At 74.6% G+C, this 56303-nt stretch carries 56 protein-coding genes (1 of these 56 cut by a window edge); 38 read left to right on the forward strand and 18 right to left on the reverse strand.

Annotation, left to right across the window (positions count from 1 at the left end; all coding sequences use genetic code 11):
• Position 1: 1 nt before the first annotated feature.
• From OCU29_RS16560 to OCU29_RS16580, 4 genes are all read left to right on the forward strand, one after another.
• Entirely contained in the window at positions 2 to 376 is a 375-nt protein-coding gene (locus OCU29_RS16560; RefSeq protein WP_261820780.1) for a hypothetical protein, read from the forward strand.
• Between the two features lie 191 nt (positions 377 to 567).
• Positions 568 to 2007 (forward strand): fatty acid desaturase, encoded by a 1440-nt coding sequence (locus tag OCU29_RS19865; protein WP_370463679.1) that lies wholly within the window; start codon positions 568 to 570, stop codon positions 2005 to 2007.
• Complete coding sequence (locus OCU29_RS16575) at positions 2007 to 2198, forward strand: ferredoxin (protein WP_179614891.1); 192 nt, start codon at positions 2007 to 2009, stop codon at positions 2196 to 2198. The genes OCU29_RS19865 and OCU29_RS16575 overlap by 1 nt, the downstream gene beginning before the upstream one ends.
• Before the next feature lie 83 nt (positions 2199 to 2281).
• Positions 2282 to 2857, forward strand: a complete 576-nt coding sequence (locus OCU29_RS16580) for a TetR/AcrR family transcriptional regulator (RefSeq protein WP_261820781.1) — start codon at positions 2282 to 2284, stop codon at positions 2855 to 2857.
• 81 nt (positions 2858 to 2938) lie between these two features.
• On the opposite strand, the gene OCU29_RS16585 is transcribed toward OCU29_RS16580, so the two are convergent.
• Complete coding sequence (locus OCU29_RS16585) at positions 2939 to 3829, reverse strand: GTP-binding protein LepA (RefSeq protein WP_261820782.1); 891 nt, start codon at positions 3827 to 3829, stop codon at positions 2939 to 2941.
• Positions 3830 to 3851: 22 nt separating this feature from the next.
• Between OCU29_RS16585 and OCU29_RS16590 the strand changes: the two genes are divergently transcribed.
• The 3 genes from OCU29_RS16590 to OCU29_RS16600 all read left to right on the forward strand — a co-directional run bounded on the left by OCU29_RS16590 (position 3852) and on the right by OCU29_RS16600 (position 7160).
• Positions 3852 to 5273, forward strand: coding sequence for an MFS transporter (locus OCU29_RS16590; protein ID WP_261820783.1), 1422 nt, complete (start codon positions 3852 to 3854; stop codon positions 5271 to 5273).
• Positions 5274 to 5292: 19 nt separating this feature from the next.
• Positions 5293 to 6606, forward strand: a complete 1314-nt coding sequence (locus tag OCU29_RS16595; protein ID WP_261820784.1) for a M15 family metallopeptidase — start codon at positions 5293 to 5295, stop codon at positions 6604 to 6606.
• A gap of 104 nt (positions 6607 to 6710) precedes the next feature.
• The gene (locus tag OCU29_RS16600; RefSeq protein ID WP_261820785.1) at positions 6711 to 7160 is read left to right on the forward strand and encodes a hypothetical protein; all 450 of its coding nucleotides are present in this window, start codon (positions 6711 to 6713) and stop codon (positions 7158 to 7160) included.
• Positions 7161 to 7175: 15 nt separating this feature from the next.
• On the opposite strand, the gene OCU29_RS16605 is transcribed toward OCU29_RS16600, so the two are convergent.
• On the reverse strand, positions 7176 to 7994 hold the full coding sequence (locus OCU29_RS16605) for an alpha/beta hydrolase (protein WP_261820786.1): 819 nt from the start codon (positions 7992 to 7994) through the stop codon (positions 7176 to 7178).
• An 80-nt stretch (positions 7995 to 8074) separates the two neighbouring features.
• Between OCU29_RS16605 and OCU29_RS16610 the strand changes: the two genes are divergently transcribed.
• Positions 8075 to 9049, forward strand: a complete 975-nt coding sequence (locus OCU29_RS16610; RefSeq protein WP_261820787.1) for an NADPH:quinone oxidoreductase family protein — start codon at positions 8075 to 8077, stop codon at positions 9047 to 9049.
• 48 nt (positions 9050 to 9097) lie between these two features.
• Here the strand turns inward: OCU29_RS16610 and OCU29_RS16615 are convergent, their stop codons facing one another.
• The gene (locus OCU29_RS16615; RefSeq protein ID WP_261820788.1) at positions 9098 to 9394 is read right to left on the reverse strand and encodes a putative quinol monooxygenase; all 297 of its coding nucleotides are present in this window, start codon (positions 9392 to 9394) and stop codon (positions 9098 to 9100) included.
• A gap of 61 nt (positions 9395 to 9455) precedes the next feature.
• On the opposite strand from OCU29_RS16615, the gene OCU29_RS16620 reads away from it, so the two are divergent.
• Both OCU29_RS16620 and OCU29_RS16625 read left to right on the forward strand, forming a co-directional pair.
• Positions 9456 to 9788 (forward strand): hypothetical protein, encoded by a 333-nt coding sequence (locus tag OCU29_RS16620; protein ID WP_179614897.1) that lies wholly within the window; start codon positions 9456 to 9458, stop codon positions 9786 to 9788.
• Between the two features lie 80 nt (positions 9789 to 9868).
• Positions 9869 to 11836, forward strand: coding sequence for a M13 family metallopeptidase (locus OCU29_RS16625; RefSeq protein WP_306799034.1), 1968 nt, complete (start codon positions 9869 to 9871; stop codon positions 11834 to 11836).
• A 24-nt stretch (positions 11837 to 11860) separates the two neighbouring features.
• Here OCU29_RS16625 and OCU29_RS16630 read toward each other — a convergent pair whose 3' ends face one another.
• Positions 11861 to 12301 (reverse strand): hypothetical protein, encoded by a 441-nt coding sequence (locus tag OCU29_RS16630; protein ID WP_261820789.1) that lies wholly within the window; start codon positions 12299 to 12301, stop codon positions 11861 to 11863.
• Positions 12302 to 12427: 126 nt separating this feature from the next.
• Between OCU29_RS16630 and OCU29_RS16635 the strand changes: the two genes are divergently transcribed.
• The gene (locus OCU29_RS16635; RefSeq protein ID WP_261820790.1) at positions 12428 to 14560 is read left to right on the forward strand and encodes a DEAD/DEAH box helicase; all 2133 of its coding nucleotides are present in this window, start codon (positions 12428 to 12430) and stop codon (positions 14558 to 14560) included.
• 90 nt (positions 14561 to 14650) lie between these two features.
• Complete coding sequence (locus tag OCU29_RS16640; protein ID WP_261820791.1) at positions 14651 to 15529, forward strand: LLM class flavin-dependent oxidoreductase; 879 nt, start codon at positions 14651 to 14653, stop codon at positions 15527 to 15529.
• A gap of 64 nt (positions 15530 to 15593) precedes the next feature.
• On the opposite strand, the gene OCU29_RS16645 is transcribed toward OCU29_RS16640, so the two are convergent.
• Entirely contained in the window at positions 15594 to 16094 is a 501-nt protein-coding gene (locus OCU29_RS16645) for an inorganic diphosphatase (protein ID WP_261820792.1), read from the reverse strand.
• Between the two features lie 124 nt (positions 16095 to 16218).
• On the opposite strand from OCU29_RS16645, the gene OCU29_RS16650 reads away from it, so the two are divergent.
• Positions 16219 to 17829 (forward strand): sulfatase, encoded by a 1611-nt coding sequence (locus tag OCU29_RS16650; RefSeq protein WP_261820793.1) that lies wholly within the window; start codon positions 16219 to 16221, stop codon positions 17827 to 17829.
• 3 nt (positions 17830 to 17832) lie between these two features.
• Here the strand turns inward: OCU29_RS16650 and OCU29_RS16655 are convergent, their stop codons facing one another.
• Positions 17833 to 18816 carry an AraC family transcriptional regulator gene (locus tag OCU29_RS16655; RefSeq protein WP_261820794.1) on the reverse strand — a complete coding sequence of 328 codons (984 nt, stop codon included), beginning with the start codon at positions 18814 to 18816 and terminating at the stop codon, positions 17833 to 17835.
• Positions 18817 to 18954: 138 nt separating this feature from the next.
• On the opposite strand from OCU29_RS16655, the gene OCU29_RS16660 reads away from it, so the two are divergent.
• The 5 genes from OCU29_RS16660 (at position 18955) to OCU29_RS16680 (ending at position 23462) form a co-directional block, all read left to right on the forward strand.
• Positions 18955 to 20307 (forward strand): NAD(P)/FAD-dependent oxidoreductase, encoded by a 1353-nt coding sequence (locus tag OCU29_RS16660; protein WP_261820795.1) that lies wholly within the window; start codon positions 18955 to 18957, stop codon positions 20305 to 20307.
• Positions 20304 to 21221, forward strand: coding sequence for a bile acid:sodium symporter family protein (locus OCU29_RS16665; protein ID WP_261820796.1), 918 nt, complete (start codon positions 20304 to 20306; stop codon positions 21219 to 21221). Before OCU29_RS16660 ends, OCU29_RS16665 begins: the two co-directional genes overlap by 4 nt.
• Positions 21218 to 22168, forward strand: coding sequence for an SDR family oxidoreductase (locus OCU29_RS16670; RefSeq protein ID WP_261820797.1), 951 nt, complete (start codon positions 21218 to 21220; stop codon positions 22166 to 22168). Before OCU29_RS16665 ends, OCU29_RS16670 begins: the two co-directional genes overlap by 4 nt.
• Positions 22169 to 22178: 10 nt before the next feature.
• A complete protein-coding gene (locus tag OCU29_RS16675) occupies positions 22179 to 22961 on the forward strand; it encodes an SDR family oxidoreductase (RefSeq protein WP_261820798.1) in 783 nt (260 codons plus the stop codon).
• A 174-nt stretch (positions 22962 to 23135) separates the two neighbouring features.
• Entirely contained in the window at positions 23136 to 23462 is a 327-nt protein-coding gene (locus OCU29_RS16680) for a hypothetical protein (RefSeq protein ID WP_261820799.1), read from the forward strand.
• Positions 23463 to 23652: 190 nt separating this feature from the next.
• Here OCU29_RS16680 and OCU29_RS16685 read toward each other — a convergent pair whose 3' ends face one another.
• Both OCU29_RS16685 and OCU29_RS16690 read right to left on the reverse strand, forming a co-directional pair.
• The gene (locus OCU29_RS16685) at positions 23653 to 25227 is read right to left on the reverse strand and encodes a DHA2 family efflux MFS transporter permease subunit (protein ID WP_261820800.1); all 1575 of its coding nucleotides are present in this window, start codon (positions 25225 to 25227) and stop codon (positions 23653 to 23655) included.
• Positions 25228 to 25309: 82 nt separating this feature from the next.
• Entirely contained in the window at positions 25310 to 25798 is a 489-nt protein-coding gene (locus OCU29_RS16690; RefSeq protein WP_261820801.1) for a glutathione peroxidase, read from the reverse strand.
• Positions 25799 to 25869: 71 nt separating this feature from the next.
• Here OCU29_RS16690 and OCU29_RS16695 point away from each other — a divergent pair, with 71 nt between their 5' ends.
• The 4 genes from OCU29_RS16695 (at position 25870) to OCU29_RS16710 (ending at position 32055) form a co-directional block, all read left to right on the forward strand.
• Positions 25870 to 28674 (forward strand): DEAD/DEAH box helicase, encoded by a 2805-nt coding sequence (locus OCU29_RS16695; RefSeq protein WP_261820802.1) that lies wholly within the window; start codon positions 25870 to 25872, stop codon positions 28672 to 28674.
• A gap of 3 nt (positions 28675 to 28677) precedes the next feature.
• Positions 28678 to 29373, forward strand: coding sequence for an SWIM zinc finger family protein (locus tag OCU29_RS16700; protein ID WP_261820803.1), 696 nt, complete (start codon positions 28678 to 28680; stop codon positions 29371 to 29373).
• A gap of 110 nt (positions 29374 to 29483) precedes the next feature.
• Entirely contained in the window at positions 29484 to 30545 is a 1062-nt protein-coding gene (locus OCU29_RS16705; RefSeq protein ID WP_261820804.1) for a bifunctional 2-polyprenyl-6-hydroxyphenol methylase/3-demethylubiquinol 3-O-methyltransferase UbiG, read from the forward strand.
• Between the two features lie 37 nt (positions 30546 to 30582).
• Positions 30583 to 32055: a YdiU family protein gene (locus OCU29_RS16710; RefSeq protein ID WP_261820805.1), complete on the forward strand. Its 1473-nt coding sequence runs from the start codon at positions 30583 to 30585 to the stop codon at positions 32053 to 32055.
• On the opposite strand, the gene OCU29_RS16715 is transcribed toward OCU29_RS16710, so the two are convergent.
• Complete coding sequence (locus OCU29_RS16715) at positions 32031 to 32612, reverse strand: TetR/AcrR family transcriptional regulator (RefSeq protein WP_179614914.1); 582 nt, start codon at positions 32610 to 32612, stop codon at positions 32031 to 32033. The two genes, OCU29_RS16710 and OCU29_RS16715, sit on opposite strands and share 25 nt — an antisense overlap.
• Before the next feature lie 178 nt (positions 32613 to 32790).
• Between OCU29_RS16715 and OCU29_RS16720 the strand changes: the two genes are divergently transcribed.
• The 6 genes from OCU29_RS16720 to OCU29_RS16745 all read left to right on the forward strand — a co-directional run bounded on the left by OCU29_RS16720 (position 32791) and on the right by OCU29_RS16745 (position 40950).
• Positions 32791 to 34356, forward strand: coding sequence for a carboxyl transferase domain-containing protein (locus OCU29_RS16720; protein WP_261820806.1), 1566 nt, complete (start codon positions 32791 to 32793; stop codon positions 34354 to 34356).
• A gap of 91 nt (positions 34357 to 34447) precedes the next feature.
• A complete protein-coding gene (locus OCU29_RS16725) occupies positions 34448 to 36406 on the forward strand; it encodes a biotin carboxylase N-terminal domain-containing protein (protein WP_261820807.1) in 1959 nt (652 codons plus the stop codon).
• Positions 36403 to 37398, forward strand: a complete 996-nt coding sequence (locus OCU29_RS16730; RefSeq protein WP_261820808.1) for a hydroxymethylglutaryl-CoA lyase — start codon at positions 36403 to 36405, stop codon at positions 37396 to 37398. Before OCU29_RS16725 ends, OCU29_RS16730 begins: the two co-directional genes overlap by 4 nt.
• Positions 37395 to 38498, forward strand: coding sequence for a hypothetical protein (locus OCU29_RS16735; RefSeq protein ID WP_261820809.1), 1104 nt, complete (start codon positions 37395 to 37397; stop codon positions 38496 to 38498). The genes OCU29_RS16730 and OCU29_RS16735 overlap by 4 nt, the downstream gene beginning before the upstream one ends.
• Complete coding sequence (locus OCU29_RS16740; RefSeq protein WP_261820810.1) at positions 38495 to 39736, forward strand: hypothetical protein; 1242 nt, start codon at positions 38495 to 38497, stop codon at positions 39734 to 39736. The genes OCU29_RS16735 and OCU29_RS16740 overlap by 4 nt, the downstream gene beginning before the upstream one ends.
• A complete protein-coding gene (locus OCU29_RS16745; RefSeq protein ID WP_179614919.1) occupies positions 39733 to 40950 on the forward strand; it encodes a hypothetical protein in 1218 nt (405 codons plus the stop codon). The genes OCU29_RS16740 and OCU29_RS16745 overlap by 4 nt, the downstream gene beginning before the upstream one ends.
• Here OCU29_RS16745 and OCU29_RS16750 read toward each other — a convergent pair.
• Positions 40911 to 41603, reverse strand: a complete 693-nt coding sequence (locus OCU29_RS16750; protein ID WP_261820811.1) for an EcsC family protein — start codon at positions 41601 to 41603, stop codon at positions 40911 to 40913. The two genes, OCU29_RS16745 and OCU29_RS16750, sit on opposite strands and share 40 nt — an antisense overlap.
• A gap of 85 nt (positions 41604 to 41688) precedes the next feature.
• Here OCU29_RS16750 and aat point away from each other — a divergent pair, with 85 nt between their 5' ends.
• From aat to OCU29_RS16765, 3 genes are all read left to right on the forward strand, one after another.
• On the forward strand, positions 41689 to 42369 hold the full coding sequence (gene aat, locus OCU29_RS16755) for a leucyl/phenylalanyl-tRNA--protein transferase (protein ID WP_306799035.1): 681 nt from the start codon (positions 41689 to 41691) through the stop codon (positions 42367 to 42369).
• 34 nt (positions 42370 to 42403) lie between these two features.
• Positions 42404 to 42868 carry a hypothetical protein gene (locus OCU29_RS16760; RefSeq protein WP_261820812.1) on the forward strand — a complete coding sequence of 155 codons (465 nt, stop codon included), beginning with the start codon at positions 42404 to 42406 and terminating at the stop codon, positions 42866 to 42868.
• A gap of 190 nt (positions 42869 to 43058) precedes the next feature.
• A complete protein-coding gene (locus OCU29_RS16765; RefSeq protein ID WP_261820813.1) occupies positions 43059 to 43556 on the forward strand; it encodes a hypothetical protein in 498 nt (165 codons plus the stop codon).
• Positions 43557 to 43569: 13 nt separating this feature from the next.
• Here OCU29_RS16765 and OCU29_RS16770 read toward each other — a convergent pair whose 3' ends face one another.
• On the reverse strand, positions 43570 to 43905 hold the full coding sequence (locus tag OCU29_RS16770) for a rhodanese-like domain-containing protein (RefSeq protein WP_261820814.1): 336 nt from the start codon (positions 43903 to 43905) through the stop codon (positions 43570 to 43572).
• A 70-nt stretch (positions 43906 to 43975) separates the two neighbouring features.
• On the opposite strand from OCU29_RS16770, the gene chrA reads away from it, so the two are divergent.
• The 3 genes from chrA to OCU29_RS16785 are packed head-to-tail and all read left to right on the forward strand — an operon-like array spanning position 43976 to position 46448.
• On the forward strand, positions 43976 to 45334 hold the full coding sequence (gene chrA, locus OCU29_RS16775) for a chromate efflux transporter (protein WP_261820815.1): 1359 nt from the start codon (positions 43976 to 43978) through the stop codon (positions 45332 to 45334).
• A 32-nt stretch (positions 45335 to 45366) separates the two neighbouring features.
• Positions 45367 to 45774: a helix-turn-helix transcriptional regulator gene (locus tag OCU29_RS16780; RefSeq protein ID WP_261820816.1), complete on the forward strand. Its 408-nt coding sequence runs from the start codon at positions 45367 to 45369 to the stop codon at positions 45772 to 45774.
• Positions 45771 to 46448 (forward strand): cation diffusion facilitator family transporter, encoded by a 678-nt coding sequence (locus tag OCU29_RS16785; protein WP_261820817.1) that lies wholly within the window; start codon positions 45771 to 45773, stop codon positions 46446 to 46448. Before OCU29_RS16780 ends, OCU29_RS16785 begins: the two co-directional genes overlap by 4 nt.
• A 16-nt stretch (positions 46449 to 46464) precedes the next feature.
• Here the strand turns inward: OCU29_RS16785 and OCU29_RS16790 are convergent, their stop codons facing one another.
• On the reverse strand, positions 46465 to 47331 hold the full coding sequence (locus OCU29_RS16790; RefSeq protein ID WP_261820818.1) for an Fpg/Nei family DNA glycosylase: 867 nt from the start codon (positions 47329 to 47331) through the stop codon (positions 46465 to 46467).
• 139 nt (positions 47332 to 47470) lie between these two features.
• On the opposite strand from OCU29_RS16790, the gene OCU29_RS16795 reads away from it, so the two are divergent.
• The 4 genes from OCU29_RS16795 (at position 47471) to OCU29_RS16810 (ending at position 51024) form a co-directional block, all read left to right on the forward strand.
• Positions 47471 to 48676 (forward strand): ATP-binding protein, encoded by a 1206-nt coding sequence (locus OCU29_RS16795; RefSeq protein WP_179614927.1) that lies wholly within the window; start codon positions 47471 to 47473, stop codon positions 48674 to 48676.
• A 239-nt stretch (positions 48677 to 48915) separates the two neighbouring features.
• Positions 48916 to 49200, forward strand: coding sequence for a hypothetical protein (locus tag OCU29_RS16800; RefSeq protein ID WP_179614928.1), 285 nt, complete (start codon positions 48916 to 48918; stop codon positions 49198 to 49200).
• A gap of 40 nt (positions 49201 to 49240) precedes the next feature.
• Entirely contained in the window at positions 49241 to 50032 is a 792-nt protein-coding gene (locus OCU29_RS16805; RefSeq protein WP_261820819.1) for a glycerophosphodiester phosphodiesterase family protein, read from the forward strand.
• 29 nt (positions 50033 to 50061) lie between these two features.
• A complete protein-coding gene (locus OCU29_RS16810; protein WP_261820820.1) occupies positions 50062 to 51024 on the forward strand; it encodes an SEC-C domain-containing protein in 963 nt (320 codons plus the stop codon).
• A 16-nt stretch (positions 51025 to 51040) separates the two neighbouring features.
• On the opposite strand, the gene OCU29_RS16815 is transcribed toward OCU29_RS16810, so the two are convergent.
• The 6 genes from OCU29_RS16815 to larB form a co-directional block, all read right to left on the reverse strand.
• The gene (locus OCU29_RS16815; protein ID WP_179614931.1) at positions 51041 to 52081 is read right to left on the reverse strand and encodes an adenylate/guanylate cyclase domain-containing protein; all 1041 of its coding nucleotides are present in this window, start codon (positions 52079 to 52081) and stop codon (positions 51041 to 51043) included.
• Positions 52082 to 52097: 16 nt separating this feature from the next.
• On the reverse strand, positions 52098 to 52487 hold the full coding sequence (locus OCU29_RS16820; protein WP_179614932.1) for a Crp/Fnr family transcriptional regulator: 390 nt from the start codon (positions 52485 to 52487) through the stop codon (positions 52098 to 52100).
• Positions 52488 to 52697: 210 nt separating this feature from the next.
• Positions 52698 to 53957, reverse strand: a complete 1260-nt coding sequence (locus tag OCU29_RS16825; RefSeq protein ID WP_261820821.1) for an arginine deiminase — start codon at positions 53955 to 53957, stop codon at positions 52698 to 52700.
• A gap of 34 nt (positions 53958 to 53991) precedes the next feature.
• Positions 53992 to 54603: a TMEM165/GDT1 family protein gene (locus tag OCU29_RS16830; protein WP_261820822.1), complete on the reverse strand. Its 612-nt coding sequence runs from the start codon at positions 54601 to 54603 to the stop codon at positions 53992 to 53994.
• A 9-nt stretch (positions 54604 to 54612) separates the two neighbouring features.
• Positions 54613 to 55860, reverse strand: a complete 1248-nt coding sequence (larC, locus tag OCU29_RS16835; RefSeq protein WP_261820823.1) for a nickel pincer cofactor biosynthesis protein LarC — start codon at positions 55858 to 55860, stop codon at positions 54613 to 54615.
• Positions 55857 to 56303: the 3' portion of a nickel pincer cofactor biosynthesis protein LarB gene (gene larB / locus OCU29_RS16840; protein WP_261820824.1), read on the reverse strand. The gene runs 258 nt beyond the window's last position; the window shows 447 of its 705 coding nt (coding positions 259-705); the start codon falls outside the window, past its right edge — the gene reads right to left on this strand; the stop codon is at positions 55857 to 55859. The genes larC and larB overlap by 4 nt, the downstream gene beginning before the upstream one ends.

Here is a 56303-nt window from a genome sequence, read left to right on the forward strand (position 1 = left end):
CATGTCCTACGGAGTGCTGACCTCGAAGACCGGGCACCTGCTCGTCGAGACCACCACGGCCACCGGCCCCACGGCGTCCGACGCGGCGCTCGACCGGTTCCAGACCGTGTGGGGCTCGACCTGGGTCGCCGGGCGCCTCACCCTCACCACGCTGCACCTGACCTTCGTGCCCACCCGCGTAGCACGCGGCGCGGCGATGCTCACCCTCGACCTGCGCGAGGTCAGCGGGGTGGAGCTCGGCGGCGGCCGGGTCTCGCGCGCCGTGGGGGTGCGCACGGCGGGCCACGTCACGCGCCTGCGCTGCCACGGGGCCCCGGCCCTGGCCCAGCAGGTGGCCGACCTGGCGATGGCGGCCGGCGCCCGCCGGAGGCCGTGAGCGGCCGACCCGCCCGGAGACGTCGCAACTTTACAAGTCACTCCCTCTTGTCAATCTGCTTGACATTCCCTACGGTGATGTCAAGCAGATGTCGTGACCCCCGTCACCGCCAGGAGGCTCCCGTGGCCAGCAGCACCCCCTCGTCCGTCCCCCGACCCACCGCACCCGGCTCGTCGGGCAGCGGCTCGACCGTGCCCGAGGGGTCCACCGAGGCCTGGCGCGACCACAAGCGGTTCCTGTGGCTGATCGGCCTGGTGGTCCCCTCGCTGGCCTTCGTCGCCGGCGGCGGCTGGGCGCTGACCGGGTGGGGGGCGTTCTTCTGGATCGGCCCGATCATCGTGCTGGTGGTCGTGCCCGCCATCGACCTGGTCGCCGGCCTCGACCGGGCCAACCCGCCCGACGACGCGATCGAGGCGCTCGAGAACGACAAGTACTACCGCTGGATCACCTACGCCTTCCTGCCGATCCAGTACGCCGGCTTCGTCGGCGCGATGTACGTCATCGCCGAGGGGGCGCCGTTCGGGCTCGGTGAGCTGAGCACCGTCGACAAGATCGGGCTCGCGCTGTCGATCGGCGTGATCGGCGGGATCGGGATCAACACCGCCCACGAGCTGGGCCACAAGCGCGAGGCCAACGAGCGCTGGCTCTCGAAGATCGCGCTCGCCCAGAGCTTCTACGGCCACTTCTACATCGAGCACAACCGGGGCCACCACGTGCGCGTGGCCACCCCGGAGGACCCCGCCTCCAGCCGCTTCGGCGAGAGCTTCTACCGGTTCTGGCCGCGCACGGTGCTGGGCTCCCTGCGCAGCGCCTGGCACCTGGAGCGCAAGCGCTACGCCCGCAAGGACACCCACCCCTTCCACCTCGGCAACGACGTGCTCAACGCCTGGTTGATGTCGGCGCTGCTGTGGGGCGCGCTGGTCGTGTGGCTGGGCCCGGTCGTGGTCCCGTTCCTGGTGCTGCAGGCCGTCGTCGGCTTCTCGCTGCTCGAGGTCGTCAACTACATGGAGCACTACGGGATGCGCCGCCAGAAGGTCGGCGTCGGCACCCGCCAGCGCTACGAGCGCGTCGACCCCTCGCACTCGTGGAACTCCAACAACATCGCCACCAACGTGCTGCTCTACCACCTGCAGCGCCACAGCGACCACCACGCCAACCCCACGCGGCGCTACCAGACCCTGCGCGACTTCGAGGAGAGCCCCGTGCTGCCCACCGGGTACGCCGGCATGATCGTGCTGGCCCTGGTGCCGCCGCTGTGGCGCCGGGTGATGGACCCCCGCGTCCTCGCGCACTTCGACGGCGACCTGACCCGCGCCAACCTCGACCCCCGCAGGCGCGAGCGGATCCTGGCGCGCTACCCGGCTCCCGGCGCGGTGGCCGCGGCCGAGCGCGTGGCCGACCCCTCGGCCGCCGCCCCCGCCCCCGCCCCCGCGCCGGTCGTCGAGGAGGAGGTGCTGGCCGCCCGCTGCCCCGGCTGCGGGTACAGCTACGAGGTCGCGGTCGGCAACGAGCTCGAGGGCTTCGCCGCCGGCACCGCCTGGGCCGACATCCCCGACGACTGGTGCTGCCCCGACTGCGGGGTGCGCGAGAAGGTCGACTTCGTCGCCCTGAGCAACGCCGAGGCCCGCTGATGCGCATCGTGGTCGACCGGGACAGGTGCGAGGGCCTGGGCATGTGCGAGGCCATGGCCAGCGACGTCTTCGAGCTCGACGACGACGAGGTGATGCACGTGCTCGACGAGACCCCCGAGGAGTCGCAGCGCTCCCACGTGCACGCCGCCGTGCAGGCCTGCCCGGTGCTGGCGCTGAGCCTGCAGGGCTAGGACCCTCCGGCGCTCGGTCCCGGCCCGAGGCTGACGGCCCGGCGATGACGGCCGGTGCGCCCACGCTTCCTACACTCGGGGGCGTGAGCACCGCCGCCCTCCCCAGCATGCGCGACCGTGTCGTCGACGCCGCCGTCGTGCTGACCACCGAGGTGGGGTGGGCCAAGGTGACGATGGCGCGCCTGGCCGACGAGGTCGGCGTGTCGCGCCAGACCGTCTACAACGAGGTCGGCACCAAGGCCGGGCTCGCCGAGGCGATGATCCTGCGCGAGCTCGACCGCTTCCTGGCCGCGGTGACCGCCTCCTTCGACCAGCACCCCGACGACCTCGTCGAGGCGATCCGCGCCGCGGCCCGGGCCGTCCTGGAGGTGGCTCCCAGCAACCCCCTGCTGCACGCCGTCGTCTCGGCCACCCACGGCGCCGACACCGAGCTGCTGCCGCTGCTGACCACCCACGCGGGCTCGCTGCTCGCGGCGGCCCAGGACGTCATCGCCGCGCGCATCGCGCCGTACGACATCGACCTGGGCGCCGAGGAGCTCGACGCCGCCATCGACATGGTGGTGCGGATCGTGCTCAGCCACGTCATGCAGCCCTCCGGTCCCGCCGACCGCACCGCCGACCGGATCGCCTGGATCGCCGCCCGGGTGCTCGGCTCCTAGCGGGCCGGGCGCGGGAGTTTCATCGGGCACCCGACGAAGCTCCTGCCGGGACCATGAAGCTTCATGGTCCCGGCAACAGGTTCATCGGGCGCCCGATGAAACTCCCTCGGCACGGGCCCGCGACCGCTCGCGCGCCTCGCGGAAGGCGGCGGTGACGTACGCCGGCACCGGGAGGCCCTTGTCGCGGGCCCAGAGCAGCTCCATCTCGACGCGCGCGATCTGGGCGGTGAAGTCGGAGGAGTCGTCGATGCCGAGGGTGGCCATCAGGTCGCCGAAGTCGGCCAGCTGCTCGTCGTCGTTGGCGCCGACGGGGGAGAAGGAGAGCCGGCGCAGGTGGCGCACCAGCCACTTCTGCCAGGGCGCCAGCTCGGCCCACAGCCCGCGCGCGGAGAGCTGGTAGAAGGCGAAGTGCCCCGGCTCCTGGCGCTTGATCGGGGCGATGATGGTTTCGGCGACCGCCTGCTCGCGCATCTCCCGGACGCCGTCGTGGAGCAGGTTGTAGGCCAGCACCGCCGAGCGCTCGGTGGCCATGCCGGTGAGGTAGTAGAGCATCCGGGAGACGTCCTGGAAGGCCGACGCGTGCCCGAGCGCACCGAGCACCTTGAGCTTGGTGCCGATGGAGTCGAGGTCGGCGTCGGCGGGCTGGCGGCCCAGGCGCACCTGCAGCTCGTCGAGGATCCGCCCGTGCTGGATCTCCTGGGGCTGCCACACGTCGCGGTAGAAGTGCACGTCGACCTCGGGCGGGTCGGGCAGCATCGTCATCAGCTCGAGGACGTTGCGGTCGACCTCGAGCTCGACCCGGGCCATGTAGTCGAGCACGTGGCCGAAGCGGGCCTCGAAGCCGACCGGGTCGACGACGGTGAAGTCGACCGAGTCGAGGCTGATGGGCGGGTGCTCGGCGCCGAGCCGGTCGACGTGGTCGACCAGGCGCTGGTCGGCGGCGCTTCGGGCGGACGGGCGGGAGCGGGACACCCCTGGATCCTAGGGTGGGGCGGTGAGCACTCCCGCACCAGCGCCCGGCGCCGGCGGCGTCCGGGTCGGTACGGCGACCGGCCGCGCCGTGGTCGCGGCCGCGACCCTGGGCTCGGCGATGTCGCTCTTCGACGGCACCGTGGTCAACGTCGCCCTGCGCGTCATTGGCGACGACCTCGACGCCTCGATCGCCGACCTGCAGTGGATCACCAACGCCTACCTGCTGGCCCTGGCCTCGCTGATCCTGCTCGGCGGCTCGCTGGGCGACCGGCTCGGACGGCGCCGGGTCTTCGTCGTCGGCACCCTCGGCTTCGGCGTCGCCTCCGCCCTGTGCGGGCTGGCCCCGACCGCGGAGGTGCTGATCGCCGCCCGGGTGGTCCAGGGCGTGGCGGCCGCGCTGATGGTGCCGGGCAGCCTCGCGATGATCCAGGGCGCCTTCGACCCCGCCGACCGGGCCCGCGCGATCGGCACCTGGACCGGGCTGGGCGCGATCGCGGCGGCCGCCGGGCCGCTGGTCGGCGGGGTGCTGGTCGAGTACGCCGACTGGCGGCTGATCTTCTGGATCAACCTGCCGGTCGCGGCGCTGACGGTGTGGCTGGCGCGCGCGGTGCCGGAGACCCGCAACCCCGCGGCGGCCCGGCACCTCGACCTGCCGGGGGCGGTGCTGGCCACCGCCGCCCTGGGCGGGGTCACCTACGCGCTGGTGCAGTGGGGCGACCCGGCTGCGCTGCCGGCGCTGCTCGCCGGCCTGGTCGCGGGCGCGGCCTTCGTGGTGGTCGAGGCCCGGGTCGCCGAGCCGATGCTGGCGCTGGGCATCTTCGCCGACCGCACCTTCTCCGCGGCCAACACGGCGACCCTGCTGGTCTACGGCGCCCTGTCGGTGCTGCTGTTCATGCTGCCGCTGCAGCTGCAGGTCGTCGGGGGCCGCGGCCCCCTGCTCGCCGGGCTGGCCACGCTGCCGCTGCCGTTCGTGATGCTGCTGCTCGCCGGCCGGGGCGGAGCCCTCGGCGCGCGCACCGGCCCCCGCCTGCCGCTCACCCTGGGGCCGCTGGTGATGGCCGGCGGCGTGCTGCTGCTCCTGGGCGCCGGGCGGGCGACGTACGTCGTGGGGGTGCTGCCGGGCGTGGTGGTCTTCGCGCTGGGCCTGGCCCTGCTGGTGGCGACCCTGACCGCGACCGTGCTGGCCGCGGCGCCCGACGAGCACGCGGGCATCGCCAGCGGCGTCAACAACGCCGTGTCGCGGGCCGGGGGCCTGCTGGCGGTCGCAGCGGTGCCCGGGCTCGTGGGCCTGCGCGGGGACGCCTACGCCGACCCTGCGCTGCTGGACCCCGCGTGGACGCTGGTCGTGCTGGTCTGCGCCGGCCTCCTGCTGGTCGCGGCCGTGATCTCGTGGCTGGCGCTGCCACCCACCACCTACGCTGGTGACGGGGGCCGCGCGGGGTGAGCCCGGGGAGGAGCACGCCATGAGGCGAGCGCGGCAGCGGGTGACACGGCCGCCGCGGCGTGCGGCGCTGGGCGGGGCGCTCGTGGTGGTCCTGCTCGCGGCGGCCTGCGGCGGCACCAGCGGCGAGGAGGCTCCCACCGGGCCCGAGGCGACCGAGGTCGCCGACACCTCGACCGCCACCGACGGTGAGGACCGCGCGGCGTCCGGTGACCCCGGTGGCCCCAGTGACTCCGAGGACGGCGACGGCTCCAGCGACGGCGAGCAGCCCACGGTCGGGCTCGACCCGGCGTTCGCGGTCGACCCGCCGGGCCGGCTCAAGGACCTGCCCCGCACCGCCGACATCCTGGTGCAGACCCGGGCCGGCATCCCCGAGGAGACCCTGGCCGAGATCCGGGACCTCGAGGGCGTCCAGGACGTCGAGCAGTTCTCGATGCTCCAGGTCGGCATCGAGAACCGGGTGCTCAACCTGGCCGCCGTCGACCCGGCCTCGTTCCGCCGCTTCACCCCCGGCCAGGTCCCGCAGAGCCGCGAGGTCTGGGACCGCGTCGCCGGCGGTGAGCTGGCCATCGCCCCCGAGCTGCAGAAGAAGCTGCCGATCGACGAGCAGGGCTTCGTCGAGCTCGACCAGGGCAGCCCCCAGGTGCACCTCGGCGCGCTGGCGCCGCAGATCGAGAACGCCGTCGACGCCGTGGTCAACGTCAAGTGGGGCGAGGAGCTGGGCGCCGAGCCCGGCAACGCACTGCTGATCTCCACCGGCATCACCGCCCCCGACAAGGTGGTCAAGCCGCTGACGGCGCTGCTGCCCCGGCAGACCTCCGTGCAGCGCCTCGACTCGGTGGCCCGCTTCGGGCTCGACATCAACGCCAAGCAGACCGCCTTCGTGGTCGGCTCGGTCTCCGAGGCGGTCGGCGTCTTCAACTACACCGTGCTCGGCGGCGGCCGGATCGCGCCCGCGGAGTCGTGGGTGCGCACCCACATCACCACCGCCCAGGTCCCGATCCTCGGCTCGGTGACCTGCAACAAGGCGATCATCCCCCAGCTCACGGCCGCCCTGCGCGAGGTCGTCGAGACCGGGCTGGCCGACGAGATCAACCCCGGCGAGTACGCCGGCTGCTACTACCCGCGCTTCATCGCCGGCTCCACCACGCTGTCCAACCACTCCTTCGGCCTCGCCCTCGACCTCAACACCCCCGGCAACCAGCGCGGCACCGTGGGCGAGATGGACCGCACCGTGGTGGCCATCTTCAAGAAGTGGGGCTTCGGCTGGGGCGGCGACTGGCGCTACACCGACCCCATGCACTTCGAGGCCGTGCGCATCGTCGACGTGCGCTGAGGCCGGGCAAAACCTCCAGCGAACTCCGGCGGCGCCACCGGCCGCTCGTCCACCATGGGGGCGACTGGCCGGCCCCCGCCGGTCCCTGAAGGAGGAGTCCCCCCATGGCTGCATCTCGTCTCACCACCCCGCTCGCCGGCCTCGCGGTCGCCGCCCTGCTGGCCGTCGGCCCCGTCCCCGGCGCCCAGGCCGCGCCCCCCGCCGACGGCGACTGCGCCAAGCAGCAGACCCAGGTCGACCGCGCGGCTGCCAAGCTCGAGCGGCTGCAGGACGTCTTCACCCGGGCCAAGCGCGAGGTGCGCAAGACCAAGAAGGCCGCGGCCCAGGCGGAGACCGAGGAGGAGCAGGCCGAGGTCGAGGAGGACCTCGACGAGGCGAAGCAGGACCGCACCAAGGCCAAGAAGGCGAAGAAGGCGCAGGTCCAGCGCCTCGCCAAGGCCGAGCAGCGGCTGGCGAAGTGCCAGGGCGCCACCGAGCGGACCGAGCCGAGCGAGCCGACCGAGCCGACCGAGCCGACCGAGCCCACCGAGCCGACCGAGCCCACCGAGCCCTGAGCCGCAGCCGGGCGCTCAGCCGAGCGCCGCGGAGACCTCGGCCGCGACCCGTGCCATCGTGGTGCGGGCGCGGACCGGGTCCTCGGTGAGGAAGTAGTGGTCGACGCCCGGCGTGACGTCGTGCCACACCTCGACCCCTGCCTCGCGCAGCCGCGTCGCGTAGTCGTCGCCGTCGCGGCGCAGGGTGTCGCGCTCGGCGGTCAGCACCAGCGCCCGCGGCAGCCCTGCCAGCGAGGGCGCCAGCAGCGGCGAGGCGTGGGGGTGGGCGCGGGTCGCGGGGTCGGGGAAGTACGCCGCCCGCACCAGCGCGCGCAGCGACGGCGAGATCGCCCCCGCACCCCGGGGCAGCTCGCTGGCCAGGTCGAGGGCTGGCACCCCCAGCACCTGCAGCCGCGGTGTGAAGGAGTCCGCGTCCCGCGCCATCAGGCACACCGCCGCGGCCATCCCGCCGCCGGAGGAGAACCCGCCCACCGAGACCGGCGCCGTGCCGGCGGCCCAGGCCGCCACGTCGTGGGACTGCTCCTGCGCGCGCGGGAAGACGGCGTACGGCGCGGCGGTGAAGTCGACGTTGAGGACCCGCACCCGGGCGGTCGCCGCCAGGTAGCGGCACCACCAGTCGTCCATGAAGGGGTGCCGCATCAGCCACGCGCCGCCGTGCAGGTGCACGTGGGCGGGGGCGTCGTCGCGGCCGGCGAGCGCGGGTGGGGCGTACTCCCAGACCGGGACCGGGCCGTGGCGGGTCGCGACCCGGCGCCGGCGCGGACGGGGCAGGTCGGAGCCCGCGAAGCGCAGGTCCTCGCCGTAGCGGACGGTGAACCGGGCGGAGGCGTGCATCAGCATCGCCTGGAGACGTTGGGCGGGTCGCACAACGGACCTTCGGACCCGACGCCGTGTCGGATGGCTACGGTGGCGCCATGCGAGCAGTCCAGGTCATCGACACCACCGGTCCCGAGCACCTCCAGGTCAACGACGTCGCGGAGCCGAGCCCCGGCCCCGAAGACGTGCTGGTGGAGGTGCACGCCGTCGGCACCTCCTTCCCCGACCTGCTGCTCAGCCGCGGCGAGTACCAGCTGCGCCCCGAGCCGCCGTTCACCCTCGGCGTCGACTTCGCCGGCGTCGTGGTGCGCGGCCCCGAGGGGCGCGGCGACCTCGCGCCCGGCACCCGCGTCGCCGGGGTGGCGCCGTACGGCGGCGCCGCCGAGCTGGTCGCGAACCCGGCCGTCTCGACCTTCGCGCTGCCCGACTCGATGAGCCTCGAGGAGGGCGCGGCGCTGCCGATGAACTACCTCACCGCCCAGTTCGCGCTCGCCGAGCGCGGCGACCTGCGCGAGGGCGAGACCGTGCTGGTGCACGGCGCTGCCGGCGGGGTCGGCACCGCGACCATCCAGGTCGCCAAGGGGTACGGCGCCCGCACCATCGCGGTCTGCTCCACCGAGGCCAAGTGCCAGGTCGCGCGCGACGCCGGCGCCGACGAGGCCGTGCTGCTCGACGGGTTCAAGGACGCCGTCAAGGAGCTCACCGGCGGCGCCGGGGTCGACATCGTGATGGACGTCGTGGGCGGCGACGTCTTCACCGACTCGCTGCGCTCGCTGGCCCCGCAGGGCCGGCTGCTGGTCGTCGGCTTCGCCGCCGGCCAGGGCATCCCCGAGGTCAAGGTGAACCGGCTGCTGCTCAACAACATCGACGTGCGCGGCGTCGGCTGGGGCGCCTACGCCATGGTGCGCCCCGGCTTCATGGAGGCGCAGTGGGCCGAGCTGGTGCCGATGATGGAGGCCGGCACGATCCGCCCGCCCGTCGGGGCGACGTACGGCATCGAGGACTTCGGCCGGGCGCTGCTCGACCTCGACGAGCGCCGCACGCTCGGCAAGGGCGTCGTCCGGATCCGCTGAGGCCCGCCGACCCGGCCGGTTCGCACCGGCCGGGTCGCGGGCACCGGCTCAGCCCAGCGGGCGCAGCGGGTGGATCGCCACGTCGCCGGCGAGCGCGGGGCCGAGCACCTTGAAGACCTCGGCCATGTGCGGGGTCGCCATGTGGGCGTCCATGGCCTCCTTGCTGGCCCACTCCTCGACCATCACGAAGGTGCCGGGGGCGGCCCCGGACTCGAAGCAGTCGTAGGCCACGCAGCCCTCCTCCTGCTGGGTGGCGGCGACCAGGTCGCGCAGCCCGGCGCGCACCGCCTCGGCCTGCTCGGGATCGGTGGGGATGGTCGCGACGACGCGCAGGTTCTGGCTCATGCCGCGAACCTAGCGGGCGCCGGGTGCGCGGCGACAGGGGGTGACCGGGGATGATGGGGGCGTGGACGAGCCCCCGCTGGACCCCGAGGAGCGGCTGCGCCGCGCCGGCCACGTGATCCTCGACGGCGTGGTGGCCGCCGAGGCCGACCCCGACGTGCTGCCCGGCGCGCCCAACCCGGTCGAGCTGGCCTTCGGCCACCTGCTCGAGATCGGCGCGGTCGAGCTGAAGATGGACGAGGACAGCGAGGAGCTCGAGCTCGACATCTCCCCGCTGATGGGCGGGGTGATGCTGGTCGTGCGCCGCCTGGTGGCCGAGCTCGCCGCGCGCGACCACGTCGACCCCGAGAGCGTGGTGATGTCGGTGCGCGCCGCCATCGACCAGGCCGCCGGCTGATCCCGCCTGCTGCACCTCGCCTGTTCGCCCTGCGCGAAGCCACCCGTGGGGGCGGGGGAGCGGCGGCTAGGGTCGCGGACGTGAGCATCCTCGACGACGCCCGCCCGGGCATGGACCCTGACACCCGCCCCCAGGACGACCTCTTCGGCCACGTCAACGGGCGCTGGCTGGAGGAGACCGAGATCCCCTCCGACCGGTCGAGCTGGGGCCCCTTCGTGCAGCTGGCCGACGCCGCCGAGGCCCAGGTGCGCGACATCATCACCGACCTCGCCGCGCTGGCCACCGCGCCCGACCAGGAGGCGCCCGACGAGGACGCCCGCAAGATCGGCGACCTGTTCGCCTCCTTCATGGACACCGACGCGATCGCGGCCCGGGGCCTGGAGCCGGTGCGCCCGCTGCTCGACGCGGCGGCCGGCCTGCGCGACGTGCGCGACCTGGCGGCGTTCCTGGGCGAGTTCGAGCGGATCGGCGGCCACGGCCTCTTCGGCTCCTACGTCGACACCGACGACAAGCAGTCCGACCGCTACCTCTTCCACCTGGTGCAGGGCGGGCTCGGGCTGCCCGACGAGTCCTACTACCGCGACGACAAGCACGCCGAGACCCGCGAGAAGTACGTCGCCTACCTGACCCGCCTGCTCGGCCTGGCCGGGCACGCCGACCCCGAGGGCGCGGCCCGCACCATCCTGGCCATCGACACCCGGCTCGCGAAGGGCCACTGGGAGCGCGCGGCCACCCGCGACGTGCAGAAGACCTACAACCTGCGCACCCTCGCTGAGCTGCAGGAGCTGTGCCCGGGCTTCGACTTCGAGGTCTACACGACCAACCTCACCGCCTCGACCCGCACCGCCGCCGACGTGCTGGGCGAGGTCTGCGTGCGCCAGCCGTCCTACTTCGAGCACCTCTCGACGGTGCTGGAGGAGGTGCCGGTCGAGCAGTGGCGCGACTGGCTGACCAGCCGCGTCCTGCGCGCCACCGCGGCGTACCTGCCCGACGACTTCGTCGAGACCAACTTCGACTTCTACGGCCGCACCCTGTCCGGCACCCCCGAGCTGCGCGCGCGGTGGAAGCGCGGCGTCGCGCTCGTGGAGGGCGCGCTGGGCGAGGCGGTGGGCCGCGTCTACGTCGAGCGGCACTTCCCGCCGACCTCGAAGCAGATGATGGACGAGCTGGTCGCCAACCTGCTGGCCGCCTACCGGGTCTCCATCTCGCGCCTGGACTGGATGACCGAGGAGACCAAGGAGCGCGCCTACGAGAAGCTCGCGACCTTCCGGCCCAAGATCGGCTACCCCGAGAAGTTCCGCGACTACTCCGCGCTCGAGGTCAGCCAGGACGACCTGATGGGCAACGTCGCGGCGGCCTCGGCCTTCGAGACCGACCGCCAGGTCGCCAAGATCGGCTCGCCGGTCGACCGCGACGAGTGGTTCATGCTCCCGCAGACCGTCAACGCCTACTACAACCCCGGCACCAACGAGATCTGCTTCCCCGCCGGCATCCTGCAGGCGCCGTTCTTCAGCCCCGACGCCCACCCGGCCGAGAACTACGGCGGCATCGGCGCGGTCATCGGCCACGAGATCGGCCACGGCTTCGACGACCAGGGCGCGCAGTACGACGGCGAGGGCAACCTCAACGACTGGTGGACCGCCGACGACAAGGCCGCGTTCGAGGTGAAGTCCAAGGCGCTCATCGAGCAGTACGACGCCTTCGAGCCGCGTGCGCTGCCCGGCGAGTGCGTCAACGGGGCGCTGACCGTCGGCGAGAACATCGGCGACCTCGGCGGGCTGACCATCGCCCACGAGGCCTACCTGATCTCCACCGACGGGCAGGCCTCCGTCGAGGACCGGCGCACCCTGTTCACCAACTGGGCCTACGTGTGGCGCACCAAGCGCCGCAAGGAGCAGGAGGCGCAGTACCTCACCATCGACCCGCACTCCCCGCCGGAGTTCCGCGCCAACATCGTGCGCAACCTCGACGAGTTCCACGAGGTCTTCGAGACCCGCGAGGGCGACGGGCTGTGGCTCGACCCGTCCCTGCGGGTGCGCATCTGGTAGCAGCGCCGGGGCGCGGCCGGGACGTCATGCGGGCGGGACGTCCGTCCCTGCGGGGGGTATGACGTCCTGGCCGGCGCCGGCGCGCAGGCCCAGGCGGTGCGAGTCCTTGAGCAGGGCGAGCGTCACCAGCACCGGAGCCACGGCGCCGAGGCTCCAGGGCAGGTCGCTCGTCAGCAGCCCCGCCCCTGTGCACAGCACCCCGAGCACCGCGATGCCGCGCAGCGCCCAGGCGAGCTCCCGGGCGGTGCCCGGGCGGTCGCCGCGCCACAGCGGCACCAGGGCCAGGGTGCCCAGGGCCAGCGCCACCAGCCCCACGGCCAGCGGGACGAAGACCCCGAGCGCCTCGGCGGGCCGGTCGCGCGGGCCGAGGAGGAAGAAGCCCGCCAGGGCGAGCGAGGCGAGGGCGACGAGGATGCCGACCAGGCCGCCGCGTCGGACCTCGACGGGGGACATCGGTGACGGCACGGCGGCTCCTCCTGAGGGAACCGCCAGAGTAGCCAGCGCCCTCGGAGCGGGGGCGGGGTGTGGTGCTCTCCACAGGTCCGGGCCCGTCCGGGTCGCGACGTCGGTGGGCGCTGGTAGACAGGCACCATGACCTCAGCAGCCTCGGCCACCATCGACCGCACTGCTGCCCGCGAGGCCGCGGAGACCCACCTGCGCGCGCTCGTCGGGCGCGACGACGCGGTGCTGCGCGAGGACCAGTGGTCGGCGATCGAGGCGCTGGCCGTCGACCGGCGCCGGGCCCTCGTGGTCCAGCGCACCGGCTGGGGCAAGTCGGCGGTCTACTTCGTCGCGACCCTGCTGCTGCGCGAGCGCGGGGCGGGCCCCACGGTGATCGTGAGCCCCCTGCTGGCGCTGATGCGCAACCAGATCCAGGCCGCCGAGCGCGCCGGCATCCGGGCGGTGACCATCAACTCGACCAACATCGGCGACTGGGAGCCGATCAACGAGGCCATCCAGGCCGGCGAGGTCGACGTGCTGCTGGTCAGCCCCGAGCGGCTCAACAACCCCGGCTTCCGCGACGAGGTGCTGCCCCGGCTCGCGGCCACGTGCGGCCTGCTGGTGGTCGACGAGGCGCACTGCATCTCCGACTGGGGCCACGACTTCCGCCCCGACTACCGGCGCATCCGCACCCTGCTCGACGACCTCACCGAGGGCATCCCCGTGCTGGCCACGACCGCGACGGCCAACCAGCGCGTGACCGAGGACGTCCAGCAGCAGCTGGGCCACGACGTGCTGGTGCTGCGCGGCTCGTTGGACCGCGAGTCGCTGCGCCTGGGCGTGGTGCACCTCAAGACCGCCGACCAGCGGCTGGCGTGGCTAGCCGACCACCTGGCCGAGCAGCCCGGGTCGGGGATCGTCTACTGCCTCACCGTCGCCGCCACCCAGGAGGTCGCCGACTACCTGCGCAGCCGCGGCCACGAGGTGGCGGCGTACTCGGGCCAGACCGAGACCACCGAGCGGCAGGCGCTCGAGGGCGACCTCGCCGCCGGCCGGGTCAAGGCGCTGGTCGCGACCTCCGCCCTCGGGATGGGCTTCGACGCCAGCCTCGGCTTCGTGGTCAACCTGGGCGCGCCCAGCTCGCCGGTGGCCTACTACCAGCAGGTCGGTCGTGCGGGCCGCGGCCTCGACGCGCGCAGCGAGTCCGCGACGGTGGTGCTGCTGCCGGCCGTCGAGGACCGCGACATCTGGGCCTACTTCGCCTCCCTGGCCTTCCCGCGCGAGGAGCAGGTGCGCGAGACGCTCGCGGTGCTGGCCGAGGAGGGGCGGCCGGTGAGCACCGCCGCGCTCGAGACCCGGGTCGAGCTCAACCGCACCCGTCTCGAGACGATGCTCAAGGTGCTCGACGTCGACGGCGCCGTACGCCGGGTCCGCGGCGGCTGGGAGTCGACCGGGCGCGAGTGGGTCTACGACGAGCCGCGCTACCGCCGCGTGGCCGAGGCCCGCCAGCGCGAGCAGGACGCGATGCAAGAGTACCTGCGCACCGACCAGTGCCGGATGCTCTTCCTGCGCAGCCAGCTCGACGACCCCGAGGCCCAGCCGTGCGGCCGCTGCGACAACTGCGGCGGCCTCGCGCTGTCGACCGACGTCTCGGCCGCGGCGATCGAGGAGGCCCAGGCCCGCCTGGCGCGCCCCGGTGTCCCGGTCGCGCCGCGCAAGATGTGGCCGACCGGCATGGACCGTCTCGGCATCGAGCTCAAGGGCAAGATCAGCGACGGGGCCGCCGAGGAGGGCCGGGCCGTGGCGCGGCTCACCGACCTCGGCTACGGCCAGGCGCTGCGCGAGCTGTTCCGCGAGGGCGCCGACGGCGTCGTCGACAAGCCGGTGCCGGTGCCGCTGGTGCAGGCGGTCATCGAGGTGCTCGGCGACTGGCGCCCGCCGGTCGACGCGATCGTCTCCGTCGAGTCGGTGCGCCGCGGCGAGCTCGTCGACAGCCTGGCCGACGGTCTGTCCCGCTACCTCGGGGTGCCGCTGCTGGGCACCTGGGCGGTCGTCGACCCCGACGTCGCCCCCGGCCAGGGCTCGATGAACTCCGCCCAACGGGTCGCCGCCGTGGGCCGCCGCTTCGACCTGCACGTCGACCCCGGCGCCCTCGAGGGCCGCTCGGTGCTGCTGGTCGACGACCTCACCGACACCGGCTGGACGCTGACCATGGCCGCCCGGGCGATCCGCCGCGCCGGCGCGGTCGCCGTACGCCCGTTGGTGCTCGGCGTCTCCGGCTGAGCCGGTCGGTGCCGCGGGACGTCATACCTCTCGCACGCACGGACGTCCCGCCCGGATGACGGCCCGGCAGGGCGGGCCTAGGGTCGGGGCATGCGCTTCGGGCTGACGATCCTGACCGACCTGCCGTGGACCGAGGCCGCGCCGCGGTGGCGGGCGGTGGAGGAGATGGGTTTCGACCACGCCTGGACCTACGACCACCTGGTGTGGGGTGGGCTGCCGGAGAGCCCGTGGACGGGGGCGCTGCCCACCCTGGCCGCGGCGGCGGCCACCACCGGCCGGATCGGCCTCGGCACCCTGGTGACCGCGCCCAACTTCCGCCATCCCTACCCGTTCCTGCGCGACGTGCAGGCGCTCGAGGGCATCGCCGACGGCCGGGTGCTGCTCGGCCTGGGGGTCGGCGGCGACCGCGACTCCCAGGTGCTCGGCGGCGAGGAGCTGAGCACCCGCGAGCGCGTCGACCGGTTCCAGGAGTTCGTCACCCTGCTGGCGCGGCTGCGCGACGAGGACCACGTCGACGCCGACGGGCGCTGGTTCGCCACCCGCGACGCGCGCACCCTGCCGCCGCTGCGGCGTACGCCGTTCCTGGTCGCGGCCAACGGCCCCCGCTCGGTGCGCTTCTCGGCGCGGGCCGGCGACGGCTGGGTGACCACCGGGCCGCACGCCGAGACCACGCTCGACGGCTGGTACGCCGGGTTGGCGCGCTCGCGCGAGATCTACGACGAGGCGCTGGTCGAGGCGGGGCGCGACCCGGCCACGACGCTGCGCTACCTGCTCGCCGACACCGGCCGCGTGGGCCCCGACGGGTTCGCGCTGGCCAGCGTCGGGGCGTTCGAGGACATGGCGGGCCGGGCCGCCGAGCTCGGCTTCACCGACCTGGTCACGCACTGGCCGCGCCGCGAGCAGCCCTACGCCGGCGACGAGCGGGTGCTCGAGCAGGTCGCCGACGCCCTGCCCCGGCTGCGCGGCTGACCGGGTCCCCGTCCGGCGGGGAACTGGCGCCGGCTCGGCGGGGAACTGGCGCCGGCTCGCGGGCTCAGCCCTGGCCGGCGACCAGCAGCTCGAGGGCGGTGGTGCGGTCGAGGCGCTCGCGCACGCTCACCGGCACCTCCTCGAGCATCCGGTAGGCGGTGAAGAACGAGTCCAGCTCGTCGAGGAAGGCGGGGGCGAGGTCGTCGAGGTCGCGCAGGTGGTCGGCGTGGTGGTCGGTCTCGGGCACCACGATCAGCTTGGTCTCCGCGATGTCGCCGACCTGGAGCGCGAAGCCCCCGATGACGCGGCAACGCATGTGCACCCCCGGGAAGGTCGCCTCCTCCAGCAGCACCAGCGCGTCGAGCGCGTCGCCGTCCTCGCCGTCGGAGCCGATGACGTAGCCGTAGTCGCCGGGGAAGCCGGCCGGGCCGCCCAGGCGCCGGTCGAACCAGATCTCGCCGTCCGCGGAGGCCTCGTACTTGTTGCGGCTGCCGCGGGGTATCTCCACCACCACGTCGCAGCGGCCGTCGCGGTGCAGCTGGTCACGGTCCTGGTCGGTGCTCATCTGCTCGACCGTAGCCGCGCTCGGCCGGTGGCGACTCACCCGTCTGCGACGGCCGCGGGGCGGACCCGGCCGCAGGGGGACCTGCCGGGGGATCGGGTGCCCCCGTCAACTAATCTTCCGCGCTGTGAGTCTCGCCCGCCGCCCCGGCCACCGCATCCCTCTGGCCCTCGGCGGGCTCGTCCTGGGGCTCGTCCTGCTGCCGCTCTCGGGCGCCCTGGTCGCCGGTGCCGGGCCGAGCGGGGCGAGCGAGGCCGCGGGCCCCCCGCCGGTGGCCTCGGAGGGGATCCGTCCGCTGCCCGAGGTGCAGCGGGCGGCGGCACCTGACGCGCCCAACGTCGTCCTGATCACCACCGACGACCAGCGGCTCGACGACCTGCGCCACATGCCGCAGACCAGGAAGCTGCTGGGCCAGCAGGGCGCGGTCTTCAAGGACATGGTCTCCCCGCACCCGCTGTGCTGCCCGGCGCGCGCGGAGATCCTCAGCGGCCAGTACGCCCAGAACAACGGGGTGCTCTCCAACGGCGGGGAGTGGGGCGGCTACATGGCGCTGCGCGAGCCCGACAACACGCTGCAGCGCTGGGTCTACGAGGCCGGCTACCACACGGCGATGATCGGCAAGTTCATCAACTACTGGTTCCCCGACTCCCAGCCGGTGCCGCTGGGCTGGGAGTGGTTCGACGCGTCGGCGAGGAACTCCTTCGGCTACTACGACTTCGACATGTTCACCAACGGTGAGCGCACCCGCTACGACGACGGCGAGGCCTACTCGACGACGTACACCACCAACCGCACCGTGCAGCTCGTCGAGGACTGGAGCGCCGGGCGCGACCCGCTGCGCGACGGCAAGCCCGGCGAGGACAAGCCGTTCTTCATCTGGACGTCCTACTACGCCCCCCACGGCGAGTGCGGCGAGGGCTCCTGCAAGGTCGGCCCCGCCCCCGAGGCGCGCTACCGCGACCTCTACCCCGACGCGAAGCCGCCCAGCTTCGCCTCGTCGGCGTACGACGCCCGCCTCGACGACCCCAACCCGCACCTCAAGGGCAAGCAGGTGCTCGACCGCGCGAGGATGACGCAGTTCCACCGCCAGCGGATCCAGTCGCTGCGCAGCGTCGACGACGGGGTCGCGAGGATCGTGCAGGCGCTGCGCGAGACCGGCGAGCTGGACGACACGCTGGTCGTCTTCACCTCCGACAACGGCTACCTGCTGGGCGAGCACCGCTACCTGGGCAAGACGCTGGCCTACGAGGAGGCGCTGCGGGTGCCGCTGCTCGTGCGCGGCCCCGGCATCGCGCCGCGCACGAAGGTCGAGGAGCCGGTGACCACCGTCGACCTGGCCCCCACGATCGTCGACCTCACCGCCGCCGTCCCGGGGCGCACCCTGGACGGCCGCAGCCTGCTCGCCGCCGCACGCCAGGACGGGCCGCGGCTGCGGGCCGACACGGTCCTGGTCCAGGCCGGCGCCCGCTCGGCCGGGGACCGCACCGGGCCCTGGATGTTCCGCGGGGTGCGCACCGACCGCTACACGCTCACCAAGTGGGTCAAGCGCTCGGGGCGGCTGCACATCGACCTCTTCGACCGCCGCCGCGACCCCGACCAGGTCGACAACCTGGCGGGCAGTCGCGCCTACCGGCCGGTGCGGCGCGAGCTGAAGAAGCGGCTGCGCTCGCTGGTCGGCTGCGTCGGCAGCGACTGCTTCCGCGAGTTCGGGCCGGTGCCCGACCCGAAGCGCCGCTGAGGCTCACCCGGGGGCCGCACCGGCCGACCGGGCCCGCAGCTGGCCGGGCGTCTCCCCGCGCCAGCGGCGGAAGGCCCGGGTGAAGGCGGTCTCGTCGGAGTAGCCGAGCCGCAGCGCCACGTCGGAGACCCGCTGCCCCTGCTCGAGCGCCCGCACGGCCAGCTGCTCGAGGGTGCGCTCACGCACCGCCGAGAAGCTCAGGCCGTCCTCGGCCAGCAGCCGGTTGAGGTGGCGCCCGCTGTGCGCGAGGTGCTCGGCCACGCGCTCGCGGCCCCAGTCGGGGTGGGCCAGCACCACCTCGCGCACCCGCACCGCGAGGTCCTGGCTGCCCAGGCGGGCCAGGGTGCGGTCGGCCAGCTCGCGCAGGTGGTCGCGCAGCGCCGCGTTGGCCTGCACCAGCGGCAGGTCGAGCTCCTCGGCGTCGAGCACCAGCGCGTCGACGGCGGCGCCGAAGCGCACCGGCACGCCCAGCACCGCGGAGTGCGCCGGGTCGGGACCGGGCGCGGGGTGCGCCAGGTCGAGCGCGACCGCCCCGACGTGGCCGCCGGTGGCCCACCGGGCCAGGTGCAGCAGCGTCGTCAGCGCCGCCTCGGTGCGCTCCAGCGGGCGTACGGCGAAGTCGTGCTCGAACTCGACGCGCACCAGCGGCCCCTCGTGGCGCAGCGAGAACGACCCCGCCCCGATCACCGGTGCGTAGGCGGTCAGCTCCTCGAGGGCCTCGCCGAGGGTGGCGCAGGTGACCAGCAGCATCCCGGCGCTGTCGAGGTGCCCGACCTGCATCCGCAGCCCCAGCCGCAGCCCCGCCAGCGGGTCGGCGGCCCCCGCGCAGTACTGCTCCCACAGCTCGTCCTGCCAGGCCAGCGGCACCCGCTCGGCGCTGCGCAGCCGGGCGACCAGCGCCTCGTCGAGCGCGATGCCGGTCTCCTGCGCGGCCTGCAGCAGCGCGCGGGCGTACTGCGCGGTGACCTCGCGCCCGGCTGCCTGCATGGGCCGATCATCCCCCGCCCGTCGCCGCGGCGCGTCCCGGATTGCCGAGCGGCGCGTCCCGATCGGCCGGGCGGGGCCCCGGCGCCGCTCCTAGGGTGACGTGGGTCACGGCGCCGCCGTGGCAGGGAGGAGCAGACCATGCAGACGCACGGGTACGCCGTGGTGGGCGCGGGACCGATGGGGCTGGCGTGCGTGCGCAGCCTGCTGCGGGAGGGCCTGCCGGTCACCGGCCTCGAGCTGCACACCGACGTCGGCGGGCTCTGGGACATCGAGAACCCGCACTCGACGATGTACGACAGCGCGCACCTGATCTCCTCGCGGCACATGACCGAGTACGCCGAGCACCCGATGGACCCCGGCGGCGCGGCGTACCCGCACCACAGCGAGGTGCGCGACTACCTGGCCTCCTACGCCGACCGCTTCGCCCTGCGCGAGCACTACGAGATGGGCACCTGCGTGGTCTCGGCGCGACCCCACGAGCTGGGCTGGGAGCTGGTCACCGAGCACGACGGCGAGCAGCGCACCCGCGTCTTCGACGGGCTGCTGGTGGCCTCCGGCACGCTGCACACCCCGCGCGTCCCGCGCCTGCCCGGCGAGTTCACCGGCACCGTCCTGCACTCCTCGCAGTACCGCTCGCCGTCGGTCTTCACCGGCCAGCGGGTGCTGGTCGTGGGCTGCGGCAACTCCGGGGCCGACATCGCCGTCGACGCGGTCCACCACGCCGCGAGCGTCGACCTCAGCGTGCGCCGCGGCTACCACTTCCTGCCCAAGTTCGTCGCCGGGCGCCCCATCGACACCCTGGGCGGCAAGGTGCGCCTGCCGCGCGCGGTCAAGCAACGCGTCGACGGCGCGCTGATCCGCGCCCTGGTGGGCCGGCCCAGCGACTACGGCCTGCCCGACCCCGACTACCGGCTCTACGAGTCGCACCCGGTGGTGAACTCGCTGGTGCTGCACCACCTCGGCCACGGCGACATCACCGCGCGCCGCGACATCGCCGCGATCGAGGGCCGCCGGGTCACCTTCGGCGACGGCGAGAGCGCGGAGTACGACGTGCTGCTGCTGGCCACCGGCTACGAGCTCGACTACCCCTACCTCGACCGCGACGACCTGGCCTGGCCCGCGGGCGTCGACGCGCCGCAGCTCTACCTCAACGTCTTCCACCCCGAGCGCGACGACCTGTTCGTGATGGGGATGGTCGAGGCGACCGGGCTGGGCTGGGAGGGCCGGCACCAGCAGGCGCTGCTGGTGGCCCGCTACCTGGCGCACCGCCGGGCCGGCACCGGTGCCACCGGCGCCCTCGACCGGGCCCGGCGCGAGCGCGCCACCGAGCGCGAGGACGGCGGCTACGACTACCTGCCGCTGGCCCGGATGGCCTACTACGTCGACAAGCAGACCTACCTCGACGCGCTCGCCACGCACCTCGGCGAGCTGCCGGCGCTGGACCCGACGAGCACCGCCCCGGTGGGCCCGCGCGAGCGGGTGGGCGCATGACCGACATCGCGCTGCCCGACCTGACCCTGCTCAACATCCTGCTCGGGCTGATGATGTTCGGGGTCGCGCTCAGCCTGCGTCCCGCCGACTTCGTGCGCATCGTCAAGGCGCCCAAGGCCCCGGCCGCCGGGCTGGTGGCGCAGTTCGTGCTGCTGCCGGCCGGCACCTGCCTGGCCGCGTGGCTGCTGCCCGTCAGCGCCGAGGTCGCGCTCGGGATGATGCTGGTCGCGGCCTGCCCCGGCGGGTCGTTCTCCAACATCCTGACCTGGCTGGCGCGCGGCAACGTGGCGGTCTCGGTCTCGATGACGGCCGTCTCGAGCCTGGCCGCCACCGTGCTGACCCCCTTCAACTTCGCGCTCTACGGCACCCTCAACCCCCGCACCCGCGAGCTGATGACCGACATCTCGCTCGACCGGGTCGACCTGCTGCTCCTCGTGCTGCTGGTGCTGGCCCTGCCGATGGCGCTGGGCATGCTCGTGGGGCGCCGGTTCCCGGGCTTCGCGGCGCGCAGCGAGAAGCCGTGGCGCATCGGCTCGATGCTGGCCTTCCTGGCCTTCGTCGCGATCGCCTTCGGCAACAACCTCGATCTCTTCCTCGACCAGATCGGCACCTTCTTCTGGGTCGTGGTCGGCCACAACGCGCTGGCGCTGCTGCTGGGCCAGGCGATCGGCCGCGGCCTGCGGATGCCGGTCAGCGACCGCCGCGCGGTCACCCTCGAGGTCGGCATCCAGAACTCCGGCCTGGGGCTGGTCATCGCCTTCACCTTCTTCCCCGAGCTCGGCGGCGCGCTGCTGGTCGCGGCGTTCTGGGGCGTGTGGCACCTGGTCTCCGGGCTCATCCTGGCCCAGGTCTGGTCGCGCCGCCCGCTGCCCGCCGACGACCCGGTGCACCGCGACCCGGTGGGTGCGCGATGAGCCGCCGCGTCGTCGTCACCGGCGCGGCCGGCTACCTCGGTCGCCAGCTCGCCGCGCGTCTCGCGGCGTCGTACGACGTGCTGGGGCTCGACGTGCGCGACCCCGCCGAGGTGGCGGACCCGGGCGAGCTGGGCTTCGAGCTGCGCCGCGGCGACGTGCGCGACCCGGCGCTGGTCGAGACGCTGCGCGGCTTCGGCGCCACCCACGTGGTGCACCTGGCCTCGGTGCTGGTCGCCTCCCGCGACCGGGCCCGCGACTTCGACATCGACGTCAACGGCACCCGCAACGTGGTCGAGGCCTGCCTGGGCGCCGGGGTGGAGCACCTGACGGTGACCAGCTCGGGCGCGGCCTACGGCTACCACCCCGACAACCCGGCGTGGATCGACGAGCACGACCCGCTGCGCGGCAACCCCGAGTTCGCCTACAGCGACCACAAGCGCCAGGTCGAGGAGCTGCTGGCCGGCTACCGCCAGAGCCACCCGCGGCTGCGCCAGCTGGTGCTGCGCCCCGGCACCGTGCTCGGCGACAGCACCGACAACCAGATCACCGGGCTGTTCACCGGCCCCCGGGTGGTCGCGCTGCGCGGCTGTCCCTCGCCGTTCGTGCTGATCTGGGACCAGGACGTGCTCGGGGTGCTCGAGCAGGGCATCGCCACCGACCACGCCGGCATCTACAACCTCGCCGGTGACGGCGCCCTGACCATGCCCGAGATCGCCGAGCGGCTCGGGAAGCCGTTGCTGGCGCTCCCGGTGCCGCTGGTGCGCGCGGGGCTCCAGGTCCAGCGCTGGCTCGGGAAGCCGGTCGGGCCCGAGCAGGTGGCGTTCCTGCGCTACCGCCCGGTGCTGTCGAACCGGCGGCTCAAGGAGGAGATGGGCTACGTGCCGCAGCGCACCACGCTCGAGGTGCTCGAGGGCTTCGCCCGGGCGCGCGGGATGGTGCTGGCGTGAGGGAGCCGTCGTGAGCGTCGTCCTCGTGACCGGCGCGGCCTCCGGGCTGGGCTGGGCGATGACCCGGCGCTGGTACGAGGCCGGCCACGACCTGGTGCTCGCCGACGTCGACGCCGCCGGCCTGGCTGCCAGGACCGCCGGGCTGGACCCTGGCCGGGTGCTGGGCGTGGTCACCGACGTGACCGACGCAGGCGACCTGGCGGCGCTGGTGGAGGCGACCCGGGAGCGGTTCGGGCGCCTCGACGTGCTGGTCAACAACGCCGGCATCACCCACCGCAGCCCCGCGCACCGCACCGACCCCGCGGTCTTCCGCACCGTGATGGCCGTCGACTGGCAGGGCCCGGTCGAGCTGACGCTGGCGGCGCTGCCGCTGCTGCGCGAGAGCGGCGGCACGGTGGTGTGCATCTCGTCGATGGCGGGCTGGATGCCGGTCCCCGGCCGGGCGGCGTACGGCGCGGCGAAGGCGGCGCTCACCCAGTTCTTCGAGGTCCTGCGCCTCGAGCTCGAGCCGCAGGGCGTGCGGGTGCTGATGGTGCACCCCTCGTTCCTCGACACCCCGATCGAGCAGCACGCCCTGGGTGAGGACGGCCGGCCCACCGGTCGGGCCCGCTCGACGGTGGGGCGGCTGCGCTCGGCCGACGAGACCGCCGCGCGCATCGACGAGGCGCTGCAGGCCGGCCGCCCGCGGCTCTTCCCCGACCGGGGCACCGTGCTGGCGAGCCTGCTGTGGCGGGTGGCTCCGTCGGTCTACCAGGCGCAGGTGCGCCGGCGCTTCGCCGACGACCTGGGGTAGGCGCCCCGGCGGTCGCATGACCGCCCGCGCCGGAGCGAACTCCTGGCCGGTAGGTTCCGGCCGGGACGGTCCCGGCCCCGGGGGCCCTCGACAGCCGAAGGTGGGTCTCAGATCAAGCTGACTGCCGAAGAGTTCTCGCGCCGACTCACGTACGGAACCCTGCTCCTCACGCCCATGTTCGTGCTGGGGGTCTGGCTGACCATCCGGTTCTCCCCTTGGTCATTGTCTGGGTCCCTGGTCGCGCTCGCCGTCAGCCTGGTAGCCGCGGTCTGTGTGGGCTGGCTGCTGAGATCACGCGTCCTCACCCTGACGGACGAGCCCGGTCGGACGAGGAGATCGTCTGCGCTCGGCGCGGTGCTGGCGCTGGCGCTCTTCTACGTGGTGATGGCCTTCGGCCAGGAGTTCTTGCTGTTCCTGGCTTGCTGCTCGGTTGTCGGTTTCTACGTGAGTGCTGGGCTGGGTTCGCTCGTCGACCTGCGACGGCTGCAGGTCCAGGACTGACCGGTCCCCCTCTGCTGGTCGGGGTCCACACGGCTCGCGGCCGGTCAGCGGTGAGCCAGCAACCATCGGTCGCTCACACCCGGTTGCCAGCCCACCGCCGGCCCGAGCGGGCGGAGCCCAGCGGTGCGCTGGCAACCGGACCGGTACTGCGAACGGTTGCTGACGCACCGCCCGCGGCGGCGAGCGCCGCTCAGTGCACCAGGGCGCCGGGCTCGACCTGGCGGGCCGGCTTGCGGCGGGGCAGGAAGAACGCCGGCACCAGCACCAGCGCCACCAGCACCGTGGCCACCACGAACGAGCTGCCGAAGGCCTCCGACATGTCGGACAGGCCCTGGGCCAGCACGCCCGGCTCGACCGGGGTGCCGTCGCGCATCGCGGCCTGGGCCTGGCCGACGGCCGGGGAGTCCTTGAAGCCGTTGGTCAGCAGCACCGAGAAGACGGCCGTGCCGATCGAGGCGGCGACCTGCTGGGTGATGTTCATCAGCGTGGAGCCACGGGCGATCTCGTGGTCGCTGAGCGTCTGCAGCGCCGAGGTCATGATCGGCATCATCGTGCCGCCCATGCCCAGACCCATGACGAAGAGCGCGCCGATCAGGTAGGCGTACGACGGGTCGCCGACCTTGGCGAAGGCCTCGCCGAGCTCGACCGAGCCGGGGCCGACCGAGACCTGGGTGAACATCGCCATCCCGACCACGATCAGGCTGATGCCGCTCATCACGATCTTGCCGGGGCCGATGCGGTCGGTCAGCACACCCGCGACCGGCATCGTCAGCATCGCGCCGATGCCCTGCGGGGCCAGCAGCAGACCGGCGCCCAGCGTCGTCTCGTCACGCAGGAAGAGGAAGTACTGCGGGAAGAGCAGGCTGGCGCCGAAGAAGGCGATCGCGAAGAGCGACATCGCGAGCACCGCGGTGGTCAGGGTGCGGTTGCGGAAGAGGTGCAGGTCCATCAGCGGGTGCTCGGGCGGCGCCTTGAGGGTGCGCAGCACGAACGCCGCCACCAGCAGCAGACCCAGGGCGGCGGTGACCAGCACCTTGGCCGCCAGCACGGTGCCTTCCTCGGGGATCGAGGAGACGCCGTAGAGGAACAGCGCCAGGCCGGGGGAGAGCAGCAGCATCCCGACGAAGTCGAAGCGCTCGGAGGGCGTGGGCGCGTCGGCGGGCAGCACCTTGGCGGCGTACACGATCGCGCCGATGCCGATCGGCAGGTTGATCAGGAAGATCCAGTGCCACGAGGCGATGTCGATCAGCCAGCCGCCGAGGATCGGGCCGAAGATCGGGCCGAGCAGCATCGGCACGCCCAGCACGGCCATGACGCGCCCGATCCGGTGCGGGCCGGCGGCGCGGGTCATGATCGTCATGCCCAGCGGCATCAGCATGCCGCCGCCGAGACCCTGCAGCACCCGGAAGAGGGTCAGCATCTCCACGGTCGTGGCCGCCGCGCACAGCAGCGAGCCGGCGGTGAAGAGGCCGACGGCGAGCATGTAGAGGCGCTTGGTGCCGAACCGGTCGGCCGCCCAGCCGGTCAGCGGGATCACCGTGGCCAGGGCCAGGGTGTAGCCGGTCATCGTCCAGGCGGTCTGTGCCGGGGTGGCGTCGAAGTCGGCCTGGAAGGTCGGCTGGGCGACGCTGACGACGGTGATGTCGAGGATCGACATGATCGCGCCGAGCACGACCACGCCGGCCACGAGCAGCACGTTCTTGTCGAGCTTGTCGTCGTCGTGACGAGGGGCGGGTGCCGGGGTCGGCGCGGTGTCGGTGCTCACCGACCAAGGCTAGGTAGGGAGCCCTCTCAGCGCGAGCCGATATCGCGTGCGTTGGGTCACGTCCCGGCTCGGGAGGCGCGGGTCAGCCGCACACGGCCTCGACGGCCGCCACCAGCCGCGGGTCGTCGGGCGCGACCGTCGGGCCGAAGCGGGCCACGACCGCGCCGTCGGGGGCGACGAGGAACTTCTCGAAGTTCCACCGCACGTCGCCGGCCTCGCCGTCCTGGTCGGGCGCCTTGGTCAGCTCGGCGTAGACCGGGTGCCGCGAGGGCCCGTTGACCTCGACCTTCTCGCTCATCGGGAAGGTGACGCCGTACGTCGCGGAGCAGAAGGTGGCGATCTCGTCGGCGGAGCCGGGCTCCTGCTCGCCGAACTGGTTGCAGGGCAGCCCGACCACGGTGAACCCGCGCCCGGCGTAGGTGTCGTGCAGCTGCTCGAGGCCGGTGTACTGCGGGGTCAGCCCGCAGCGGCTCGCGACGTTGACCAGCAGCGCCGCGCGGCCACCGGTGAGGTCGCGCAGGGTGGCGTCGGTGCCGTCGAGGCGGGCGAGGGGCGCGTCGAGGATGCTCATGACGCTGAGCCTAGGGCGCGCCCGGTCGGCCCCTGGACCGACGGTCGGTGGCGGGGGCTAGCGTCGCGGACGTGAGCTTCGTCCCCGTCACCGGCACGGCGACGTTCCTGCCGGCCGACCCGCCGCGCGAGGGCGTCGTGGAGTTCGTCGACGCCCGGCGCACGGTCGCGCTGCCGGTGCGTGCGGCGCTGCCGGTGCTGACCAAGGCCCACGCCCGCGACGACCTGCACCCCAGCGTCGGGCTGCTCTCCGGGGCGGTGCTGCTCGGCATGCGCCTGGTCGCGGCCGGCGCTTTCGAGCCGGCCCCCGACGACGGCCGTCCGCCGCAGTGGCGGGTGGCGCCGCTGGGCGACGACGACGAGGACCGGGTGCGGATGCTGGCCCGCGCCCGCGCCCACGAGGGGTGCGACGAGGCAGAGGCCGAGCAGGTCGTACGCCGGGTGCTCGACGCCGTGGTCGACGCGATGCCGCGCGGGGCCCCGGTCGCGCCGGCCCGACCCACGCGCCCCCGGCCCGTCCGCGCGGGCGGCCCCGAGGGGGCACCTCCGGCGGGCGGCGCGCTCCAGCCCTCCGCCGACTTCCGCGACCGGCTCCAGCGCCGCATCGCCCGCCACCGCCACGCCGGGCAGCTGCCGCACCTGGTCTCGCTGAGCCTGCGGGTCGAGGCCGACGAGGAGGAGCTGGTCGGCGGCACCGTGCGCGTGGTGCTGCAGGTGCACGACGAGCGCGACCCGCTGCACGTCACCGACGCCTCGTCCCTGTGGCTCGACGAGCCCGAGGTGCACGGCTTCGGCGAGCGCGCCCGCACCCACGCGACCATCGCGCTGCGCTCGGCCGCCGAGGCCTGGCCGGTGCTGGAGCGGCTGCTCGACCTGCGGGTCCCCGACCAGCTGACGCTCGACTCCGACGAGCTGGTGAGCCTGCTCGACGACGGGGTCGGGGCCCTGGCGGGTGCCGGCGTCGACGTGCTGTGGCCCAAGAGCCTCGGTCGCGAGCTGACCACCCGGGCCGTGCTCGACCGGGCGCCGCGCGACAAGGGCCCGCGCGAGGAGCCGCTGCAGACCGGGCTGCTGACCCCCGAGAGCATGTTCGCCTTCCAGTGGCAGGTGGCCCTGCACGGCGACCCGCTCACGCCCGAGGAGATGGACCGGCTCGCCGAGGCCGCGAGCCCGGTGATGAAGCTGCGCGGGGCCTGGATGGTCGTCGACCCCGCCGTCGCCCGCCGGGCCCGCAAGCGGCTGGTGCGAGAGGTCCGCCCCGCCGAGGCGCTGGCCTCCGCGCTGACCGGGGTGGCCGTGGTCGAGCGCGGCGCCGAGAGCGAGGAGGACGTCGTCGTCGGCGCCAGCCTGCTGGCCGTGCGCGAGCGGCTGACCACCGCCGCCACCCGCGAGCCGGTCGAGGCGCCCGCGGGCCTGGCCGCCACCCTGCGCGACTACCAGCGGCACGGGCTGACCTGGCTGGCCGACCTGACGTCGTACGGGCTGGGGGCCTGCCTGGCCGACGACATGGGCCTGGGCAAGACCGTGCAGGTGATCGCGCTGCACCTGCACCGGGTCGAGGCGGCGCGCGCCGAGGGGCGTGAGCCGCTGCCGACGCTGGTGGTCTGCCCGACGAGCCTGCTCGGCAACTGGGAGGCCGAGGTGCGCCGCTTCGCCCCCGGCGTGCCGGTGCGGCGCTTCCACGGCTCCGCGCGCAGCCTCGGCGACCTCGAGGCGGGGCTCGACGGCGACCCGGGCTTCGTCCTCACGACGTACGGCACGATGCGCAGCGACGCCAAGGACCCCGACACCTCGACGCTGCGCCCGGTGACGTGGGGGCTGGTGGTCGCCGACGAGGCGCAGCACGTCAAGAACCCCCGCGCGGCGACGGCGCGGATGCTGCGCACCCTGACCAGCCAGGCCCGGGTCGCGCTGACCGGCACCCCGGTCGAGAACGACCTGACCGAGCTCTGGGCGATCCTTGACTGGGCGATCCCGGGCCTGCTCGGCAGCCGCAACGCCTTCCGCCGGGTCTGGGCGGCGCCGATCGAGACCGGTGACGAGCCCAGCAAGGCGCGCCAGTTCGCCGACCTGATAGCGCCGTTCCTGCTGCGCCGGCGCAAGTCGGACCCGGGCATCGCCCCCGAGCTGCCGCCCAAGACCGAGACCGACCACCCGCTGAGCCTGACCCGCGAGCAGGTGGTGCTCTACGAGGCGTTCGTGCGCGACACGATGGAGCGCATCGAGCGCGCCGACCCCGACTCCCGTCGCGGGCTGGTGCTGATGCTGCTGACCGGGCTCAAGCAGATCTGCAACCACCCGGCCCACTTCCTCAAGCAGTCCGGCGGGCGCCTCGGCGGCCGCTCCGAGAAGCTCGACCTGCTCGACGAGCTGATCGGCACCGTGCTCGCCGAGGACGGCGCCGTGCTCGTCTTCACCCAGTACGTCGCCATGGCCCGGCTGCTCGAGCGCCACCTCGGCGCCGCGGGCGTGCCGACCCAGCTGCTGCACGGCGGCACCCCGGTGCGCGAGCGCGAGGCGATGGTGCGCCGCTTCCAGGACGCCCCGCCCGGCGAGGCCCCGGTCTTCCTGCTCTCCCTCAAGGCCGGCGGCACCGGGCTGAACCTGACCCGCGCCGACCACGTCGTGCACTTCGACCGGTGGTGGAACCCGGCCGTCGAGGAGCAGGCCACCGACCGGGCCTACCGGATCGGGCAGACCCGGCCCGTGCAGGTGCACCGCCCGGTCGTGCGCGGCACCATCGAGGAGAAGGTCGCCGAGCTGCTGAGCCGCAAGCGGGCCCTGGCCGACGCGGTGCTCGGCAACGGCGAGGCCGCCCTGACCGAGCTCAGCGACGACGAGCTGCGCGACCTGGTCACCCTGCGCCGGGAGGACTGAGCGGTGGGCGGGCAGGGCGTGGTGCACCCGCGGCTGCCGGCGCGGCGCCGCCCCACCCGGGCCGAGCGGTGGTGGGGCAAGGCGTGGGTGCGCGCCGTCGAGGAGTCGGCGTACGCCGAGGGCGACCTGGCCGCCGCCCGCACCCTGTCGCGCTCCGGGCAGGTCGGGGCCATCGAGGTCGGGCCCGGGTCGGCGGTCGCGGTCGTCGACGACCGCGACGGGCGCTGGCGGGTCGAGGTCGCGGTGCCGGTGCTCGACGACGCCGGCGCCGAGGCCCTGGTCGAGACCGTGGCGGCGCAGGCGGGCCGGGTCGGCGCGCTCCTGGCCGGCGACCTGCCGCACGAGCTGGTCGAGCACGCCGAGGAGGCCGGCGTCGAGCTGCTTCCCTACGGCGGCGAGCTGGCCGCGACCTGCACCTGCGAGGCCTGGGTCGACCCGTGCGTGCACGCGCTGGCGGTGCTGCACCAGCTGACCTGGCTGATGGAGGCCGACCCGTTCGTGCTGCTGCACCTGCGCGGCACCGGCCGCGAGGAGCTGCTGGCCCGGCTGCACGCCCGCGCGCCCGCGCCCTCCGCCGGCGTCGACCCGGAGGACGGGGACGACGACCTGACCACGGCGTACGACGCCGCCGAGCGCGCCGCCCGGCTGCTCGAGCTGCTCGAGGGTGACGGTCCGCTCGACATCGACCACCTGCTCTGAGGCCGAGGACACCCCCTACCCACAACCGGGGAGATCCGCGGCGGCCCGGCTCCGGCCGGGTCCCGGAACCGGACACTGGCGGGTGGACCACCCCCCACGCAGGAGCCCCCATGCGCACCGACGAGCTCGCCGACCACCTGCTCGCGTCCGTCATCGGCGGCCTCGACGTGCTGACCGTGGCGGTCGGCGCCCACTTCGGGCTCTACGACCTGCTGCACCGCCGGCCGCGGACGGTGGGCGAGGCCGCGGCCGCGTCGGGCATGGCGCCGCGCTACGCCCGCGAGTGGCTCGAGCAGCAGTGCGTGGCGGGCCTGGTCGACGTCGACGACCCCGCGCTGCCCGCCGAGGAACGCCGCTACCTGGTCAGCGACGAGCACGCTGCGGTGCTGTGCGACCCCGACAGCCTCAGCTACACGACCCCCTTCGCGCAGATGGTCGCCGCCGCCGGGGTGCAGCTGCCGCGGCTGCTGGCGGCGTACGCCGCGGGCGGTGGTGTGGGCTGGGAGCAGTACGGCGAGGCGATGCGCCGCAGCCAGGCCGACGCCAACCGGCCGCTGTTCCTGCAGCTCCTCGGCTCCCAGTGGCTGCCCGCCCTGCCCGAGGTGCACGCGAGCCTCGAGCGCGGTGGGCGGGTCGCCGACATCGGCTGCGGTGACGGGTGGGCGGCCATCGGGGTGGGTCTGGCCTACCCCGGCGCCCGGGTCGACGGCTACGACATCGACGCGGCCTCCATCGCGGCCGCCGCCGCCAACGCCGCCGCGCACGGGGTCGCTGATCGCGTGCAGTTCCACCACGCCGACGCGGCCGGTGCCGAGCAGGAGGGCGGCTACGACCTGGTGCTGGCCATGGAGTGCGTGCACGACATGGCCGACCCGGTGGCGGTGCTCGGCTCGGCGCGGCGGCTGGTCGCCGAGGGTGGGCACGTCGTCGTCATGGACGAGCGGGTGCCCGACGCCTTCACCGGCCCCGGCGACCAGGTCGAGCAGCTGATGTACGGCATCTCGATGATGATCTGCCTGCCCGACGGCCTCTCCCACCAGCCCTCGGTCGGCACCGGCACGGTGATGCGGGCGCCGGTGCTGCGCGGCTACGCCCAGCAGGCCGGATTCGCCGACCTCGAGGTGCTGCCGATCGAGCACGACGTGTTCCGGTTCTACCGGCTCCTGCGCTGAGACGCCCGCCCTGGCCCGGCGGCGTAGCGTGGCAGGCATGAGCGTGAGCACCCTCGACGACCTGCGCCTCGGCACCCGGTTCGCCGACGTCCTGCCCGAGCTGGCGGTGCGCTGGCAGGCCGAGGAGGCGCCCGAGCCGCAGCTGGTGGTGCTCAACGAGCCCCTGGCCCGCGAGCTGGGGCTCGACCCGGGGTGGCTGCGCACCGAGGCCGGGGTGCGGCTGCTGGTCGGCGCCGACGTGCCCGAGGGCGCGACCCCGGTGGCCCAGGGCTACGCCGGCCACCAGTTCGGCGGCTACTCCCCGCGCCTGGGCGACGGGCGGGCGCTGCTGCTCGGTGAGCTGGCCGGCCCCGACGGCGACCTGCGCGACCTGCACCTCAAGGGCTCGGGCCGCACCCCGTGGGCCCGCGGTGGCGACGGGCTCGCCGCGCTCGGCCCGATGCTGCGCGAGCACGTCATCAGCGAGGCCATGCACGCGCTGGGCATCCCCACCACGCGCTCGCTGGCGGTGGTGGCCACCGGCCGCGGCGTGCACCGCGACCAGGTCCTGCCCGGCGCGGTGCTGGCCCGGGTCGCGGCCAGCCACCTGCGCGCCGGCAGCTTCCAGTACGCCCGCGCCACCGGCGACCTCGACCTGCTGCGCCGCCTCGCCGACCACGCGATCGAGCGCCACCACCCGGCCGCGCGGGCCGCCGGCCCCGGGGGAGCGGCGTACCTGGCGCTGCTGGAGGGGGTCGTGGCCGCCCAGGCCCGGCTGGTCGCCCGGTGGGTGCTGGTCGGCTTCGTGCACGGCGTGATGAACACCGACAACATGACGATCTCGGGCGAGAGCATCGACTACGGGCCGTGCGCGTTCCTCGACGCCTACGACCCGAGCACGGTCTTCAGCTCGATCGACACCGGCGGTCGCTACGCCTTCCGCAACCAGCCCGCGGCCGCGCAGTGGAACCTGGCCCGGCTCGCCGAGGCGCTGCTGCCGCTGATCGACGACGACGAGGAGCGCGCCGTGGCCGCGGCCACCGCCGCCCTCGAGCGCTTCGCGCCGGCCTACACCGAGGCCTTCACGTCGGGCGCGGCCGCCAAGCTCGGGCTGCCCGAGGGGCTGGAGCAGGCCGTCGTCGCGCCCCTGGTCGAGGACCTGCTGGGCCTGATGGCCGCGGCGCGCGTCGACCACACGTCGTTCTGGCGCTCGCTGGCCGACGCGGCGCGCGGCGACGCCGAGGGCGTGCGCGGGGTGGTGCTCGACCTGCCCGGCCTCGACGCGTGGCTCGAGCGCTGGCGGGCGCTGGACCCCGACGGCGACGCGATGGACCGGGTCAACCCGGTCTACGTGCCGCGCAACCACCTGGTCGAGGAGGCGCTCGACGCCGCCACCGCCGGCGACCTGGCGCCGCTGCACCGGCTGCTCGAGGCGGTCACCGCGCCGTACGACGAGCGGCCGGGGCTGGCGGCGTACGCGCAGCCGGGCCCCGAGGGGGCCGGGCCCTACGTGACGTTCTGCGGCACCTGAGCGTCCACCGGCTCCAGGCCCAGCGCGCCCAGCGCCATCCGGTGCAGCAGCTCGCCCATCGCGGGGTCGGGCAGCAGCGCGCTGTGCGGGGTGGAGTTGATCAGCCCGAAGGTGGCGTGCGCGGTCGCGCGCGCCTGCTCGAGACCGAGACCGGGGTGCACCGAGCGCAGCTGGGTGGCCCACACGTCGACGTACTCGCGCTGCAGGGCGCGCACCTGCTCGCGGGCCTGCTCGGGCAACGACTCCCAGTCACGGTCCTGCACCACGATGAGCGGGCGGTGGCGCAGCGCGAAGTCGACGTGCCAGTCGACCAGCGCCACCACCGCGGCCCGGGCGTCGGGCGCCGCGGCGGCCCGCTCGCGGCCCACCTCGAGCAGCTGCTCGCTGATCGAGACCAGCATCGCGGCCAGCACGGCGTCCTTGGAGGCGAAGTGCTTGTAGAGCGCGGGCCCGGAGACCCCGCAGGCGGCGCCCAGGTCGGCCACCGAGACCCCGTGGAAGCCGCGCTTGGCGAACAGCTCGGCCGCGGTGGCCAGGATCTGCTCGCGCCGGGACATGCCCCCGAGGTTATCGCCCATTAACCCCGACCCGGCTCATATCTCGCGCCCACCCGGCGCGAACCGGCACCCGGGGCGTCGGTTCGGGCCGGCTCGGCGGGAGATTCGGGACGGGTCAGCGTGAGATTTGCGACGGGTCGTGGTGGTGGGGCAGGTTAATGATCGCTAACCTGAGCCCGTGAGCGATCTCAGGGACCTCGTCGCCGACCTGCGCGAGCGGCTGGCGACGGCACGGACGGGTGGCAGCGAGTCGGCGCGGGCCAAGCACACGGGGCGCGGCAAACTGCTGGTGCGCGAGCGGGTCGACCGCCTCCTCGACACCGGCAGCCCGTTCCTCGAGCTGAGCCCCCTGGCGGCCACCGAGATGTACGGCGCGCCGGGCGAGACGCCGGTGCCCAGCGCCGGCATCGTCACCGGCATCGGCCGCATCCACGGCCGCGAGTGCGTCGTCGTGGCCAACGACGCCACCGTCAAGGGCGGCACCTACTACCCGATGACGGTCAAGAAGCACCTGCGCGCGCAGACGATCGCGGCCGAGAACCACCTGCCGTGCGTCTACCTCGTCGACTCCGGCGGCGCGTTCCTGCCGATGCAGGACGAGGTCTTCCCCGACCGAGAGCACTTCGGCCGGATCTTCTTCAACCAGGCCAACATGTCGGCCGCGGGCATCCCGCAGATCGCCAGCGTGATGGGCTCGTGCACCGCCGGCGGCGCCTACGTGCCGGCGATGAGCGACGAGACCGTGATCGTCAAGGAGCAGGGCACGATCTTCCTCGGCGGCCCGCCGCTCGTGAAGGCCGCCACCGGCGAGGTCGTCACCGCCGAGGAGCTCGGCGGCGGCGACGTGCACGCGCGCACCTCCGGCGTGGTCGACCACCTCGCCGACGACGACGCGCACGCGCTGGCCATCGTGCGCAGCGTCATCGGCACCCTGCCCCCGGCGCGGGCCCACCGCACCCCGGCCGCCGAGGTCGAGGAGCCGCACGAGCCGCCCGAGTCGCTCTACGACGTGGTGCCCACCGACACCCGTACGCCGTACGACGTGCGCGAGGTGGTGCGCCGCATCGTCGACGGCAGCCGCTTCCACGAGTTCAAGAAGCTCTACGGCGACACCCTGGTCTGCGGCTTCGCGCGGATCTGGGGCCACGAGGTCGGCATCGTGGCCAACAACGGCATCCTCTTCAGCGAGTCGGCGCTCAAGGGCGCCCACTTCATCGAGCTGTGCAACCAGCGCGGCATCCCGCTGGTCTTCCTGCAGAACATCTCCGGCTTCATGGTCGGTCGCGAGTACGAGAACAACGGCATCGCCCGCGACGGCGCCAAGCTCGTCACCGCGGTCGCCTGCAGCGTGGTGCCGAAGTTCACCGTGGTCATCGGCGGCTCGTACGGCGCCGGCAACTACGGCATGTGCGGACGCGCCTACGACCCGCGCTTCCTGTGGATGTGGCCCAACGCCCGGATCTCGGTGATGGGCGGCGAGCAGGCCGCCGGTGTGCTGTCGACGGTGCGCCGCGACGGGATCGAGGCCCGCGGCGAGGAGTGGAGCGCCGAGGACGAGGAGCGGTTCAAGGCCCCGATCCGCGAGCAGTACGAGACCCAGGGCTCGCCGTACTACGCCACCGCGCGGCTGTGGGACGACGGCGTCATCGACCCCGCCGACACCCGCCGGGTGCTCGGGATGGGCCTGGCCGCCACGGCGTACACGCCGATCCCCGAGCCCCGCTACGGCATCTTCCGGATGTGAAATCACCCCACGACGTTCTTCGTTCCCCCGCTGCGCTCCTCCACGAACAACGCCGCGGGGACCCCGAGGGAACCAGATGATGGAGACACACATGCACACGCTCCTGGTCGCCAACCGCGGCGAGATCGCCCGCCGGGTGCTGGCCACCGCGCGCCGCCTCGGCTGGCGCACCGTGGCCCTGCACACCGACCTCGACGCCGGCGCGCTGCACGTCACCGAGGCCGACGTCGCGGTGCGGGTCGGCTCCTACCTCGACATCGACGAGGTCGTGGCCGCCGCCCGCGACAGCGGCGCCGGCTACGTGCACCCCGGCTACGGCTTCCTCTCCGAGCGGGCGCCCTTCGCCCGGGCGCTGGCCGAGGCCGGCATCACCCTGGTCGGCCCGACGGCCGAGGTGATGGACGCGATGGGCCGCAAGGACGCCGCGCGCGACATCGCGGTCGAGGCCGGCGTGCCCGTGGTGCCCTCCTACGACCTGGCCGACGACCCGTCCTCCTTCGCCTACCCGGTGCTGGTCAAGGCGGCCGCCGGCGGCGGCGGCAAGGGCATGCGGGTGGTCCGCTCGGCGGCCGAGTACGCCGAGGCGCTGGGCGCCGCGCAGCGCGAGGCGCGCTCGTCGTTCGGCGACGACACGATGCTCATCGAGAAGTACGTCGAGTCGGGCCGCCACGTCGAGGTGCAGGTCATGGGTGACACGCACGGCCACGTGGTGCACCTCTTCGAGCGCGACTGCTCCACCCAGCGACGCCACCAGAAGGTGCTGGAGGAGGCGCCGGCCCCCACGATCAGCGAGGAGCAGCGGGGCGCGATCACGGCCTCGGCCGTCGCGCTGGCCGCGCAGGTCGGCTACACCGGCGCCGGCACGGTCGAGTTCCTGCTCGACAACGCCACCGGCGAGTTCTACTTCCTCGAGATGAACACCCGCCTCCAGGTCGAGCACCCGGTCACCGAGGAGGTGGTGCGGGTGCGCGGCGAGCGGGTCGACCTGGTCGCGCTGCAGCTGCAGGTGGCCACCGGCGAGCCGCTCGGCCTCACCCAGGACGACGTCACCCTCGAGGGCCACGCGATCGAGGCCCGGGTCTACGCCGAGGACTCCTTCGCCGGGTTCCTGCCGCAGGCCGGCACCGCCTCGCTGGTGCGCTGGCCCGCCGAGGACGGCACGGTGACCCAGCCGACCGGCACCCGGGTGCGGGTCGACCACGCCCTGGTCTCGGGCCAGGAGGTCTCCACCGCCTACGACCCGATGCTCGGCAAGGTCGTGGTGTGGGGCGCCGACCGCGAGGCGGCGCGCACCGGCCTGGTCGCCGCGCTCGACGACACCGCGGTGCTGGGGCTGACCACCAACACCGGCTTCCTGCGCGCCCTGGCAGCGGGCGAGGAGTTCCGCGACGCCACCATCGACACCGCCTGGCTCGACCGCCACGAGGTGCCCGCCCCCGACGGCGACCTGGCGCGGGTCTTCGCCGCCTGGACCCAGGTGCTGCTCGACACCCGGCCCGCCGAGGCGCACCTGCAGAGCGACCCCGCCGGGCCGTGGCACGCAGACGGCTGGCGGATGGGCGCCGACCCCGCGCCCGACACCGTCACCCTCGGCGAGACCCTTCACGTCGTCGACCGGCACCGCGGCCGCGTCGACGACCACGAGGTCCGCACGGTCTCGGCGCAGGACCACACCGTGCACCTGATCGTCGACGGCCGCGCCGAGCACGCCGTGCTCGACGTGCGCTCCGGCGACGTCGAGGTCGCCCACCGGGGCCAGCGCTGGGCCTGGCAGCGCCCCGACCCGTTCGCCGACCACGGCCCCGAGGCCGGCGACGGCTCGCTGGTCGCGCCGATGCCCGGCACCGTCCTCGACGTGCGCGTCGAGCAGGGCCAGCAGGTGGCCGAGGGCGACGTGCTGGGCGTCCTCGAGGCGATGAAGATGGAGCTCGCGCTGACCGCGCCCTTCGCCGGCACGGTCACCACCGTCGACGCCGTCGCGGGACGCCAGGTGCCGCTGGGGCACGTGTTGTTCCACGTGGAACCAACCGGTCAGGAGGAGCAGGCATGACCACCGCCGCCGCCCGCGAGCCCGCGATCGGCCGGCTCCCGATGACCGTGCCCGCCCCGGGCCTGCCCGAGCGGGTCACGATCTACGAGGTCGGCCCCCGCGACGGGCTCCAGAACGAGCAGGCGCTGGTGCCCCTGGAGACCAAGGCCGCGTTCGTACGCCGCCTGGTCGCCGCCGGGCTGCCGGTCGTGGAGGCCACCAGCTTCGTGCACCCGCGCTGGGTGCCGCAGCTGGCCGACGCCGCCGACCTGGTGGCCCTCCTCGAGACCGACGACCAGCTCGGCGACCGGGCCCGCGACCTGCCGGTGCTGGTGCCCAACGAGCGCGGCCTCGACCGCGCGCTCGAGCTCGGCATGCGCCACGTCGCGATCTTCGGCTCGGCCACCGAGACCTTCGCCGCCAAGAACCTCAACCGCACCCTGGCCTCGCAGATGGAGATGTTCGAGCCCACCGTGGCCCGCGCCCGCGACGCCGGTCTCGACGTGCGCGCCTACGTCTCGATGTGCTTCGGCGACCCGTGGGAGGGTCCGGTGCCGCTCGAGCAGGTCGTCACCGCCGGGCGCCAGCTGCTCGACCTGGGCGCCTCCCAGCTCAGCCTCGGCGACACCATCGGCGTCGGCACCGCGGGCCACGTCACCGCGCTCGTCGAGGCCTTCGGCGAGGCGGGGGTGGGCCCCGAGCGGCTCGCGCTGCACTTCCACGACACCTACGGCCAGGCGCTGAGCAACGTCCAGGCCGGACTGCGCGCCGGCGTCACGACGTACGACGCCTCGGCCGGCGGGCTGGGCGGGTGCCCCTACGCCGTCAGCGCCACCGGCAACCTGGCCACCGAGGACCTGGTCTGGCTGCTCGACGGCCTCGGCATCGAGCACGGCGTCGACCTCGACGCGCTCGTGGCGACCAGCGCGTGGATGGCCGGCGAGCTCGGGCGCCCCAGCCCGTCGGCCGTCGTTCGGGCGCTCGGCGCCGATCGGGCACAATCACCCGCGTGAGCAACCGACGCGTCTACCTCCACATCGGCGCGCCCAAGACCGGCACGACGTACCTGCAGGACCGCCTGGCCCGCAACGCCAAGGCGCTGGCCTCGCACGGCGTCACGCTGCCCACCCGCAGCCCGGTCGTCAGTCCGGGGCTCTTCCACTTCCGCGCCGCCCTCGACCTGCTCGGCCAGGACTGGGGCGGCGAGCCCGGGCACGCCGAGGGCAGCTGGGAGGCGATGGTGCGCCGGGTCCGGCGCGCCAGCGGGACCGTCATCATCAGCCACGAGATCCTGGCCCCGGCCCCGGCCGAGGCGGTGGCCCGCGCCAAGCGCGAGCTCGGCGGGGGCGAGGACGTCCACGTCGTCTACTCGGTGCGCGACCTGGGCCGCCAGCTGCCCGCCGCCTGGCAGGAGAGCATCAAGCAGGGCCGCAAGTGGACCTACCGGCAGTTCCTGAAGAAGGTGCGCCAGCGCAAGCCGTGGTTCTACCGCTCCTTCGACCTGCCCTCGGTGCTCGGCACCTGGAGCGCCGGGCTGCCGCCCGAGAACGTGCACGTCGTCACCGTGCCGCAGCGCGGCAGCGGCGCCGCGCCCGACGAGCTGTGGCGCCGCTTCTGCGCCGCCTTCGACATCGACCCGGCCTGGGCGCCCGAGGAGTCCGAGCGGCGCAACCCCTCGCTCGGAGCTGCCGAGACCGTGCTGCTGCGCCGGCTCAACAAGCAGCTGGGGCGCCGCACCCGCCGCGAGATCACCTACGACGTCCTGGTGCGCGACCTGCTCGCCGAGCAGGAGCTCGCCGGGCGCGAGGGCTCCGCCCCGCTCGGCCTGCCGCCCAAGATGTTCGACTGGGCCGAGGACGAGGCCGAGCGCTGGATCGAGTACGTCGAGGGCTCGGGCGTGCACGTGCTCGGCGACGTCGCCGACCTGCGCCCGCAGCGGCCCGAGGACGGCTCGTCGTGGGTCGACCCCGACAAGATCTCGGCGCGCGAGCAGCTCGCGGTGGCCGTCGACGCGCTGACCGCCATGACCCGCGAGGCCGCGCGCCGCGAGGACCCCGACCAGCAGCTGGTCAACCGGGTCCGCTCGCAGGCGCGCCGGCTGCGCGACCAGTGAGCGAGCGGCCCTCCGGACCTGCCGGGGACCCCGGGGACCCGGAGGGCGAGCGCCGGGCCTGGGCCTGGGTCGCCCACCTGCGCGAGGGCGGTGCGACGCCGTGGTCGCAGTGGGCCGCGACCGGCGAGCGCAGCGGCCGGGTGCTGCCCGGCGCCCAGCAGCTGGAGCTGCTGCGACGGCTCAACGTGGCCGGTCGGCCCGGCCGGGCGCTGGCCCGCCGGGTGCTGGAGGCCAGCGCGCCCGGCCGGGGCCGGCCCGACCTCGAGCTGCTCGGCGCCGCGCCGCTGTCGCGCTTCGGCCCGGCGCCGGTCGACCCCGCGCAGCTGCCGGCCGACGAGCTGATCCGGGTCGCCACCAGCCTGCTCGCCGAGGACCTCGTGGCCCGCCCGCTGCCCGCGCCCGGTCCGACCTCGGTGGCCGCTCGGCTGCGCACCGGCGCCCTGCTGCGCCGCTGGCGCCCGCGCTACCGCCTGGTCGGCGACCCGTGGCGGGCCGACGCCGCGCGCCGCCACCTCGTCGCCGCGGGCCGCCCGCCCGGCGGACCGGACCCGACCGTGCTGGTCCTGGGCGGCGGCCTCTCCTCGATGCTGGTCGACCTGTGGACCGACCGGGCCTTCTCCACCGGCGGGCCGGTGCCGTCGTGGCGCAGCTGGATGGACACCGTGGTCGAGACCGGCCGGCTGGGCCGCGGCGCCGACCCGGTCGCCTCCGCCCGCCGCTGGACCGCCCGGGTCGGCCCCGACCGGGTGCGCCTCGTGCTCGACCCGACCGCCCTGCCGGGCGAGGTCGGCGTACGCCGGGTGCCCGCCGCGCCGCGGCTCTCCGTCGACGCCATCGACCTCGGGCGCCGCGTCGGAGGCGTGCTGGGCCTGCTGGTCACCCCGCCCGAGGGCCGCCAGGTGCTGCGCCGCGCGCTGCTGCCGCGGCTGCTCGACGCGCCGGGGCCGCTGCTGGGGGTCCCGCCCGAGCACCACCGCTGGGTGGTGCGCCGCTCGTGCCGCCTGCGCGACGACCTGCTCGCGGCGCCGTACCCTGTCGTCGGCACGGTTCTGGGCCCCGCCGACGCGCTGCTCGACCACCCGCGCCGCCTGGCGGCCGCGGAGCCGGGGGAGCCGCACGACGACCGGGTGCTCGACCTGGCCGTGCGGATGCTCCTGGAGCACCCCACCACCGACCCCACCGCCGACCGGCCGACCGACCACCAGCCCGACAGCCCGACACAGGAGGACCCCAGGTGAGCGCACGGGTCCTGCTGCACGTCGGCACCCCCAAGACCGGCACCTCGCACCTGCAGGACGTGCTGTTCCGCAACCGCGAGCGGCTGCTCGAGGCCGGCGTGCTCTACCCCGCCGACCGCTTCGACGCGCACTTCCTGGCCGCGCTCGACCTGATGCGGCTGCCCTGGGGCGGGCTGGAGACCGAGGCGATCGGGGCCTGGGACGAGCTGGCGGCCCGGGTGCGGGCCCACGAGGGCACCGCGATCATCAGCCACGAGATCCTCGCCACCGCCTCGCGCAGCCAGGTCGGCCGCGCGCTCGCCTCGCTGGGCCACGACGACGGCACCGAGGTGCACGTCGTGGTCTCGGTGCGCGACCTGGTGCGCCAGATCCCCGCCGAGTGGCAGGAGAACGTCAAGCACCGCAGCACCATCACCTTCGAGCGCTTCCTGGCCGAGCTGCGCGACCCCGAGCGCGCCACCCGCATCGCCACCTGGTTCTGGGGGGTGCAGGAGATCCCCGACATCCTCGACCGGTGGGGCCACGCGCTGCCGCCCGAGCAGGTCCACGTGGTCACGGTGCCGCCTCCCGGCGGGCCCCGCGACCTGCTGTGGCAGCGCTTCTCCCACGCCTTCGGCCTCGACGAGCTCGGCGAGGTCGAGCTCGACCTCGAGGCCGAGCGGGCCAACCCCTCGCTCGGGGTCCCCGAGACCGCGCTGCTGCGTCGCATCAACAAGGCCGTCAACCCGGTCCTCGACCCGCCCGACTACCGCCCGCTGGTGCGCGAGCTGCTGGCCCACCAGACCCTCTCGGCGCGCACCCGCTCGGCGCGCCTGGGCCTGCCGCCCGACGTGCACCCCTGGGCCGAGGAGCTGGGCCACGCCTGGGTCGCCGAGCTGCGCGAGCGCGGCTACACGGTGGTCGGCGACCTCGACGACCTCACCGGCGCCCCCGCGGCCCCGCACTGGGCCGACCCCGACTCCCCGCGGGAGAGCCAGGTGGCCGCCGCGGGCGTCGACGCGATCCGGGCGCTGCTGCTCGACAACGCGCGGCTGCGCCACGAGGAGGCCCGCCTGCACGGCGAGGTCGACCACCTGCGCCGCGAGCTCGACGCCGCGCGGCCGGTGCAGCGGGCCAAGGAGCGCGCCCTGCGCGTCGTACGACGCTCACGCGCGGGTCGCGCGCTGCACCGCGGCTACCGGGTGGTCAGGGGCCGCAGCTCGCGCTCGGCGTAGCGCCCGATGCGCCAGGTGGCGTAGCCGTCGGCACCCATGCCGACGACGCCGCCGACCACCGGCACGCGACGACCGATGGTGACCGCGAGCCGCTTGCCGAGGATGCGCGAGACGATGTCGTCGGCCACGGCCGCCGAGACGGCCCGGTCGAGCGCCTGGTCGGGCTCGGGGCCGGTGGCCAGGTCGGCCGGGTGGGCGGGGATCGTGCCGGCCTTCACCAGGCGCGCCACGCTGTCCTCGCCGAGCAGGCAGACCAGGATCGCGTTGCGCACCCGCGGGTCGGCGAGGTCGTAGCCGCGCAGGTGGGCGATGCCGGCGATCATCCGGCACTGCACCAGCGCCAGGCCGGTGATGTTGGCGGGGATCGCGACGGCGGCGGTGACCACGCCGCCGAGGTTGGTCAGGAACCCCTGGGCGCCGGCGTAGCGCACGTGGTTCTCGATCACCTCGTGGACGCCCTTCTCGACGTCGCCGTGCTGCTCGCGCAGCTGCTCGTCGGCGGCGGCCGCGGCGGGCGGGAGCGGGCCGACCCCGCTGATGGCGCGGTGCAGCGCCTCCCGCACGAACGACGACGTCAGCCCCGGCGCCATCCCGGTCACCCGGGGCGCCAGACGGCGACCGATCTGCCCGGTCAGGGCTCCTCGCTTGCTCACGCCACCGATCCTACGAACCACCCGGTCACCCCCCACATCCTTCCGGGTCTGTGATCGAGGTGGCGTGCTCGTTAACGTTCGACGAGTGCCGATCGAACCCCCCGCCTCGCCGTGGTCGTTCGGCGACCCGCGCCGCTTCGACGCGCGCGACGACCTGGTGGGCGTCGGCGCCGACCTCGAGCCGGGCACCCTGCTCTCGGCGTACCGCCAGGGCCTCTTCCCGATGCCCTCGGGCCACGCCGGTGACCCGATGTACTGGTTCTGCCCGGTCGAGCGCGGGGTGCTGCCGCTCGACGGGCTGCACGTCTCCCGCTCGCTGCGCCGGTCGGTGCGCACCTTCGAGACCCGCGTCGACACCGCCTTCGAGCAGGTCCTCGACGCCTGCGCCGACCCGCGCCGGCCCTCCGGCTGGATCGACGACGACATCCGCGAGGCCTACCTGTGCCTGCACGACCTCGGCTGGGCGCACAGCGTCGAGACCTGGCACGAGGGCCGGTTGGTCGGCGGGCTGTACGGCGTGGCGACCGGTGGGCTCTTCGCCGGCGAGTCGATGTTCCACCACGAGACCAACGCTTCGAAGGTCGCCCTGGTGGCGCTGGTGGGCCTGCTCGACGACGAGCACGCCGCCGACCGGCTGCTCGACGTGCAGTGGAGCACCGCCCACCTGGCCAGCCTCGGGGTGGTCGAGATCGAGCGGGCGGAGTACCTGCGACGCCTGGCCGTGGCGGTCGCGCTGCCGCTGCCGAAGGTCTTCTCCGACGCCTGAACCAGCCGCCCCTTCCCCCTCCCAGGAGCTGACCGTGCACAGCCCCCTCCGTCCCCTCCACCGCTCCGCCCTGCGCCCGCTCGCCGGTGTCGCCGGGCTGGCCCTCGTCCTGGGCGGCGCCGCCGCCTGCAGCAGCGACGAGCCCTCGGCCGCGCCCGAGGACGCCTCCCAGGAGGACTTCTGCCAGGTCTACGCCGACATCGAGTCTGACGGCGGCGAGGACCTCGACAGCGTCAAGGAGGCGGTCGGGCGGCTCGTCGAGGTCGGCACCCCCGACGACATCCCCGACGAGGCCCGCGCGGGCTTCGAGACCCTCGGCGAGCTGGTGCGGGAGGCGGACGACGAGACCGACCTCGAGACCCTGGGCGAGGACCTGGGCCCGGAGGTGCAGGGCAGCTTCGTGGCCTTCCTCGGCTACGTCACCGAGACCTGCGCCGACGAGCTCGACCTGCCCACCGCCGACGACCTCGGCCAGCTCGACCCCGACCTGCAGGAGTAGGGCCGAGCAGTCACTTGTGAACCCTTGAGCGGTCACTTTCGAACCCGGCGGTGGGTCGAAAGTGACCGGTCGGTGGTTCAGAAGTGACCACTCGGCCGGCGGCGCCGTTCAGGTTCCTCTCGGGAAGGTGTGGCACCGTCGAGGGCTGCGTCGGGCGGCTGCCCGGCGCCCTCGATCGGAAGGACCCCCCGTGAAGCACGCTCTCGCCCCCCTCGCGGTGCTCGTCGCCCTGACGGCCACCGCCTGCGGCTCCGACGACGAGACGAACGACGCGGCCGCCGAGCCCACGACGTCGTCGTCGGCCTCGGCCGGCGGCGAGCCGGGCAGCGACGCCGCGTTCTGCACCGCGCTCGTCGGCAACGGCGCCCTGGAGGACGGCTCGGACGTCGAGCAGCTCGAGGCCGGCCTGACCGCCAGCGGCATCCCGGACGACGCTCCGCAGGACGCCGCGAAGGGCTTCGACGTCTACCTCGACATCCTCGCCGACATCGACGCCGACGCCAGCGCCGAGGACCTCGCGGCCATGGACGACTTCGACCTCTCCAAGGCCCAGCAGGACCAGATGAACGCGCTGGTGCAGTACGCCGGCGCGACCTGCGCCGAGACCGGCACCGAGGGCGGTGCCGAGGACGGCACCGGCGAGGAGTCGGCGCCCGCCGAGGAGCAGGACGGCTCCTCCGAGCAGTGAGCAGCGGCCCCTGCTAGACGACCTGGGGCGGTCGGCCGGTCTCGCTGACCATCGGCCGGCCGGCCGCCTGCCAGTCGAGCATCCCGCCGTCGAGGTTGACCACGTCGTGGCCCTGCTGGCCCAGCCACGCCACGGCCTGGGCCGAGCGGCCCCCGATGCGGCACACGACCAGCACCTGGGCGTCGGGCACCTCCCCGACGCGGGCCCCGAGCTCGCCGAGCGGGATGTGCACGGCGCCGTCGATGTGGCCGTGCTCCCACTCCGCGGGTTCGCGGACGTCGAGCACCACGAGGTCGTCGGGCACCGGGTCGGGCACGCCGTCGACGTGGACGGTCGGGATCGTGGTCATGGGTTCCTCCCCTGGACGACCCGTCCATCCTAGGGCCGCCGGCGGACCTGCGCGCCCGTAGTCTCCTCGCGTGAGCCGACCCGCTGGCGACGTCATCGCGCTGCGCGCGGCCGCGCGGGTGTGGTTCGCGATCTCGCTGCAGACCTTCGGCGGTCCCGCCGGCCAGATCGCGGTCATGCAGCGGGTGCTCGTCGAGGAGACCCGCTGGATCGGCCAGCAGCGCTTCCTCTTCGCGCTGTCCTACTGCACCCTGCTGCCAGGTCCCGAGGCCCAGCAGCTCGCGACGTACGTCGGGTGGCTGCTCAACGGCGTGCGCGGGGCGCTGGTCGCGGGCGTGCTGTTCATCCTGCCCGGGGTCGTGGCGCTGCTGGTGCTCTCCGGCGTCTACGTGACGTACGGCGAGACCACGCTGGTGCAGGCGCTGTTCCTGGGGCTGGCGCCCGCGGTGATCGCGATCGTCGCGCAGGCGGTGGTGCGGGTGGCCCGCCGGGCGCTGGTGCACCGCTCGCTGCTCGGTGTGGCGGTGGCCTCCTTCGCCGCGCTCGCCCTGCTCGGCGTGCCCTTCCCCGCGGTGGTGGCCCTGGCCGGGCTCGGCGGGTGGCTGCTCTCGCGGGTGCTGCCCGGTCTCGCCCGGCCGGCGACGACCGCGGCCGGGGGCGGCCCGCCGCCGCTCATCGCCGACGACGCGCTGCACAGCGAGCCGCCGGGGGCGCGCCGCTCGGGCCTGGTCCTGGCCGTGGGCCTGACCCTGTGGGCGGCCCCGGTGGTGGCGGCGGCGCTGCTGCTGGGCCGCTCGAGCATCCTGGTCGACCAGGGCCTGTTCTTCTCCGGCGCGGCGCTGGTCACGTTCGGCGGTGCCTACGCCGTGCTGGCCTACGTCGCGCAGCAGGCCGTGGAGGTCTACGGCTGGCTGGGGCCCGGCGAGATGGTGCGCGGCCTGGCGCTCGCCGAGACCACGCCGGGGCCGCTGGTGATGGTCGTGCAGTTCGTCGCCTTCGTCGGCGCCTACCGCGCCCCGGGCCCGCTGGACCCGTGGGTGGCGGCGGTGCTGGCCGCGCTGCTGACCACCTGGGTCACCTTCGTGCCCTGCTTCCTCTTCATCCTCCTCGGGGCGCCGTACGTCGAGCGGTTGCGCGGCAACCGCGCCCTGGCCGGCGCGCTGGCCGGGATCACCGCAGCCGTGGTCGGGGTGATCGCCCACCTGGGCCTCTACTTCGCGCTGCACACGCTGGTGCGCAGCACCGGGACGGCCGGCTGGGGGCCGTTCTCGGTCGAGTACCCGCTGCTCGACACGGTGCGCTGGCCAGCGCTCGCCGTGGCCCTGCTCGCCGCGGTGCTGGTGCTGCGGCTCGACTGGCCGGTGCTGCGGGTGCTGGGCGTGTGCGCGGCGGCGGGCGTGGTGCTCGGGCTCAGCGTCGGGGTCGGGTAGCCGCTGCCGCACCTCACCGCTATCATCGGCGCATGACGATGATGAACGCGGGTCCGTGCGCGTCGCTCGGCTCCGCCGCCGCCCTCTTCCACGGTTTCTCCGACCCCTCCCGCCTCGCCATCCTGCGCCGGCTGGCGCAGGGCGAGCAGCGGGTCACCGACCTGGTCTCCCATCTTGGCCTGGCGCAGTCCACGGTCTCGCAGCACCTGGCCTGCCTGCGCGGCTGCGGGCTCGTCGACTCGCGACCCCAGGGGCGGGCCTCGGTGTGGTCCCTGGCCCACGGCGCGGAGCTCGACGACCTGTGGGTCGCCGCCGAGCGCCTGCTGGCCGCCACCGGCGAGGCGGTCGCGCTGTGCCCCGCGTCGGCGCCCGCCACGCCCGTGGCGACCCCCGTGTCCGGGCAGGGGAGCGGGCAGGTGGCCGGGCAGGTGGCCGGGTGAGCGCCGCGACGCACCCCGCCGGCGCGCACGGCGCCGCGGCGCCGACGCCCGAGCAGCGGGTCCGGCTGGGCCGCCGCGCCCAGCAGCTGGCGGCGGTCTCGGTGGTCTACAACTGCGTCGAGGCGGTCGTGGCGATCGCCGCCGGGATGGTGGCCGGCTCCGTGGCCCTGGTCGGCTTCGGCCTCGACTCCCTCGTCGAGGTGTCGTCGGGGCTGATCATCCTGTGGCAGTTCCGCCACGCCCTGCCCGAGTCGCGCGAGCGGGTGGCGCTGCGGCTGATGGCGATCTCCTTCTTCGCGCTCGCCGGCTACGTGACCTGGGAGTCGCTGCGCGCCCTGGTCGGCCCCCACGAGCCAGACACCTCGACGGTCGGCATCGTGCTCGCGTCGCTGTCGCTGGCCGTGATGCCGTTCCTGTCGTGGGCGCAGCGGCGTACCGGCCGGGCGCTCGGCTCGGGAGCCGTGGTGGCCGACTCCACCCAGACCCTGCTGTGCACCTACCTGTCGGCGGTGCTGCTGCTCGGGCTGGTCCTCAACGCGACGCTCGGCTGGTCGTGGGCCGACCCGGTCGCGGGCCTGGTCATTGCCGCGGTGGCCGCGCGCGAGGGCCTCGAGGCCTGGCGCGGCGAGGCCTGCGGGTGCGCACCGGCGCCGGGGGAGCCGGGCTGCTCCTGACCGGCCCGGCCCGCGGTCACTTCAGCAGCTTGCTCATCCGGCGGTCGGCCAGCGGTTTGCCGCCGGTCTGGCAGGTGGGGCAGTACTGCAGGCTGGAGTCGGCGAAGGAGACCTCGCGCACGACGTCGCCGCAGACCGGGCAGGCCTCGCCGGTGCGGCCGTGCACCGCGAGGTGGGTCTTCTTCTCGCCCTTCAGCTCGCTGGCCGCCAGCCCGCGGGAGCGGTCGACGGCGGCGCCGAGAGTCGCGCGCAGGGCGTCGTAGAGCACCGTCAGCTCGTCGTCGTCGAGCGAGGAGGCCGGCTTGTACGGCGACATCCGCGCCGCGTGCAGGATCTCGTCGGAGTAGGCGTTGCCGATCCCGGCGATGGTGCCCTGGTGGCGCAGCACCCCCTTGAGCTGCTTGCGGCCCTCGGCCTGCAGGATCTCGCCGAGCCGCTCGCGGGTGAAGTCGTCGGTCAGCGGGTCGGGGCCCAGGCTGGCGATGCCGGGCACGTCGAGCGGGTCGCGCACGACGTACATCGCCAGGCTCTTGCGGGTGCCGGCCTCGGTGACGTCGAGGCCGGTCTCGTCGTCGAGCACGATGCGGGCCGCGATCGTCGACTTCGGGCTCGGCTTGGGCGGGGTCGCGGGCACCTCGTCGCGCCAGCGCACCCAGCCGGCGCGGGCCAGGTGCATCACCAGGTGGGTGCCGGAGAGGTCGATGTCGAGGAACTTGCCGTGCCGGGTGACCCCGTCGACCAGCACGCCCTCGAGCGCGGTCAGGGGCGGGTCGAAGGTCTTGAGCGCGCTGAACTGGGCCAGGTGCACCTTCGTGACCGCTCGCCCCTGCAGCCGGCCCCCCAGGTCGAGGGCCAGCGCCTCCACCTCGGGCAGCTCCGGCACGGGCCCACTCTAGGCCGCGGGCCGTGCCCCTGGGGGTGACTCCGGGGCCACGCGCGGGCGCAGGACCCGGCGCCGATCGGCGCTACGACTCGCTAGCGATGTATGCCGCCGGCGCTAGAGATCCCGATACCGTCCGATCGTGGACCCCGTGCGCAACCCCTACGCCCCCGGCGCCGGCCAGCGCCCGCCCGAGCTGGCCGGGCGCGACGAGCAGCTGCGCGCCTTCGACGTCGTGCTGGAGCGGGTCGCGCGCGGGCGCCCCGAGCGCTCGCTGGTGCTGACCGGGCTGCGCGGCGTCGGCAAGACGGTGCTGCTCAACGCGCTGCGCTCGGCCGCCGTACGCCGCGGCTGGGGCACCGGCAAGCTCGAGGCGCGCCCCGAGCAGGGGCTGCGCCGCCCGCTCTCCAGCGCGCTGCACCAGGCGATCCGCGAGCTCGGGCACCCCGAGCAGGACCAGGTCGACCAGGTGCTGGGGGTGCTGCGCGCCTTCGCGCAGCGCGAGGCCGGCGCCGACGCCAAGCTCAAGGACCGGTGGAGCCCGGGCATCGACGTGCCGGCCGCCCGCGGTCGCGCCGACTCCGGCGACATCGAGATCGACCTCGTCGAGCTGCTCACCGACGTCGGGGGGCTGGCCTCCGACGTCGGCAAGGGCGTGGGCGTCTTCATCGACGAGATGCAGGACCTCGGCCCCGCCGACGTCTCGGCGCTCTGCGCGGCCTGCCACGAGATCAGCCAGTCGGGGCTGCCGGTGATCGTCGTGGGCGCCGGCCTGCCGCACCTGCCGGCGGTGCTCAGCGCCAGCAAGTCCTACTCCGAGCGGCTCTTCAGCTACCAGCGCATCGACCGGCTCTCCCGCGACGCCGCCGACCGGGCGCTGTGCGCCCCGGCCGCCGAGGAGGACGCCGAGTTCACCGACGACGGCCTGGCCGCGATGTACGCCGCGACCGGCGGCTACCCCTACTTCATCCAGGCCTACGGCAAGGCGGTCTGGGACCACGCCCCGCGCTCGCCCATCAGCGCCGACGACGTGGCCGTCGCGGCCCCCGAGGCCGAGCGCGAGCTGGCGGTGGGCTTCTTCGGCTCGCGCTACGAGCGCGCCACCCCGGGGGAGCGCGACTACCTCTGCGCGATGGCCGACGCGGCCGCCGACCGGGGCGAGGACCCGGTGGGCGCGGTGGCCACCGCCGACGTCGCCGCCGTGCTCGGCAAGAAGCCCCAGTCGCTGTCGCCCGCGCGCGATGCGCTGCTCAAGAAGGGCCTGATCTACTCCGGCGAGCGAGGCCGGATCGCCTTCACCGTCCCCCACTTCGGCCGCTACCTGCGCGACCACGCCGACCCGGCGTGAATCTCGCGCCGACCCGGCGCAGATCTCGCGCCGACCCGGCGCAAATCTCGCGCCGACCCGGCGCAAACCTCGCGCCGACCCGGCGCACACCTCCGTACCGGCTCAGGACGGCCCGCACTCGACCGCTCGGTGGTGCGAAACTGACCGGTCGGTGGTGCAGAAGTGACCGCTCGGCCGGCCCCACCCGCGCACCCCTCGGGGGGAGTGGCGGGGTACGCCGCCGTGGCAGCGTCGGAGGCATGAGCAGCCACGACCCCACGTCCGAGGCCATGGGCCCCACCGACGACGCGCGGCGCCACGAGCCCGAGCGGGGCCCGGGCCTCGCCGACCAGGAGGCAGAGCCGACCGTGGCGCTGCAGCGGGTGCTGCGCAGCGTCGGGGAGGAGCTCGCGGGACGCCCCGAGGAGGAGGTGCTGGCCGAGCTGCGGCGCCGGCTGCCCGAGGACTCCCGACCCCCGGAGGCCAACCTGCGCGCCGCGGCGACCGCGATCGCGGAGGGGCGGCACGAGGACGGCAGCCGCTGAGGTGCTCGCCCGGGCGGGCGAGGTGCGCGATGATCGCCGCATGAGGCCGCAGGTCCTTGCCCACCGCGGCGCGAGCCACGACCACGCCGAGCACACGCTGGGGGCCTACATCGCCGCGCTCGACGACGGCGCCCAGGGGCTCGAGTGCGACGTCCGGCTGACCGCTGACGGCCACCTGGTGTGCGTGCACGACCGCGACCTGCGGCGTACGGCGGCCACCCGCGGCACCGTGTCGACGATGGACCTCGCCGACCTCTCCGAGCTCGACTTCGCCACCTGGAAGCACCCCTGGGCCGAGCTCGACGACGAGCGCCCCGACGTCGACGAGGAGCACGGCAAGGTGCTCACCCTGCGCAAGCTCTTCGAGGTCGCGGCCGACTACGACCGCCGCGTCGAGCTCGCGGTCGAGACCAAGCACCCCACCAGGTACGGCGGCCTGGTCGAGCAGCGCGTCGTCGAGCTGCTCTCCGACTTCGGCTGGACCGGGCCGGACAGCCCGGCCCGGGTGATGAGCTTCTCGTGGCAGGCGCTGCGCCGGGTACGCCGCCGCGCCCCCGACGTGCGGGTGGTCCAGCTCGTCGACCAGATGGGGGCCTGGCCGCTGGTGCGCCGCAGCGTGGGCCGCGACTGGATCCTCGGCCCCGGGGTGCAGGAGCTGCGCGAGCACCCGCGCACCGCCCGGCGGATCGCCGACAGCGGCCACGAGATCCACGTGTGGACCGTCAACACCCGCGCCGACCTCGAGCTGTGCCTGGAGCTGGGGGTCAGCGCGGTGATCAGCGACCGGCCGGCGTACGTGCTCGAGCTGCTCGACGACCTCGGGGTCCACTAGCCGCCCGCGGGCCCGGTAGGTTCACGCCCATGGCGAAGAAGTCCCGCACCAAGGCCCGCGACCAGCGCACCACCGACTCCACCCCCGGCGAGGTCGGCCCGCGCCAGCCCTGCCCGTGCGGGTCGGGCAAGCGCTACAAGGCCTGCCACGGCGCCCCCGGCGGCGGCGCCGACGCGTTCGTGAACCGTCCCTTCGAGGGCCTGCCCTCCGAGTGCGACATCATCGCGCTGCGCGAGCTGGTGCCGGCCGGCACCGCCCCGCTCACCCTCGCGTCCTCGGTCGAGGGCTCCGACCGCACCGTCACCCTGTGCTCGCTGCTGCCGATGGCGGCGCCGGCGATGGTGCGCGAGAGCGGCGAGATCTGGCTGGGCCTGCAGGTCCAGCACTCCTTCGGCGACCCCGCCCGCGACCTCGGCGCGGTGCTGACCAAGGCGCTCGCGGCCGCGGAGGCCGGCGAGACCGGCGTCGTGGGTCTCACCGACGCCCCCGGCCAGGGCCCGCGCCTGCAGGACCTGGTCACCGGCGACTCGCTCGACGTCACCGTGCACGAGGGCTTCGACTACTGGATCGCCGACGTCGAGGACAAGGACTCGATGGCCGGTGCCCTCGACCAGGCCAACGAGGCGGCCTACCCGACCGCCCGCCTGACCCAGGTCGAGGCGGCCTACTGGACCAACGTCGGCACCAAGGAGCACCTGCGCTGGGTGATGCCCGAGCCCGAGGACCAGCTCCTCGACGCGCTGGCCCGGCTGCATGCCTCCGGCAAGGACGACATCGCCCCCGGCTCGCGCCTGGTCGGCATGTTCCGCGCCCACGGCCTGCTGGCGCCGGTCTGGGACCTGCCGGTCGGCACCGGCCCGGAGGCGCTGGAGGACCCGGCCGCGCAGTTCGCCGCCGACCTGGCCGCCGCGCTGGCCGACGAGTCGCCGCTCACCGCCGAGGAGCGCTCGGCCCGCAACGGCCTGGCCAACCGCCAGGTCACCATCCGCTGAGCGCGGCCGAGCACCCCTAGGCGCGGCGCAGCACCCACGGCTGCAGCCGCGAGTAGCCCTTGACCGACGCCCGCTGCGGGCGCCGGAACGTGTACGACGCCTGCTCGCGCTCGGCCTCGAGCGCGGCCAGGTGCTCGTGCGCGCTGTCGTCCACGAGCACCGTGCCGGGCCGGGCCAGCGAGGTGAGCCGCGCCGCGATGTTGACGGTGGGGCCGAGCACGTCGCCCAGGCGCAGCACCACGTCGCCGTGGGCGATGCCGGCGCGGACCGCGGGGAACGCGTCGTCGGGGTCGGCGCCGCGACGCGTCATCTCGAGCGCGATCTCGGCGGCGGTGGCCACGTCGTCGGCCACCAGCAGCACCTCGTCGCCGATGTTCTTGATGACGCGGCCGCCGTGCTCGACCACGATGCTGCTCGAGACGTGCTCGAACTCCTCGATCCAGGCCACCAGCTCGGCCTCGCGCAACGACTTCGACCGCGAGGTGAAGCCGACGATGTCGACGAAGCAGACCGCCTGCACGAGCACCGGCTCCCCGGGCCGACCGGCCTCGCCCGGCTGACCGCTCAGCGCCAGCAGCCGGCTCGACGCGCCGGCCAGGTGCCGCTTCCAGGCGTAGGCCTGCAGCTGCTCGACGCGCGGCAGCACCTCGGCGGTGAGGGCCGCCATCGCCTCCACCGGGTCGACGTCCGACTGGCCCGCCTCCCCGGCCCGCTCGGCGTGCTCGGCGGCGACCCGCGCCAGCAGCGTGGTCTGCCACTCCGCGAGGCGGGCGAAGGAGCGGCCCCAGGTGCGCACCAGCGCGGCCTGGGAGTCGTCGCCGAGGATGCCGAGGCCGGTCAGCTCGGCGCTGAGCCGCAGCGCCTCGACGTCGGCCTCGGTGAAGGCGACGTCGTCGTCGGCGGTCTCGGCGAAGCCCAGGAGCCGCCACAGCTCACGGGCCAGCTCGAGGGGCACGCCCGCCCGGGCGCTGACCTCGCGCCGGGTCAGGTGCGGGGCGTGCCCCAGCAGCAGCTCCTCGACGCGGTCGGCCGAGACGCCGGGCTCCGACGCCTCCACGCGACGTACCGCCGGCTCAGGGGTGCTTGGCGCGGTCGGCCTCGAACCGTTCGCGGGCGACGTTCTCGAGGGCCTCGCCGAAGCTGGGCATCTCGACGGCGAGGCGGTTGAGCGCCTCTGCGGTGAAGTGGATCAGCTCGAGCGGGCTGAGCGCGACCACGCTGGCGGTGCGCAGCGAGTGGTTGACGATCGCGGCCTCGCCCATGATGTCGCCGGGGCCGAGCTGGGCGATCTCCTCGCCGTGCTGACGGACCGACACGGAGCCCGACAAGATGATGTAGGCCTTGTCGGCGCCGGTGCGCTCGGAGATGGGCGCCCACCCCTCGGGCAGCGTCACGCGGGTGCCGGCCGAGGAGATCTTGGCGATCTCCTCGGGTGTGAACGCGCTGAAGAACGAGCTGGCCATGGGGACGACCTTTCGGGGGTTCGGGGGTGCTCCCGCGGCGATCCTCGCGGACCGGTCACGGGCTGGCAAGCACCCGTCGGGCGGGTCACAGGGTCAGGAGGCGCCGCCGCGGGGGAACTGGCGCCGGCTCGGCGGGGAACTGGCGCCGGCTCGGCCGGGAAGTGGCGCCGGTTCGGCGGGGAACTGGCGCCGGGTCGGCGTACGGGCGGGTCAGAGCGGGTCGCGCACGATCGGGCAGCTCATGCAGCGCGGCCCGCCGCGGCCCGAGCCCAGCTCGGAGCCGGCGATCCGCACGACCTCGATGCCGGCCTCCTCGAGCCGGTCGTTGGTCTCGTCGTTGCGCTCGTAGGCGACGGCCACCCGCGGCGCGAGGGCCAGGGTGTTGTTGCCGTCGTCCCACTGCTCGCGCTCGGCGGTGACCGGGTCGAGGCCGGTGTCGATGTGGTGCAGCTGGTCGATGCCCATCGCCTTGGCGGCCGCGACCAGGAACGGCTCGGCGCCCGAGACCTCCAGGCGCAGCGTCGACTCGTCGTCGGTGTCCTCGGCGAGGGTGACGGTGTAGGCCTGCAGCGAGTCGGCGACGTTGGGGTACATCACGACCTTGTCGACGTCGACCAGGGTGCAGATCGTGTCGAGGTGCATGGTGGCGCGCTCCTGGGTGATCGGCACCGCCAGGACCGTGCGCGCGAGGCCCGCGTGGAAGACCTGGCGCGCGAAGCGCTCGACGCCCGCGGGGGTGGTGCGCTCGCCGACGCCCACGGCGATGACGCCGGGGGCCAGCAGCAGCACGTCGCCGCCCTCGACGTGCTCGGAGTGCCAGCCGTGGATCTTGCGGGTGCCGCGGAAGCGAGGGTGGTCGGTGTAGATCAGCTCGGTCAGCTGGGTCTCGCGGGTGCGCGCGGGCATCGCCAGCGAGGTCACCGCCACCCGGTCGCGCACCCACACGCTGGAGTCGCGGGTGAAGAGCAGGTTGGGCAGCGGGTCGACCAGGAAGTCGTAGGGCGAGAGCAGCGAGGTCACCAGGCCGTGGCCGCCGCGCACCTCGTCGTTGCGGATGCCCGCGGTCAGGTACGACGTGAGCTCCTCGGGGCTGGCGTCGTGCAGGAAGCCGGCCAGGTAGCTGCGCAGCGTGTCGCCCAGGTGCAGCCCCGAGAGGGCCGCGGTGACGGCGTGGTTGCGCGCCATCTGGTCCTGCAGCGTCTCGGTGAGCAGCTCGGTCAGGTAGAGCACCTCGACGTCGCGGGCGCGCAGCGCCTCGGCGAACGCGTCGTGCTCCTCCTGGGCGCGCGCCACCCACGGGATGCCGTCGAAGAGCAGGCGGTCGTTGTTGCGCGGGGTGAGCCGCTTGAGCTCGTTGCCGGGGCGGTGCAGCATCACCGTGCGCAGCCGGCCGACCTCGCTGTCGGCGCCGTGCTGGGGCTGGGCAGCGCTGTGGTCGGCGCTGTGGTCGGCGCTCGGGCTGGCAGTCATGGGCGACACCCTAGTGCCGCCGCCCGGGTGGGTGTCAGGCCAGCAGCTCGTACGTCGTCAGGGTGGCCAGGGCCAGGCAGACGGTGGCGCCGCCCCACATCAGCACGTGCACCGGCACCCGCCGGGTCAGCGCCCGCCCGACGAGCACGGCGAGGGCGCTGACGCTCAGCAGGGCGGCGAGCGCGCCGACGAAGACGGGGAGCACGGCGTCGAAGCGGGCCACCAGGGTGATCGTGAGCAGCTGTGACAGGTCGCCCCACTCGGCGGCGAAGAGCACCAGGAACGACGCGAGCACCGCGCGCCACCCGGTCGCCGGAGCGGCGCGCTCGAGGATCTCGGCGCCCTCCTCCTCGTCCTGCGCCTGGTGGCCGGCGCGGGCCTGGCGGGCCTCGCGCGCCAGCAGCGCGGCGCCGACGAGGAACATGGCCGCGGCCAGCCCCCGCACCAGGTCGTCGGGCAGGAACGAGACCGCGCGGCCCAGCAGCACCGCGACCCCGGTCTGCACGGTGAAGGCGAGGCCGACCCCGAGCCAGACCAGCAGCGGCCGGTAGCGGGTGCTGAGCACCAGCGTGGCCAGGAAGGTCTTGTCGGGCAGCTCGACCAGGAAGATCGTGCCGAAGGTGATGAGCAGGGCGCTCAGCTCCACGCTGTGTCCTCAGGGATCGGGGTGTCGCTCGTCGAGCAGGTCGTGGGCCAGCGCCTGCGCCTGCGCGAGGACCGCTCGCGCCGGGCGCCCCGTGGCCCGCGCCGCCGCGGCGACGTCGTCCCACTCGGGCTGGGCGGTGATCCTACGACCGGCGTGCTGCGCGACCTTGACCCGCACCCGGGTCCCGTCGACCTGCACCTCGACGACCTCCCGCGGCAGCGGGCGCTTGGTGACGGGGTGCTCGCGCAGGCCGATGGTGGTGGTCTCGGCGACGACCACCGCCCGCACCCGCTCGGCCAGCTCGGGGCGCACCAGCACCGACAGCGTGTGGGCGGGCCTGCCCTTCTTCATCACGATCGGCGTCAGCCACGCGTCGGCCGCGCCCACCTCGAGCAGCGCCGCCAGCACCCCGGGCCACAGCCGCGGGTCGAGGTCGTCGACGTTGGCCTCGACGACCAGCTCGGTGGAGGGGTCGCTGCTGGTGTCGGAGGGGTCGGTAGAGGGGTGGGCGGAGGGCCCCGTGGGGACGCCGGGCCCGGTCAGCAGCCGGACGACGTTGGGATGGGTGGCGGGGTCGCGGCCACCCGCGCCGACCCCCACGGCCTCGACGCCCATCGCGGGCTGCGGGCCCCAGGTGTCGGCGAGGCTGACCAGCAGGGCCGCACCGGTGGGGGTGCACAGCTCGGCGGGCGGCGCCCCGGGCGGGCCGGCGTACGACGGGACCCCGCGCAGCAGCTCGACGACCGCCGGCACCGGCACCGGCAGCGACCCGTGGGCGGCGCCGACGCGCCCCGAGCCGACCGCGACCGGGCTGACCACGACCGGGCCCTCGTGGCGCCGGCGCAGGTGGTCGAGGCCGGCGCAGACCCCGACCACGTCGGCGATGGCGTCGAGCGCGCCGACCTCGTGGAAGGTCACGTCGTCGGGGGAGTGGCCGTGCACGGCGCCCTCGGCTGTGGCCAGCCGGGCGAAGACGCCCAGCGCGGCGACCCGCACCGGCTCGGCGAGGTCGGCGGCGACCAGGAGGCGGCGTACGTCGCGCCAGCTGCGGTGCGTGGAGGAGCCGGCGACCTCGACGTGGCAGCGGGTGGCCGCCAGCCCGGCGCGCCGCACCTCCTCGACGCGGAGGGTGACCGGCTCGGGGGAGGCGGCCTCGACGGCGCCCCGGAGCACCTCGAGCGGCACGCCCGCGCCGAGCAGGGCGCCGAGCAGCATGTCGCCGCTGGCGCCGGCGGTGGCGTCGACCCAGGTGGTCACCGGGGGTCCCCTGGGCTGCGGGGAGCGCTCTGCCGGGCGATCCGGGCGGCGAGGACGCCGGCGCCGTAGCCGTTGTCGATGTTGACCACGCCGATGCCGGGGGCACAGCTGTTGAGCATGCCGAGCAGCGCCGAGACCCCGCCGAGCGAGGCGCCGTAGCCGATGCTGGTGGGCACCGCGACCAGCGGCACGCCCACCAGGCCGCCCACGACCGAGGGCAGTGCGCCCTCCATGCCGGCCACGACCACGAGCGCGTCGGCCGCGGCCAGCTCGTCGCGCACCGCGAGCAGCCGGTGCAGCCCGGCGACGCCGACGTCGTCGATGCGCGCGACCCCGGCCCCGTGGGCGGTCACGCTCAGCGCCGCCTCGGCGGCCACCGGCGCGTCGGAGGTGCCGGCGGCGACGACCAACACCCGGCCCCGCGGGGCGGGGGGCGGGCCGAG

Origin of the sequence: Nocardioides sp. OK12 (assembly GCF_024341885.1) — a bacterium.
In the GTDB taxonomy this organism is placed as follows: domain Bacteria; phylum Actinomycetota; class Actinomycetes; order Propionibacteriales; family Nocardioidaceae; genus Nocardioides; species Nocardioides marinisabuli.

Coding starts and splice junctions, on each gene's coding strand:
- OCU29_RS16560 (WP_261820780.1), top strand. CDS start 2: ATGTCCTACGGAGTGCTGACCTCGAAGACCGGGCACCTGCTCGTCGAG.
- OCU29_RS16575 (WP_179614891.1), top strand. CDS start 2,007: ATGCGCATCGTGGTCGACCGGGACAGGTGCGAGGGCCTGGGCATGTGC.
- OCU29_RS16595 (WP_261820784.1), top strand. CDS start 5,293: ATGAGGCGAGCGCGGCAGCGGGTGACACGGCCGCCGCGGCGTGCGGCG.
- OCU29_RS16600 (WP_261820785.1), top strand. CDS start 6,711: ATGGCTGCATCTCGTCTCACCACCCCGCTCGCCGGCCTCGCGGTCGCC.
- OCU29_RS16605 (WP_261820786.1), bottom strand. CDS start 7,994: ATGCACGCCTCCGCCCGGTTCACCGTCCGCTACGGCGAGGACCTGCGC.
- OCU29_RS16610 (WP_261820787.1), top strand. CDS start 8,075: ATGCGAGCAGTCCAGGTCATCGACACCACCGGTCCCGAGCACCTCCAG.
- OCU29_RS16615 (WP_261820788.1), bottom strand. CDS start 9,394: ATGAGCCAGAACCTGCGCGTCGTCGCGACCATCCCCACCGATCCCGAG.
- OCU29_RS16635 (WP_261820790.1), top strand. CDS start 12,428: ATGACCTCAGCAGCCTCGGCCACCATCGACCGCACTGCTGCCCGCGAG.
- OCU29_RS16640 (WP_261820791.1), top strand. CDS start 14,651: ATGCGCTTCGGGCTGACGATCCTGACCGACCTGCCGTGGACCGAGGCC.
- OCU29_RS16645 (WP_261820792.1), bottom strand. CDS start 16,094: ATGAGCACCGACCAGGACCGTGACCAGCTGCACCGCGACGGCCGCTGC.
- OCU29_RS16655 (WP_261820794.1), bottom strand. CDS start 18,816: ATGCAGGCAGCCGGGCGCGAGGTCACCGCGCAGTACGCCCGCGCGCTG.
- OCU29_RS16660 (WP_261820795.1), top strand. CDS start 18,955: ATGCAGACGCACGGGTACGCCGTGGTGGGCGCGGGACCGATGGGGCTG.
- OCU29_RS16665 (WP_261820796.1), top strand. CDS start 20,304: ATGACCGACATCGCGCTGCCCGACCTGACCCTGCTCAACATCCTGCTC.
- OCU29_RS16670 (WP_261820797.1), top strand. CDS start 21,218: ATGAGCCGCCGCGTCGTCGTCACCGGCGCGGCCGGCTACCTCGGTCGC.
- OCU29_RS16680 (WP_261820799.1), top strand. CDS start 23,136: ATGTTCGTGCTGGGGGTCTGGCTGACCATCCGGTTCTCCCCTTGGTCA.
- OCU29_RS16690 (WP_261820801.1), bottom strand. CDS start 25,798: ATGAGCATCCTCGACGCGCCCCTCGCCCGCCTCGACGGCACCGACGCC.
- OCU29_RS16705 (WP_261820804.1), top strand. CDS start 29,484: ATGCGCACCGACGAGCTCGCCGACCACCTGCTCGCGTCCGTCATCGGC.
- OCU29_RS16710 (WP_261820805.1), top strand. CDS start 30,583: ATGAGCGTGAGCACCCTCGACGACCTGCGCCTCGGCACCCGGTTCGCC.
- OCU29_RS16715 (WP_179614914.1), bottom strand. CDS start 32,612: ATGTCCCGGCGCGAGCAGATCCTGGCCACCGCGGCCGAGCTGTTCGCC.
- OCU29_RS16725 (WP_261820807.1), top strand. CDS start 34,448: ATGCACACGCTCCTGGTCGCCAACCGCGGCGAGATCGCCCGCCGGGTG.
- OCU29_RS16730 (WP_261820808.1), top strand. CDS start 36,403: ATGACCACCGCCGCCGCCCGCGAGCCCGCGATCGGCCGGCTCCCGATG.
- OCU29_RS16770 (WP_261820814.1), bottom strand. CDS start 43,905: ATGACCACGATCCCGACCGTCCACGTCGACGGCGTGCCCGACCCGGTG.
- OCU29_RS16780 (WP_261820816.1), top strand. CDS start 45,367: ATGACGATGATGAACGCGGGTCCGTGCGCGTCGCTCGGCTCCGCCGCC.
- OCU29_RS16800 (WP_179614928.1), top strand. CDS start 48,916: ATGAGCAGCCACGACCCCACGTCCGAGGCCATGGGCCCCACCGACGAC.
- OCU29_RS16805 (WP_261820819.1), top strand. CDS start 49,241: ATGAGGCCGCAGGTCCTTGCCCACCGCGGCGCGAGCCACGACCACGCC.
- OCU29_RS16810 (WP_261820820.1), top strand. CDS start 50,062: ATGGCGAAGAAGTCCCGCACCAAGGCCCGCGACCAGCGCACCACCGAC.
- OCU29_RS16820 (WP_179614932.1), bottom strand. CDS start 52,487: ATGGCCAGCTCGTTCTTCAGCGCGTTCACACCCGAGGAGATCGCCAAG.
- OCU29_RS16825 (WP_261820821.1), bottom strand. CDS start 53,957: ATGACTGCCAGCCCGAGCGCCGACCACAGCGCCGACCACAGCGCTGCC.